The organism is Ruegeria sp. CRTD044 (assembly GCF_059613485.1).
Genome location: NZ_JBXWSP010000016.1, coordinates 112,045 through 166,895, shown reverse-complemented (window position 1 = coordinate 166,895; position 54,851 = coordinate 112,045). Strand labels below are relative to the sequence as shown.

At 62.5% G+C, this 54,851-nt stretch carries 55 protein-coding genes and 3 tRNA genes (1 of these 58 running past the window's edge); 36 read left to right on the top strand and 22 right to left on the bottom strand.

The window, feature by feature from the left end:
- Nucleotides 1-61 carry the 5' portion of a hypothetical protein gene (locus AC2FNL_RS13160; RefSeq protein WP_170420370.1) on the bottom strand. It extends 626 nt beyond the left edge of the window, so 61 of the gene's 687 nt are visible here — the first part of the coding sequence; the start codon lies at nt 59-61; its stop codon lies beyond the left edge, outside the window.
- Nucleotides 62-101: 40 nt separating this feature from the next.
- Nucleotides 102-764: a DNA-3-methyladenine glycosylase I gene (locus tag AC2FNL_RS13155; protein WP_496833917.1), complete on the bottom strand. Its 663-nt coding sequence runs from the start codon at nt 762-764 to the stop codon at nt 102-104.
- Nucleotides 765-1,161: 397 nt separating this feature from the next.
- Between AC2FNL_RS13155 and AC2FNL_RS13150 the strand changes: the two genes are divergently transcribed.
- From AC2FNL_RS13150 to AC2FNL_RS13120, 7 genes are all read left to right on the top strand, one after another.
- Nucleotides 1,162-2,112 carry an ABC transporter substrate-binding protein gene (locus AC2FNL_RS13150; RefSeq protein ID WP_093964805.1) on the top strand — a complete coding sequence of 317 codons (951 nt, stop codon included), beginning with the start codon at nt 1,162-1,164 and terminating at the stop codon, nt 2,110-2,112.
- Nucleotides 2,113-2,121: 9 nt separating this feature from the next.
- Complete coding sequence (locus AC2FNL_RS13145) at nt 2,122-3,174, top strand: quaternary amine ABC transporter ATP-binding protein (protein WP_093964806.1); 1,053 nt, start codon at nt 2,122-2,124, stop codon at nt 3,172-3,174.
- Nucleotides 3,171-5,237, top strand: coding sequence for an ABC transporter permease (locus tag AC2FNL_RS13140; protein ID WP_496833916.1), 2,067 nt, complete (start codon nt 3,171-3,173; stop codon nt 5,235-5,237). Before AC2FNL_RS13145 ends, AC2FNL_RS13140 begins: the two co-directional genes overlap by 4 nt.
- Nucleotides 5,238-5,342: 105 nt before the next feature.
- Complete coding sequence (locus AC2FNL_RS13135) at nt 5,343-6,008, top strand: NnrU family protein (protein ID WP_496833915.1); 666 nt, start codon at nt 5,343-5,345, stop codon at nt 6,006-6,008.
- A 71-nt stretch (nt 6,009-6,079) separates the two neighbouring features.
- Nucleotides 6,080-6,601: a DUF2478 domain-containing protein gene (locus AC2FNL_RS13130; protein ID WP_496833914.1), complete on the top strand. Its 522-nt coding sequence runs from the start codon at nt 6,080-6,082 to the stop codon at nt 6,599-6,601.
- A 90-nt stretch (nt 6,602-6,691) separates the two neighbouring features.
- The gene (locus AC2FNL_RS13125) at nt 6,692-7,939 is read left to right on the top strand and encodes a D-arabinono-1,4-lactone oxidase (RefSeq protein ID WP_496833913.1); all 1,248 of its coding nucleotides are present in this window, start codon (nt 6,692-6,694) and stop codon (nt 7,937-7,939) included.
- On the top strand, nt 7,936-9,057 hold the full coding sequence (locus AC2FNL_RS13120; protein ID WP_496833912.1) for an alanine racemase: 1,122 nt from the start codon (nt 7,936-7,938) through the stop codon (nt 9,055-9,057). The genes AC2FNL_RS13125 and AC2FNL_RS13120 overlap by 4 nt, the downstream gene beginning before the upstream one ends.
- Nucleotides 9,058-9,063: 6 nt before the next feature.
- On the opposite strand, the gene AC2FNL_RS13115 is transcribed toward AC2FNL_RS13120, so the two are convergent.
- From AC2FNL_RS13115 to AC2FNL_RS13090, 6 genes are all read right to left on the bottom strand, one after another.
- Nucleotides 9,064-9,819, bottom strand: coding sequence for an ABC transporter ATP-binding protein (locus AC2FNL_RS13115; RefSeq protein WP_093964811.1), 756 nt, complete (start codon nt 9,817-9,819; stop codon nt 9,064-9,066).
- A gap of 9 nt (nt 9,820-9,828) precedes the next feature.
- Nucleotides 9,829-10,584 carry an ABC transporter ATP-binding protein gene (locus AC2FNL_RS13110; RefSeq protein ID WP_093964812.1) on the bottom strand — a complete coding sequence of 252 codons (756 nt, stop codon included), beginning with the start codon at nt 10,582-10,584 and terminating at the stop codon, nt 9,829-9,831.
- 12 nt (nt 10,585-10,596) lie between these two features.
- Nucleotides 10,597-11,802 (bottom strand): branched-chain amino acid ABC transporter permease, encoded by a 1,206-nt coding sequence (locus AC2FNL_RS13105; protein ID WP_170340250.1) that lies wholly within the window; start codon nt 11,800-11,802, stop codon nt 10,597-10,599.
- Nucleotides 11,803-11,805: 3 nt separating this feature from the next.
- Nucleotides 11,806-12,837, bottom strand: a complete 1,032-nt coding sequence (locus AC2FNL_RS13100) for a branched-chain amino acid ABC transporter permease (RefSeq protein ID WP_496833911.1) — start codon at nt 12,835-12,837, stop codon at nt 11,806-11,808.
- Between the two features lie 104 nt (nt 12,838-12,941).
- Entirely contained in the window at nt 12,942-14,288 is a 1,347-nt protein-coding gene (locus AC2FNL_RS13095; RefSeq protein ID WP_093964815.1) for a substrate-binding protein, read from the bottom strand.
- A gap of 430 nt (nt 14,289-14,718) precedes the next feature.
- Nucleotides 14,719-14,802, bottom strand: a tRNA-Tyr gene (locus AC2FNL_RS13090).
- Nucleotides 14,803-14,918: 116 nt separating this feature from the next.
- Between AC2FNL_RS13090 and rlmB the strand changes: the two genes are divergently transcribed.
- From rlmB to AC2FNL_RS13075, 3 genes are all read left to right on the top strand, one after another.
- On the top strand, nt 14,919-15,692 hold the full coding sequence (gene rlmB, locus AC2FNL_RS13085; RefSeq protein WP_496833910.1) for a 23S rRNA (guanosine(2251)-2'-O)-methyltransferase RlmB: 774 nt from the start codon (nt 14,919-14,921) through the stop codon (nt 15,690-15,692).
- 392 nt (nt 15,693-16,084) lie between these two features.
- Nucleotides 16,085-16,537, top strand: coding sequence for a YHS domain-containing (seleno)protein (locus tag AC2FNL_RS13080; RefSeq protein ID WP_496833909.1), 453 nt, complete (start codon nt 16,085-16,087; stop codon nt 16,535-16,537).
- A 201-nt stretch (nt 16,538-16,738) separates the two neighbouring features.
- Entirely contained in the window at nt 16,739-17,209 is a 471-nt protein-coding gene (locus AC2FNL_RS13075; protein WP_496833908.1) for a CoA-binding protein, read from the top strand.
- Between the two features lie 4 nt (nt 17,210-17,213).
- Here AC2FNL_RS13075 and AC2FNL_RS13070 read toward each other — a convergent pair whose 3' ends face one another.
- From AC2FNL_RS13070 to hisF, 3 genes are all read right to left on the bottom strand, one after another.
- Nucleotides 17,214-17,789, bottom strand: coding sequence for a hypothetical protein (locus tag AC2FNL_RS13070; RefSeq protein ID WP_496833907.1), 576 nt, complete (start codon nt 17,787-17,789; stop codon nt 17,214-17,216).
- Between the two features lie 85 nt (nt 17,790-17,874).
- Nucleotides 17,875-18,192: a phosphoribosyl-ATP diphosphatase gene (locus AC2FNL_RS13065; RefSeq protein ID WP_496833906.1), complete on the bottom strand. Its 318-nt coding sequence runs from the start codon at nt 18,190-18,192 to the stop codon at nt 17,875-17,877.
- Nucleotides 18,189-18,950, bottom strand: a complete 762-nt coding sequence (gene hisF, locus AC2FNL_RS13060; RefSeq protein ID WP_496833905.1) for an imidazole glycerol phosphate synthase subunit HisF — start codon at nt 18,948-18,950, stop codon at nt 18,189-18,191. Before hisF ends, AC2FNL_RS13065 begins: the two co-directional genes overlap by 4 nt.
- 171 nt (nt 18,951-19,121) lie before the next feature.
- Between hisF and AC2FNL_RS13055 the strand changes: the two genes are divergently transcribed.
- Nucleotides 19,122-19,514: a DUF302 domain-containing protein gene (locus AC2FNL_RS13055; protein WP_496834174.1), complete on the top strand. Its 393-nt coding sequence runs from the start codon at nt 19,122-19,124 to the stop codon at nt 19,512-19,514.
- Between the two features lie 6 nt (nt 19,515-19,520).
- Here AC2FNL_RS13055 and AC2FNL_RS13050 read toward each other — a convergent pair whose 3' ends face one another.
- Nucleotides 19,521-20,003, bottom strand: a complete 483-nt coding sequence (locus AC2FNL_RS13050) for a DUF2867 domain-containing protein (RefSeq protein ID WP_093964824.1) — start codon at nt 20,001-20,003, stop codon at nt 19,521-19,523.
- A gap of 4 nt (nt 20,004-20,007) precedes the next feature.
- Nucleotides 20,008-20,730, bottom strand: a complete 723-nt coding sequence (gene hisA / locus AC2FNL_RS13045; RefSeq protein ID WP_093964825.1) for a 1-(5-phosphoribosyl)-5-[(5-phosphoribosylamino)methylideneamino]imidazole-4-carboxamide isomerase — start codon at nt 20,728-20,730, stop codon at nt 20,008-20,010.
- A 135-nt stretch (nt 20,731-20,865) separates the two neighbouring features.
- Between hisA and AC2FNL_RS13040 the strand changes: the two genes are divergently transcribed.
- Complete coding sequence (locus AC2FNL_RS13040; protein WP_005977442.1) at nt 20,866-21,273, top strand: DUF2147 domain-containing protein; 408 nt, start codon at nt 20,866-20,868, stop codon at nt 21,271-21,273.
- 4 nt (nt 21,274-21,277) lie between these two features.
- Here the strand turns inward: AC2FNL_RS13040 and hisH are convergent, their stop codons facing one another.
- Nucleotides 21,278-21,916, bottom strand: a complete 639-nt coding sequence (gene hisH, locus AC2FNL_RS13035) for an imidazole glycerol phosphate synthase subunit HisH (RefSeq protein ID WP_093964827.1) — start codon at nt 21,914-21,916, stop codon at nt 21,278-21,280.
- The gene (gene hisB / locus AC2FNL_RS13030) at nt 21,917-22,504 is read right to left on the bottom strand and encodes an imidazoleglycerol-phosphate dehydratase HisB (RefSeq protein WP_496833904.1); all 588 of its coding nucleotides are present in this window, start codon (nt 22,502-22,504) and stop codon (nt 21,917-21,919) included.
- Nucleotides 22,505-22,657: 153 nt separating this feature from the next.
- Here hisB and AC2FNL_RS13025 point away from each other — a divergent pair, with 153 nt between their 5' ends.
- Complete coding sequence (locus AC2FNL_RS13025; protein ID WP_050602861.1) at nt 22,658-22,897, top strand: Lrp/AsnC family transcriptional regulator; 240 nt, start codon at nt 22,658-22,660, stop codon at nt 22,895-22,897.
- 3 nt (nt 22,898-22,900) lie between these two features.
- Here the strand turns inward: AC2FNL_RS13025 and AC2FNL_RS13020 are convergent, their stop codons facing one another.
- From AC2FNL_RS13020 to AC2FNL_RS13010, 3 genes are all read right to left on the bottom strand, one after another.
- The gene (locus tag AC2FNL_RS13020) at nt 22,901-23,764 is read right to left on the bottom strand and encodes a GNAT family N-acetyltransferase (protein ID WP_496833903.1); all 864 of its coding nucleotides are present in this window, start codon (nt 23,762-23,764) and stop codon (nt 22,901-22,903) included.
- Nucleotides 23,765-23,852: 88 nt separating this feature from the next.
- Nucleotides 23,853-23,927, bottom strand: a tRNA-Gly gene (locus AC2FNL_RS13015).
- A 34-nt stretch (nt 23,928-23,961) separates the two neighbouring features.
- Nucleotides 23,962-24,036, bottom strand: a tRNA-Gly gene (locus tag AC2FNL_RS13010).
- A gap of 148 nt (nt 24,037-24,184) precedes the next feature.
- On the opposite strand from AC2FNL_RS13010, the gene AC2FNL_RS13005 reads away from it, so the two are divergent.
- Nucleotides 24,185-24,337, top strand: a complete 153-nt coding sequence (locus AC2FNL_RS13005; RefSeq protein ID WP_496833902.1) for a hypothetical protein — start codon at nt 24,185-24,187, stop codon at nt 24,335-24,337.
- Nucleotides 24,338-24,460: 123 nt separating this feature from the next.
- Complete coding sequence (locus AC2FNL_RS13000; protein ID WP_496833901.1) at nt 24,461-25,447, top strand: hypothetical protein; 987 nt, start codon at nt 24,461-24,463, stop codon at nt 25,445-25,447.
- 66 nt (nt 25,448-25,513) lie between these two features.
- Here AC2FNL_RS13000 and AC2FNL_RS12995 read toward each other — a convergent pair whose 3' ends face one another.
- Together AC2FNL_RS12995 and AC2FNL_RS12990 are read right to left on the bottom strand one after the other, a co-directional pair.
- Nucleotides 25,514-28,951, bottom strand: coding sequence for a pyruvate carboxylase (locus AC2FNL_RS12995; protein WP_496833900.1), 3,438 nt, complete (start codon nt 28,949-28,951; stop codon nt 25,514-25,516).
- Nucleotides 28,952-29,071: 120 nt separating this feature from the next.
- Nucleotides 29,072-30,232, bottom strand: a complete 1,161-nt coding sequence (locus AC2FNL_RS12990; RefSeq protein ID WP_496833899.1) for an alpha-hydroxy acid oxidase — start codon at nt 30,230-30,232, stop codon at nt 29,072-29,074.
- 161 nt (nt 30,233-30,393) lie between these two features.
- Between AC2FNL_RS12990 and AC2FNL_RS12985 the strand changes: the two genes are divergently transcribed.
- A complete protein-coding gene (locus tag AC2FNL_RS12985; protein ID WP_496833898.1) occupies nt 30,394-32,799 on the top strand; it encodes an ATP-dependent helicase in 2,406 nt (801 codons plus the stop codon).
- A 514-nt stretch (nt 32,800-33,313) separates the two neighbouring features.
- On the opposite strand, the gene AC2FNL_RS12980 is transcribed toward AC2FNL_RS12985, so the two are convergent.
- Nucleotides 33,314-33,538, bottom strand: a complete 225-nt coding sequence (locus tag AC2FNL_RS12980) for a DUF1127 domain-containing protein (protein WP_093964832.1) — start codon at nt 33,536-33,538, stop codon at nt 33,314-33,316.
- Between the two features lie 917 nt (nt 33,539-34,455).
- Between AC2FNL_RS12980 and mraZ the strand changes: the two genes are divergently transcribed.
- From mraZ to AC2FNL_RS12935, 9 genes are all read left to right on the top strand, one after another.
- Entirely contained in the window at nt 34,456-34,959 is a 504-nt protein-coding gene (gene mraZ, locus AC2FNL_RS12975; RefSeq protein ID WP_093965061.1) for a division/cell wall cluster transcriptional repressor MraZ, read from the top strand.
- A 4-nt stretch (nt 34,960-34,963) separates the two neighbouring features.
- On the top strand, nt 34,964-35,959 hold the full coding sequence (rsmH, locus tag AC2FNL_RS12970) for a 16S rRNA (cytosine(1402)-N(4))-methyltransferase RsmH (protein WP_170420589.1): 996 nt from the start codon (nt 34,964-34,966) through the stop codon (nt 35,957-35,959).
- Nucleotides 35,956-36,324, top strand: a complete 369-nt coding sequence (ftsL, locus tag AC2FNL_RS12965; protein WP_093964833.1) for a cell division protein FtsL — start codon at nt 35,956-35,958, stop codon at nt 36,322-36,324. Before rsmH ends, ftsL begins: the two co-directional genes overlap by 4 nt.
- The gene (locus AC2FNL_RS12960) at nt 36,321-38,108 is read left to right on the top strand and encodes a peptidoglycan D,D-transpeptidase FtsI family protein (protein WP_496833897.1); all 1,788 of its coding nucleotides are present in this window, start codon (nt 36,321-36,323) and stop codon (nt 38,106-38,108) included. Before ftsL ends, AC2FNL_RS12960 begins: the two co-directional genes overlap by 4 nt.
- Before the next feature lie 21 nt (nt 38,109-38,129).
- Nucleotides 38,130-39,611 carry a UDP-N-acetylmuramoyl-L-alanyl-D-glutamate--2,6-diaminopimelate ligase gene (locus AC2FNL_RS12955; protein WP_496833896.1) on the top strand — a complete coding sequence of 494 codons (1,482 nt, stop codon included), beginning with the start codon at nt 38,130-38,132 and terminating at the stop codon, nt 39,609-39,611.
- Entirely contained in the window at nt 39,608-41,002 is a 1,395-nt protein-coding gene (locus AC2FNL_RS12950) for a UDP-N-acetylmuramoyl-tripeptide--D-alanyl-D-alanine ligase (protein ID WP_496833895.1), read from the top strand. The genes AC2FNL_RS12955 and AC2FNL_RS12950 overlap by 4 nt, the downstream gene beginning before the upstream one ends.
- Before the next feature lie 34 nt (nt 41,003-41,036).
- Nucleotides 41,037-42,119: a phospho-N-acetylmuramoyl-pentapeptide-transferase gene (gene mraY, locus AC2FNL_RS12945; protein ID WP_093964837.1), complete on the top strand. Its 1,083-nt coding sequence runs from the start codon at nt 41,037-41,039 to the stop codon at nt 42,117-42,119.
- 150 nt (nt 42,120-42,269) lie between these two features.
- Complete coding sequence (gene murD, locus AC2FNL_RS12940; protein ID WP_496833894.1) at nt 42,270-43,664, top strand: UDP-N-acetylmuramoyl-L-alanine--D-glutamate ligase; 1,395 nt, start codon at nt 42,270-42,272, stop codon at nt 43,662-43,664.
- A gap of 110 nt (nt 43,665-43,774) precedes the next feature.
- Entirely contained in the window at nt 43,775-44,149 is a 375-nt protein-coding gene (locus tag AC2FNL_RS12935) for a glycine zipper family protein (protein ID WP_093964839.1), read from the top strand.
- On the opposite strand, the gene AC2FNL_RS12930 is transcribed toward AC2FNL_RS12935, so the two are convergent.
- Nucleotides 44,146-45,327: a BaiN/RdsA family NAD(P)/FAD-dependent oxidoreductase gene (locus AC2FNL_RS12930; protein ID WP_496833893.1), complete on the bottom strand. Its 1,182-nt coding sequence runs from the start codon at nt 45,325-45,327 to the stop codon at nt 44,146-44,148. The two genes, AC2FNL_RS12935 and AC2FNL_RS12930, sit on opposite strands and share 4 nt — an antisense overlap.
- Nucleotides 45,328-45,456: 129 nt before the next feature.
- Between AC2FNL_RS12930 and ftsW the strand changes: the two genes are divergently transcribed.
- From ftsW to AC2FNL_RS12875, 11 genes are all read left to right on the top strand, one after another.
- Nucleotides 45,457-46,620, top strand: a complete 1,164-nt coding sequence (gene ftsW / locus AC2FNL_RS12925) for a putative lipid II flippase FtsW (RefSeq protein ID WP_093964841.1) — start codon at nt 45,457-45,459, stop codon at nt 46,618-46,620.
- The gene (locus AC2FNL_RS12920) at nt 46,620-47,717 is read left to right on the top strand and encodes a UDP-N-acetylglucosamine--N-acetylmuramyl-(pentapeptide) pyrophosphoryl-undecaprenol N-acetylglucosamine transferase (RefSeq protein WP_496833892.1); all 1,098 of its coding nucleotides are present in this window, start codon (nt 46,620-46,622) and stop codon (nt 47,715-47,717) included. Before ftsW ends, AC2FNL_RS12920 begins: the two co-directional genes overlap by 1 nt.
- Nucleotides 47,714-49,123 carry a UDP-N-acetylmuramate--L-alanine ligase gene (gene murC / locus AC2FNL_RS12915; protein ID WP_480632762.1) on the top strand — a complete coding sequence of 470 codons (1,410 nt, stop codon included), beginning with the start codon at nt 47,714-47,716 and terminating at the stop codon, nt 49,121-49,123. Before AC2FNL_RS12920 ends, murC begins: the two co-directional genes overlap by 4 nt.
- 75 nt (nt 49,124-49,198) lie before the next feature.
- On the top strand, nt 49,199-49,447 hold the full coding sequence (locus AC2FNL_RS12910) for a DUF2484 family protein (RefSeq protein ID WP_093964844.1): 249 nt from the start codon (nt 49,199-49,201) through the stop codon (nt 49,445-49,447).
- Entirely contained in the window at nt 49,444-49,710 is a 267-nt protein-coding gene (locus AC2FNL_RS12905; RefSeq protein WP_496833891.1) for a DUF2484 family protein, read from the top strand. The genes AC2FNL_RS12910 and AC2FNL_RS12905 overlap by 4 nt, the downstream gene beginning before the upstream one ends.
- A gap of 25 nt (nt 49,711-49,735) precedes the next feature.
- Nucleotides 49,736-50,029: a hypothetical protein gene (locus AC2FNL_RS12900; protein ID WP_093964845.1), complete on the top strand. Its 294-nt coding sequence runs from the start codon at nt 49,736-49,738 to the stop codon at nt 50,027-50,029.
- Nucleotides 50,026-50,952 carry a UDP-N-acetylmuramate dehydrogenase gene (gene murB, locus AC2FNL_RS12895; protein WP_496833890.1) on the top strand — a complete coding sequence of 309 codons (927 nt, stop codon included), beginning with the start codon at nt 50,026-50,028 and terminating at the stop codon, nt 50,950-50,952. Before AC2FNL_RS12900 ends, murB begins: the two co-directional genes overlap by 4 nt.
- A gap of 104 nt (nt 50,953-51,056) precedes the next feature.
- The gene (locus tag AC2FNL_RS12890) at nt 51,057-51,977 is read left to right on the top strand and encodes a D-alanine--D-alanine ligase (protein ID WP_496833889.1); all 921 of its coding nucleotides are present in this window, start codon (nt 51,057-51,059) and stop codon (nt 51,975-51,977) included.
- The gene (locus AC2FNL_RS12885) at nt 51,965-52,972 is read left to right on the top strand and encodes a cell division protein FtsQ/DivIB (protein WP_170340297.1); all 1,008 of its coding nucleotides are present in this window, start codon (nt 51,965-51,967) and stop codon (nt 52,970-52,972) included. Before AC2FNL_RS12890 ends, AC2FNL_RS12885 begins: the two co-directional genes overlap by 13 nt.
- Before the next feature lie 7 nt (nt 52,973-52,979).
- Nucleotides 52,980-54,314 (top strand): cell division protein FtsA, encoded by a 1,335-nt coding sequence (gene ftsA / locus AC2FNL_RS12880; protein WP_093964849.1) that lies wholly within the window; start codon nt 52,980-52,982, stop codon nt 54,312-54,314.
- Between the two features lie 19 nt (nt 54,315-54,333).
- Nucleotides 54,334-54,717, top strand: coding sequence for a hypothetical protein (locus AC2FNL_RS12875; protein ID WP_496833888.1), 384 nt, complete (start codon nt 54,334-54,336; stop codon nt 54,715-54,717).
- Nucleotides 54,718-54,851 lie beyond the last annotated feature (134 nt).

Below are 54,851 nucleotides of genomic sequence, written 5' to 3'. Positions count from 1 at the left end.
TCAGAGGGCGACCGCAGGACAGCAAGGCAAGAAACAGCAGGATCGAAATCAACCGGACCATGAACAAACCCTAGCCCGCTGTGGTTCGGTCGCAAGCGATTCTAGAGGCTCATCGCAAGCACCCGGCTGATTTCGGTCAACGACCTGCCGGATTGATGCATCCAAGTGTTGAAGGCGTCCTGCACCGCAGTCATCGCTTTCCTGGAGGTGGCTGGCTTGTCTATGACGCCTTCGGCGATCAAACGGGCGGTTACGTCGCGTGACAGGATAAAGCTGTCTCGCCCGGCAAAGCGCATCGCATACTGGGCTGAAGCCCCGCCCAACCGAGAACCACGTTTTGCGAGCATGTCCAAAAGTCCGACATAGTCGGTCGATGGCCAGCCGCCCAACACGTTGCCAACACCGCCTTCCGCGCGAAGTTCAAGGAGAAATGCTGCGTTGTCGCGTACGGTGGCGATCTTGGTGCCGTTGCGCACGATGCGCGTGTCCTGCAACAGCGCGTCGAATTTCTCATCATCCATGAAGGCGCAGCGCCCGACATCGAACCCGTCAAAGGCCGCCTCGAACCCGTCCCATTTCGCCTCGATGACCTTCCAATTGAAGCCAGCCTGAAAGATGCATTTTGTGATTGTCGAAAGCCACCGATCCTCTGGCAGGGCGGCCAATTCCTCGGCGGACTTCGGCTTGGACAGTTTGTCTTCAAGCGCGTGCGGTCCGCCGTGCCGGTCGGCCGCCAGCCCATAGATCTCATCGAAATGGTGCATCGCAAAGCTCCCTTCGCCTTAAGTGTTGCCAATTTGTTCCGGCCAATGCAAGGGCGGCGGCCAAGCACGGTCTGCCATTTGGGCAAAACAGTCGGAAAATCAGGAATTTGCCCCATCGTTACAAGAAATACTCGACAAACGACCCCAATTGGGTTTGTGATTGACTCGTCAATCAATGTCCGGTCCGCGAAACCTCGGGCAAGCCGCCCTATGACACGAGGGCGCGAGAGGAATGAAATGCGGTACCGAGGCCGTTTATTGGGAATGACGCGAACTGTTCGCTTTCCTTTTCCGGCCAAATTTGTGCATGTTGCGACATGGTATTGTCGTTAGACAAGTCAGCCGGCGGGCATGTTTCCGCCGGGGTGGGCAAAACAAAGAAACAGGGAGAAAATCCATGAAAAAACTGAATGTAAGCCTTCTGGCGATCATGGTCGCCGGCGCCGCGCACGCGGCTGACATGGGCGCGGTGGACGAGCCGATTAAACTGGCGATCAACGAGTGGACGGGCCAGCACGTCACCACGCATGTCGCCGCAGAGATGCTCAAGGCCGCCGGTTACCAGGTTGAATTCGTCACCGCGGGCATGTTGAACCAGTTCCAGGCGCTGGCCGACGGAGACATCGACGCCACGCTCGAGATCTGGTCGTCGAACGTGTCGGACGAATACGCCAAGAAAATCGAAGAGGGCACCGTGGTCGAAATCGGCGACCTTGGCCTCGATGCCAAGGAAGGCATCGCATATCCGGCCCATGTTGCCGACCTGTGCCCGGGTCTGCCCGCGTGGGAAGCGCTGAAGGACTGCGCGCAGAATTTTGCGACGGCGGAGACCCTGCCGATGGGACGTCTGGTCGACTATCCGGCTGACTGGGGTACGCCCGGGGCAGACCGCATGGTGGGGCTTGAACTGCCGTTCAAGGCTATTCCTGCCGGGTCCGAGGGCGCGCTGATCGCCGAACTCCGCGCTTCGACCGACCGCAAGTCGCCCCTGCTGATCACCTTCTGGCAGCCGCATTGGGCAATGTCGGCCTATGATGTAAAATTCGTTGAGTTGCCGCCGGGTGAAGACGCCTGCTTCAACGATCCGGCCTGGGGGCCGAACCCCAATGCCGTCAACGACTGCGATTTCTCGCCCTCGCGCATCTTCAAAGCCGGGTGGAGCGGTCTGGCGGACAAGTGGCCTGCCGCGTATGAAATCCTGAGCAACTATCAACTGGCGGTCGAAGACCAGCAGCCGATGATGGGTGCGATCGACGTTGACGGCGGCAAGGTCGAAGAGGTTGTCGCGGCCTGGATGGCGGACAACGAAGACAAGTGGCGTCCGGTCGTGGACGCGGCAACGAAGTGAGCCACCTAAGTGACTGACGCGAATACGCCAGCCATTGCCTGCCAGTCTCTCTGGCAGGTTTTTGGCCAAGGCGCAGAAAAGGCCCTAACCGACGCGTTGTCTCGGTCAGGGAACGACGCCGACAAGGCCGCTGCCGATTTGCGCGAACAGGGGTTCATCCCGGCTGTTCAGGATGCAAATTTCGAAGTCCGCGATGGTGAATTGTTCGTCATCATGGGGCTGTCGGGGTCCGGCAAGTCGACCCTGATCCGTTGCATCTCGCAGCTGTTGCCCGGAACGGGTGGCGAGATCCGCATCGACGGCGACAACGTGATGGGTGCCCCAAAGAAGCAGCTGACCGAACTGCGCCGCAAGAAACTGGGCATGGTGTTCCAGCATTTCGGACTGTTTCCGCACATGACGGTGGCGGAAAACGTGGCTTATCCGCTGCGCGTGCAGGGGGTGGGGCGCAAAGAACGTCTGGCCCGCGCGCAGGAAGTCATTTCTTTGGTGGGGCTTGAGGGCCGCGAGGACAGCTTTCCCCGGCAATTGTCGGGCGGTCAGCGTCAGCGCGTGGGCATCGCCCGGTCTTTGGCAGTGAACCCCGACATCTGGTTCTTGGACGAGCCGTTCTCGGCCTTGGATCCGTTGATCCGGCGGCAGCTGCAGGACGAATTCCTGCGCATTCAGGCGACGCTAAAGAAGTCCATCGTCTTCATCACGCATGATATTCAAGAAGCGCTAAAGCTGGCGGACCGCATCGCAATCATGCGGGACGGCAAGATTGTGCAGATCGGCACGCCGACGGATATCGTTCTACGCCCCGTCGACGACTATGTGCGCGAGTTCTCAAAGGACGTGGCCAAGGGTCAGCACGCCAAAGTCGCCTCGGTCATGCAAGCAGGCGAGGCCGAGCGCGGTCCCGATGACCCGGGCCTGACAACAAAGATGACATTGGACGCGGCGCTGGCGCGCTGTATGGCATTGTACGAGCCCGTGCCGGTGCATGACGAAACCGGCGCGATCGTGGGCACCGTGCACCCCTCGGATCTGGCCGCGGCCTTGCAGGTGGATGACGCATGACCGTCGTCGCTGATGTTCCAAGGCCCACTTGGATGCACCTGACAGCCGGAGCGCAGGCGGCCCTGATCACGCTGATCGTGGGCGCGCTGTGTCTGGCGCTTGAGCCGCACGCGCCCTGGCTGGTCAAATGGCCCGCGTCGTGGGAGGTGCCAGCCACACAGTGGGTGGGCGCCTTCCTCGACTGGTTTCTGAACGCGATCAAACCGGCGGCCCGGCTGTTTTCCGACCTGATGGCCTATCCGATGGACTGGGCCAACTTCGTATTGGGCAATACGCCCTGGCCGATCCTGATCGGGCTGGTGACGGCACTCGGCTGGTATCTGGGCGGGTTGCCCATGGCGGCGCTGGGCTTTCTGGGCCTCAGCTTCGTGCTGGCCTCGGGTTATTGGGTCGAGAGCATGAACACCTTGGCTCTGGTGGCCGTTTCGGTCCCGGTTGCGCTGATCGTCGGCGGGGCGATCGGCATTCTGGCCAACGAGGTGCCGCGGGTGAAATCGGCCGTTCAGGCAGTATTGGACATCATGCAGACGGTACCGACCTTTGCCTATCTGACGCCGTTGCTGCTGCTGTTCGGGTTTGGCCCTGTGGTGGGGCTGATCGCCTCGGCCATCTATGCGGCGCCGCCGATGGCGCGCAACGTGATGCTGGGCTTGGAGCGCGTGGAGCCCGAGATCAAGGAAGCCGCCATCATGTCGGGCGGCACCCGGTTCCAGCAGCTGTTCCAGGTGGAAATCCCGGCGGCGGCGACGCAGATCATGGTGGGTGTGAACCAGTGCCTGATGGCGGCCCTGTCGATGGTGATCATCGCTGCGGTCATCGGCGGGTTCAACGACATCGGCTGGGAGGTCCTGCTGACCATGCGCAAGGCGCAGTTCGGTGAATCGCTGCTGGCCGGCATGGTGATCGTGGTCTTTGCCGTGGTGATCGACCGCATGAGCGGCACGCTCGCCACTGAACGCAAACGCCACGACAACCGCGTCGTCTGGGCGGTTCTCGGCTTTGCGGTCTTGTTCACGCTGCTGTTCTGGGCGCGGCTGCCCAACCCGTCCGAACTGACACTACTGGATCCGGTCGCGCAGGCGGTGGACAGCGGCCTCACCACCTTTACCCAGAATAACGGGCCGTGGCTGGATTCGCTCAAGAACAACTCGATGTTCTATGTGCTGCTGCCGCTGCGGATTGGTCTGAGCCAGGCGGTTCTGCCTTTCACTTGGGGGTTCCAGTGGACCCCGGCCATGAGCTTTGGCCTGTTCGCCGCCGGTGCGGTGATCGCCTTGCTGATGGCTTGGCGCGGGCACCTGACCGGTGGACTGGTCACGCTGATCCTGATCGGCATGCTCGAGACCGGCATCGCGAACCTGCCATGGCCCTTCGTGCTGACCGGCGCGGCGGCGCTGGGCTGGGTGGCAGGCGGTTGGCGTCTGGCGGCGTTATCTGTGGCGCTGCTGAGCACGATCCTGATCTCGGGCCTGTGGGAGAGGGCGCTGCTGTCGCTCTATCTCAGCGGTGCGGCGGTGTTCTTCTGCGCCGTTGTCGGCGGGCTGATCGGCCTCGCCAGCGCGGTCTGGTCGCCGGTCTGGAAGATCGTGCGCCCGATCTGCGACATGCTGCAGACAATTCCCCTGTTCGTGTTCCTTATCCCAGTGCTGATGGTGTTCCAGATCGGCGAGTTCTCGGCCTTTCTGGCGATCTGCGCCTATGCGATCGTGCCGATGATCCGCTACACCCGTCACGGGCTGGTCAACACCCCGGACGAGATGATGGAGGCCGCGATCTCAAGCGGCGCGACCGAGTGGCAGATCATGCGCGACGTGCGTGCGCCCTATGCTGCGCCAACGATCCTTCTGGGGCTGAACCAGACCATTCTCTATGCCTTTGCGATGCTGGTGATCGCGGCGCTGATCGGCACGACCGGTTTGGGCCAGTCGATCTATCTGGCGCTGGGGCAGGCGGATGTGGGGCTGGGCATTTCGGCCGGGGCGGCGATGGCCATTCTGGCGCTGATCGCCGACCGCATGGTGCAGGGCTTTGCCGAGGAACGCCGCAAGGCGCTGGGCCTGTAACGTTGGATCGGGGGCGGAGCAGCTGCCCCCGACCACACTTGATTTCGGACAAGGACCGGGGCCGTTTCCCCCGGTATCTCGGGCGCAAAACAGGCGGAGATGACCATGGCCGGTTGGGGCGCTTTTGTTGCTGCACTTCTTTTTTTTCTGCTGAGCCACGCCATTCCGGCGCGTCCGGCAGTGCGCGGGCGGCTGATCGGGTTGATGGGGCGCGGCCCTTATTTCGCGGTCTATTCGGCGCTGTCGCTGGCGGTTCTGGCCTGGCTGATCGTGGCGGCGGCCAACGCGCCCTATGTCGAGGTCATCCCGCCGCTGGCGATCCTGCGCTGGGTGCCGCTGCTTGTGATGCCCGTCGTCTGCTGGCTGGCGGTGGCCGGGCTGGCGGCGACCAACCCGTTTTCCTTCGGCGGGCTGGGTCGCCGCCCGTTCAACCCCGAGCAGCCCGGCATCCTGCGCACCACCCGCCACCCGATCCTGCTGGCGATGATGCTGTGGGCGCTGGCGCATCTGCTGGCCAATGGCAGCCTGGCGCATGTGGTTCTGTTCGGCCTGTTCGCGGGTTTCGCATGGATTGGCATGGCCCTGATCGACAGACGCAAGGCGCGCGAGATGGGGTCCGATTGGCCCCGCCTGTCGCGCAACACCGCACGCCTGTCGCTGCGGCTGCCACGTCCATGGCCGCGGCCCTGGGTCTGGTTGGTGGCGGGGCTGGCCTATGCCGCGCTGTTGCACTTGCACGCGCCGGTGATCGGGATGTCTCCGCTGCCGTGATGCGGGCGCTGGAAGGGGCGCCCCATGCGTGCTAATTGAAATGACAAGATGAAACCCAGAAAGGTCTGCCGATGCACCTGGCCTATGTCACCACCAACGATCGCGGCGCAACCGACCGCCTGCTGAGCGCGGTAGCCGAACGCCTGCTGGCCAAGGGCGCCCGTCTGGCCGGTGTGGTTCAGACCAACACAGAATGCGCCGACAGCAGCAAATGCGACATGGACCTGCGCGTGCTGCCGGATGGCGAAACCATCCGCATCTCGCAATCGCTGGGCAGCCAGTCGCGCGGGTGCCGGCTGGACCCGGCTGCGTTGGAGCAGGCGGTTGGCTATGTGACAGCGTCTCTATCCGACCGTCCGCAATTGCTGATCGTCAACAAGTTCGGCAAACACGAGGCCGATGGCCGCGGGTTCCGCCCCGTCATCGCCGAGGCTCTGGCGCTCGATGTCCCGGTGCTGGTCGGGGTCAACGGCCTGAACCGTGACAAGTTCGTGGATTTCACCGACGGCGCGGCGCAGGCGCTTGAGCCCCGTCTGGACGCCATCGAGGCCTGGTTCGACAGCGTCGCCAACCTGCGGCCTGCGGCCGAATAACAGCTTTCCCGACGTAACGTCCTGAAAACTGGGCTTGTTCCCTATCGCCCCGGCTGCAATCCTCTGCCCCGGATGGGAGGAGGATCAGCCATGTGGCAGAACTGGGCAGGCAACCAGACCAGCCAAATACGGCCCAAGCGGCCGATCACGTTCGAGGACCTGCAGCAGCTGATCGCCTCGGCCGAAACCCTGCGTCCAGTCGGGGCAGGGCATTCCTTCACCCCGCTCGTTCCGGGGGCGCAACACATCATTGACTTGACCGCCTTGGACCTGCCTGCCGTGACGCAGATCGGAGGCGGGCGGGCCTGGATCAACGCCAATGCCCGGCTGCGCGATCTGTCGCCGGCACTGGCCGAGCATGGCATGGCCTTCCGCAATCTGGGTGATATCAACGTGCAGACTCTGGCCGGCGCGGCGGCCACCGCGACCCATGGCACTGGGCGCACCCTACTGTGCCTGTCCGCCGAAATCACCGCAGCCCGGCTGATCGGCGCGGATGGGCAGACCCTGACCACCGACGACATTCCGCTGAACATGGTGCAGGTCTCGCTGGGTCTGCTGGGCATCCTAACCGAGGCACAGATCAACGTCGTGCCGAAATACAACCTGCGCCGCCGGGTGCGTCTGTCAGGCCTGCAGGACAGTCTGGAGCGCATGCACCAGCATTGGGACGAGAACCGGAATTTCGAATTCTTCTACATCCCCTTCACCGGCAAGACCGTTGAAATCCAGCATGACATAACCGACGCGCCCGAGACTCGCGCGCCGCGCGATCTGGACATGATCGCCGTCAAGGTTCTGAAGCTGGCGCGCAATGCGGGTCGGCTCAGCCCCGGTTTGCGGCGCGCCCTGCTGCGTCTGCTGACCTTGGCCCAGTCCGACGAGGATTACGTCGGCGAAAGCTGGCGCGTTCTGTGCAGCGACCGGCATATCCGGTTCAAGGAAATGGAATACCACCTGCCGCCGGAAAACGCCCGGGACGTGCTGTCCGATCTGATCCGGCGGTTGGAGCGTGACCATGCCGACATCTATTTCCCCATCGAGGTGCGCCAGACCGCAGGCGACGACGCATGCCTATCACCGTTCCAAGGTGGCCCGCGCGTGTCGGTTGCCATCCACACCGATGCGAAGGAAGGCCAACTGCGCTATTTCGAGGCGATGGAGCCGCTGTTCCTGCAGGCCGGCGGCCGGCCCCATTGGGGCAAGTTGCACAGCCTGACCTATTCCGATCTGTCGCGCCTTTATCCCGATTTCGATTCATTCTGCGCATTGCGCGAAAAGCTGGACCCAACGGACAAGTTCCTGACACCCGCGCTGGCCCGGATGTTCCGCCCATGACTGCAGAGTATCTTGAACATCTCGCCCAAGCGCTGCGCGATCATGGCGTCGACCGGCCGGTTGCCGTCGTCGATCTGGACCGGGTCGAGGCGAATTGTGACGCCGCCCGCGCGGGGTTGGGCCACGGCCTGCAGGCCCGGTTGGTGGCCAAGTCTCTGCCGTGTCTGCCTCTGCTGGACCATATCCGCAGCCGGCTTCCGACATCGGGCTTGATGAGCTTTTCCGAACCCATGCTGTCGGCCCTGCTGGCCGCCGAGCCGGACACCGATCACCTGCTGGGCAAACCGCTGCCGGTGACGGCCGCCCGGCGGATTCTTGAGACGCATCCCGACGCTGCCCGGAGGGTGCAGTGGCTGATCGACACGCCACAGCGGCTGGACGCGTATCTGTCGCTGGCCGCTGACACGGACCAAACGCTGCGCCTGTCGCTCGAGATCGATGTGGGCCTGCACCGCGGCGGCTTGACCGCCGATCAGGTCGCAGGCGTCGCGGCAAGGATCGCGGATCATACCCATGCCGCGCTGTCGGGCGTGATGGGATACGAGGTGCATCTGGCCAAACTGCCTGGGCCGCTCCGACGCCGCGCGCGGAGAGCCAGTGCCAAAGCCTTTGGGCAAGCGGTCGCTGCGCTAGGGCAGGGGGCGCAGGGGCTGTGCCTGAACACCGGTGGCAGCCTGACCTTTCAGGACCCGGCCACACGAACCCCGGCGACCGAAGTTGCCTTTGGGTCGGTTCTGGTGAAACCCTCGGATTTCGACCATGCATCGACCAAGGCGTTTTTGCCCGCGCTGTTCTTGGCCACACCGATCCTCAAGGTCATGCCGCGCAACCCGGTGCCAGGGATCGACCTGCCCGGACTGCGCCGGACCAACCTCGCCATTTCCGGTGGGCACTATCTGGCCAGCCCCGTCTGGCCCGACGGGTTCGGCTATTCCGGCGTTTTCGGGCGTTCAAGCAACCAGGAGGTTTGGGTGGGTCCCAAAACAACCAAGGCGCAGCCCGGCGATATCGCCTTGCTGCGCCCCAGTCAGAGTGAAGCGGTTCTGAACCAGTTCGGCACGGTTCTGGCCCTGCGGCAGGGGCAGGTCGTGGCCGAATGGGCCTGCCTGCCCAACTGACACGGGTCAGATCGCCAGGTATTCCTCGCGCAGCTGGGTGTTTTCCAGCACCTCGTCGGCGGTGCCGTCAAACACGATGCAGCCGGTGTCCAGAATGATTGCCCGGTCGGCCAGTTGCAGCGCTCGCACCGCGTTCTGTTCGACGATGATGGTGGTCATGCCCTGTTGCTTGATGTGGATCAGCGTCTTTTCGATCTCGTCCACGATCACCGGGGCCAGCCCCTCGTAGGGTTCGTCCAGCAGCAGCACCTTGATGTCCCGGGCCAGCGCGCGGGCGATCGACAGCATCTGCTGTTCGCCGCCCGAAAGAGTCACACCCTCTTGCTTGCGCCGTTCGCCCAGACGCGGGAACAGCTCGTAGATCCGTTCCAGCGACCAGCCGATCGGGGGGGCGATCTGGGCCAGCTGCAGGTTCTCCTCGACCGTCAGGCCGGGGATGATCCGCCGATCCTCGGGCACAAGGCCCAATCCGGCGGCGGCGGCCTCGTAGCTGGTCATGTTGTGCAGTGGCTTGTGGTCCAGCCAGATTTCGCCGTGGCGCACCTCGGGCTCGCCCACGCGCGCGATCGAGCGCAGAGTCGAAGTCTTGCCGGCCCCGTTGCGCCCCAGCAGGGCCAGGATCTCGCCCTCGTGGACGTTGAAGCTGACGCCTTGGACGATGTAGCTTTCGCCATAGTACGAATGCATGTCCCACACCGACAGGAACGCGGGCGCGGTGCTGGCCATGTTGGCGTTTTTCGAAAAGTCAGGTTTCTCGTTCATAGCTTTTCCTCACGCCGCCTCGCCCAGATAGGCCTCTCGGACCTTGGGGTTTCCGCGGATGTTTTCGGGGGTGTCCTCGACCAGCGGCGTGCCCTGCGCCAGAACGGTGATCCGCTCGGCCAGGCTGAACACCACATGCATGTCGTGTTCGATGATCGCGATGGTGATGTCGCGCTCATCCTTGATCTGTTTCAGCAGGTCGATGGTGTTGTTGGTGTCGGCCCGAGCCATACCGGCCGTGGGCTCGTCCAGCAGCAGCAGGCGCGGCTTCTGGCTGAGGCACATGCCGATCTCGAGCCGCCGCTTGTCGCCGCGCGACAGCGAGGCTGAATGCATGTGCCGCTTGTCGGCCATGTTCATCTCTTCCAGCATGGCCTCGGCCTGTTCGACCACCTCCTTTTCGTTGGCGATGGTCTCGTAGGCGTGCATGCGGAATGCCCCGTCGCGCATCGCGAAGATCGGGATCAGCATGTTCTCCATCACGGTCAGCTCGCCAAAGATCTCGGGCGTCTGGAACACCCGGCTGATGCCCATCTGGTTGATCTGGTACGGCTCGCGCCCCAGGACTGACTGGTTGTCGAACAGGACAGATCCGGTATCGGGGATCAGCTTGCCCACCAGGCAGTTCAGCAGGGTGGACTTGCCCGCCCCGTTGGGGCCGATGATCGCATGGACCGAGTTTTCCTCGACGCTCAGGTTCACGTCCGTCAGGGCCTTGAGGCCGCCGAAGCGCTTGCTGACATCTTTTACTTTCAGAATTGCCATTGACGCGTTTCCTTATTCTGCCGGCTCGGTTTTGCCTTCACGGGTGTCATCCCCGCCAACGCTTTTGCGGCGGATCCAGTTCAGCAACCGCTGACCGCCCTCGACCAGCCCGCCGGGCAGGTAGATCACCACCAGCATGAACAGGATGCCCAGCGTCAGATGCCAGCCCTTGCCGATGAACGGGTGGATTATGAACACCACCGCGTCCTCGAGCCCGTCAGGCAGGAAGGCGAACCAGCTGTGCAGCACGTTGTCGTTGATCTTCGAGAAGATGTTCTCGAAATACTTGATGAAGCCCGCACCCAGAACCGGTCCGATCAGAGTACCGGTGCCGCCCAGGATGGTCATCAGAACGACCTCGCCCGAGGCGGTCCATTGCATCCGTTCAGCGCCAGCCAGTGGGTCCATCGCGGCCATCAGGCCACCGGCCAAACCGGCATACATGCCCGAGATCACGAACGCGGCCAGTGTGTAGGGTTTGGAATTCAATCCGGTATAGTTCATCCGCTGCTGGTTCGACTTCACCGCCCGCAGCATCATGCCGAAGGGCGAACGGAAGATGCGGATCGCCAGGTAGAACACCACCATCATGATTACCGCGCACAGATAGTAGCCCGCGTTGAAGTCAAAGCTCCACGCGCCCACATCCATCGTGTAGGTCGCCCGCATCGGCAGGCCGAACAGATGCGGCAGATCGGGCGCATTGGCCCCCTGCAGGATCTGCGGGTCATCGGCATAGACCTGCAGGCCGGTTTCCCCGTTGGTCAGGTTGAACTTGGGGTTCGACAGCACCGAATAGGCCAGCGCAAAGCTCATCTGCGCGAAGGCCAGCGTCAGGATAGAAAAGTAGATCCCCGACCGGCGCAGGCTGACATAGCCGATCAGAACCGAGAACAGCCCGGCGACCACGACGCTCAGCGCGATGGCCGGGATGACGTTGTAGCTGAGCAGTTTGAACATCCAAACGGCCGAGTAGGAACCCACCCCCAAAAAGGCCGCATGGCCGAAGGACAGGTATCCGGTCAGGCCGAACAGGATGTTGAACCCGATGGCAAAGATGCCGAAGATCACGAACCGCTGCATCAGGTCCGGATAGCCCGCGTTGAACTGCGCCATGGCGCTGTCAGTGGGGAAGGGGTTCAGGATGAAGGGGGCCAGCAGCGTCAGCAGCGCGACGACGATCAGCAGGCTTGTGTCTTTTTTGTTCAGTCCCAGCATGGGTTATTCCTCCATCACGCCTTTGCGGCCCATCAGACCCCGCGGACGGGTCAGAAGAACGATGATGGCGACAAGGTAGATGATGATCTGGTTGATGCCCGGGATCGTGGTGGTCGCCCAGGTGGTCGAGGCAAAGCTTTCAAGGATGCCCAGCAGGAACCCGGCCAGAACCGCGCCGGGCAGCGAGCCCATTCCGCCGACCACGACAACCACGAAGCTGAGCACAAGGAAATCCATTCCCATGTGATAGTTGGGCGGGTTCAGCGGCCCGTACATCACGCCCGCGAGGCCAGCCACCGCGGCTGCGATGCCGAACATGATGGTGAACCGTCGGTCGATGTTGATGCCCAGAAGGCCCACGGTTTCCCGGTCGGCCATTCCGGCGCGCACGACCATACCGAAGGTGGTGAACTGCAGAAACGAGAACACGCCCCCGATGATCACGACCGCGAACAGGAAATAGACCAAACGCCAGATCGGATAGATGATGGCATTCGGATCAAAGCCGAACGCCACGCCCAGATCGACCGACCCGCTCAGCGCCTCAGGCGGCGGGGTCTGGATCGGGTTGGCGCCGAAGAAATACTTGATGATCTCTTGCAGAACGATGGCCAGGCCGAAAGTCACAAGGATCTGATCTGCATGGGGACGCTTGTAGAAATGCTTGATCAGGCCGCGTTCCATCACGTAGCCGACCATCAGCATGATCGGGATCGCGAACAGGATGGCCAGTGGCACGGACCAGTCGATGATGGTCGCGCCCATCTCCGGGCCGAACCAGCTTTCGACATAGGGGGTCTTCACCTTCAGCGGGTTGCCCAGAAAGTCGGTCTGGGTCTCGTCGATGACCTCGTAGCTGAGGTTGAAGATCTTCTGAAGCGTGACGGCACAGAAGGCGCCGATCATGAACAGGGCCCCGTGGGCGAAGTTCACCACGCCGAGCGTGCCGAAGATCAGCGTCAGCCCCAGCGCAATCAGCGCATAGGCCGAGCCCTTGTCCAGCCCGTTCAGAATTTGCAGTAGGATTGCGTCCATTGTCCTTACCTTTGACTGGTCCCGGCAGCTCTCCCCGGTCGTCTGACCGGAGAGAGCCGTTTTGAGGACTCAGGGGTTTTCTTGCGAAAAACCGAGTGTCGGGGTTACGCGCCCGGGTTGCACTTGCCCAGTTCGCCGCCGGCGAACATCGGGTGATCCGGATCGTACTCGACCTGCGCCCGCGGAGTGATTTCGACGATCTCCAGCGTGTCATAGGCGTTGGTCGGGTTCTCGTTGCCGCGCACGACCAGCACATCCTTGAAGCACTGGTGGTCGGCACCGCGATACCAGGTCGGGCCGTTGCCCAGACCATCGAACTCGAAGTCCTCGAGAGCTTCGACGACGCCGCAGGGGTTGAAGGTGCCTGCGCGCTCGCACGCATCCGCGTACAGCAGCACCTGGGCATAGCAGGTCTGGGCCGAGTTCGACGGCGGCTTGCCGTACTTCTCGCCGAAGGACTTCACGAAGGCCTTGGTGCCCTCATCCTGCAGCTGCCAGTTCCAGTTCATCGAACCCAGAACGCCTTTGATGTTCTCGCCGGCGCCGGCGGCCATCAGTTCCGAGTACAGCGGAACGACGATCTTGAAGTCCTTGCCGTTCACGACCTTGTCAAGCAGGCCGAACTGGATCGCGTTGGTCAGCGAGTTGACCATGTTGCCGCCGTAGTGGTTCAGAACCAGCACGTCCGCGCCCGAGTTCAGAACCGGCGCGATGTAGGACGAGAAGTCGGTCGAGGCCAGCGGGGTCTTGACGGTGTTGACCGTCTCCCAGCCCATCGCCTCGGTCGACGCCACGATCGACTCTTCCTGGGTCCAGCCCCAGTTGTAGTCGGCGGTCAGGTGATAGGCGCGGCGTTCGGTACCCATCTCCTTGGCCAGCACCGGCGCCAGAGCGGCACCCGACATGTAGGCGTTGAAGAAGTGACGGAAGCCGTTCGCCTTCTTGTCCTTGCCGGTGGTGTCGTTGGCGTGCGTCAGGCCGGCCATGAAGATCACGCCCGCCTCCTGGCAGAGGCCCTGAACGGCCACGGCCACGCCCGAGGACGAACCGCCGTTGATCATGATCGCGCCGTCTTTTTCGATCATCGACTTGGCCGATGCACGGGCGGCGTCGGACTTGGTCTGCGTGTCGCCGGTGACGAACTCGACCTTCTTGCCCAGGATGCCGTTCCCCTTCAGCGCCTTCGACGTGAAGGTGTTCAGGCAGCCGCCGTCGCCTTCGCCATTCAGATGCTCGACCGCCAGCTGCTGTGCCAGCAGTTCGTCATTGCCTTCTTCGGCGTAGGGGCCGGTCTGCGGCACGTTGAAGCCCAGCGTGACTGATCCGCCAGTGGGTTCGTTGGTATAGGCCGCGGCCGACGAAGCCGTGAAGATCGTCGGCAATGCCAGACCGGCGCTTGTGACGGCACCAGACTTCAGCACGCCGCGACGCGTGACAGATTTGTTTGACATGAATTCCTCCCAATTAGCAGGCTACGCCCTCGGGCTCCTCTTCCGTCGGGTAAAACGCAACCTGCGCAGGGCAAGTATGAGGGGCAGAATGAAAATTCCCCAACAAGTCCCTAGAAATGAAATATTATTTTGTAAATTCTTGAACTCTTTGATTCATGAATTTGTAAATTTTTGGAACTTGAAGATTCTAAGCTGCTCATTGGAAAGGATGAGTCAGAAAATCCCGTTTCGATACAAACATCGGGTGTCGGGACGCAACCGCCATTCCCAAGCCGTCCGATGTCCGGCCGTTGATGCTCAGGGCATCGCATGATCTCCGGGCACTCAACCTTTGCCTGAATTTCCTTGCAGAATCGAGGGCAAACGCAAAGGTCCACCCGGACAAATCCGGTGTGCGCCATCCATCTGCGTTCTGATTTGCGGAAGAAGATGGTGGGCGACCCTGGAATCGAACCAGGCGTGCGTCTCCGCGAGGGAGTTACAGTCCCCTGCCACACCTTGCGGCCTGTCGCCCACTGTCAGGCGTTGCACCTGACGTGGAGGCGTGATTACTAGCGCTCAAAAGGAGCGTCAACAGGAAAATTCCGCTTTGGCGCAGGAAACATTGTTCCCGGCCCGGAGGCCAGTAAAATGAAGAAACCGAAGTGGGTGATTGAGAAAGAGCAGGCGCGCAAAGCGGCGGCTTCCGAAACCGTCTGGTTGTTCGGATTGCACGCCGTGCGTGATGCGCTGATGAACCCCAAACGGCAGAAACTGCGCCTGATCGTGACTCGCAACGCGCAGGACAAGCTGGCGGATGCGATCGCGGAATCCGGCATGCAGGCTGAACTCGTCGATCCGCGAAAATTCAACGCGCCAATCGACCCGGGCTCGGTGCACCAAGGCGCGGCGCTTGAAGTCAAGCCGCTGGAGTGGGGCGGTCTGGCCGAGAATTGCATCGGGCGCGAAAACCCTCGGGTGCTGCTGTTGGACCGCGTGACTGATCCGCACAATGTGGGCGCGATTCTGCGCTCGGCCGAGGTTCTGGGCGCCAGCGCGGTCATCGGCACGCGCCACCACTCGGCGCCGGAAACCGGTGCGCTGGCCAAGACCGCCAGCGGTGCGTTGGAGCGCCAACCTTACCTGCGGGTCCGCAACCTTGCCGACGCGATCGTTGAGTTGCAGAATATGGGGTTCCTGGTTCTGGGCCTGGATGGTGAGGCCGATCAGACCATCGAGGCCGCTTTGGAAGGCAAGCGCGATCGTCCGGTTGCGCTGGTTCTGGGCGCCGAGGGGCCGGGATTGCGGCAAAAGACCAAGGAAACGGTGGATATGCTTGTCAAAATTGACGCAGCGGGCGGTTTCGGATCCCTGAACGTCTCAAATGCCGCGGCGATTGCCCTATATGCTTCTCAGCCGCATTGAGAGGAGAGACCCATTCCCGCCCCGTCCAAGATTGCTACGTGCTGCTACTGCGGCACCCGCGCGGCGCTGGTCCTCAAGGGTCGCCAGCGGCACGAACTCAGCTGTTCCAGTTGCGGTGCCCCGCTGCATAACCTGAAGATGATCCCTGTCAAAAAGGCTTCGGATCCACAGCCGCGACACAGCATTCCGATGCAAAAGCCCAAAAAGAAGAGCTACAAGAAAAGGAAAAAAGGCCTCTTCTCGCGCGTTCTGGACGAAGCTTGGGATGTGATCGAGGACGTGTTCGACTGAGCCCTTTCCGACACGACCCTTCACAACTGCGTCAAATGGGTTTCGCGGCGCGTCAAAAGTTGCATCTTATAGCGTCTGTAAAACATAACCCGTGAAATCTGATGCTATCCCGACGTTCCGTACTTGCCGGTCTCACATTTTCAATCGCTGGTCCGCTGACATTGCGGGCGCAGACCGCCCCGGTCTTCTATTCCGCAAAAGGTGCGGCCATTACCGGTTATGACGCGGTCAGCTATTTTCGAGATGGCGGCCCGGTTCAAGGGCAACCCGACATTGCGGTGATGTGGAAGGGCGCTACCTGGCGGTTTGCCTCGCAGGAGAACCGAGAGGCGTTTGAACTTAATCCGCGCGCCTACGCGCCGAGGTTCGGCGGTTATTGCGCCTATGCCATGGCCTATGGCGAACTCACCAGCACGGACCCGATGGCGTGGAAAATCGTAGGCGGCAGGCTGTATCTGACGCATTCCCCCGAGGTTGAAAAGATGTGGCTGACGGACACGACCGGCTTCATCCAGAAGGCCGAGAAAAACTGGCCGGCGATCCTATACGGTTGACAGGCGAATTCCCGCTTATCCGCTCGTGTCATCACAAAAATGCGCGTGGCCTCTTTTTTTTCCGAAACTCGTGCCTAAATGTCACAGTGACCGCGGAACGGAACTGCCGCGGGTCATTTCACTGTCCCTCGTTCCAACAACTGGCGCCCAAGGTATCCTTGGGCGCTTTTTTCTTTTCCAAGTCACGGCTAGGCTGCAGCCATGACCGACTATTCCGATGACTTCCTCAGATCCGTCCTGAAACGCACTAAGGTGGTTGCGGTCGTAGGCGTGTCGATGAACCCGGTGCGGCCCAGTTACTATGTTGCGCGCTACTTGTCGCTCAAGGGGTTCAGGGTGATTCCGGTCAATCCCGGCCATGCCGGCGCCGATCTTTTTGGTGAAACCGTTCGGGCCTCGTTGTCCGAAATCAGTGAACCCGTTGACATGGTGGATATTTTTCGCAGGTCCGAAGCCGTTCCTCCGATCGTGGACGAGGCATTGGCTGCATTTCCCGACCTGCGCACTATCTGGATGCAGATCGGAGTCGAAAACGCCGAGGCCGCTGCGGTGGCGCAGGCGCGCGGTGTCGATGTCGTAATGAATCGCTGTCCCAAGATCGAATATCAACGCCTGTTCGGCGAGCTGCGCATGGGCGGGTTCGCCACCGGCATCATCTCATCGAAACTTTGACGGTTCAGTTCACCGCGACGGAGTTCATTTCCGCAAGCTGCTCTTGCCGTCGTTTCTCCAGCACGATGTCGCGCGGGACCCATTCATAGCGCGTGTCCTCGCGCAAGGGGCTCCAAAACAGGACCCCTCCATAGCGCCACGGGTCCAAAACGACACCGTCGTCCATCGAATCACCGCGTCGGCTGATTATTGCCGTGCTGTGATCGATTCGGAACGGATTGTCGGCATTGGCGATCGCGCGGTGCAGGGTCAGCGTGCGAAAGTTCTCCTGCTTCAAGCGCCGTTCGATGTCCTCGGCCCAGTGCCAGCACAGCCCTCGCGGGCGCAGCCCCTTGTTGACCTTGGCATTGTGGATCAGAGGGGGATCCGTGATCTGGTATTCCTGCGCCAGTTGCGCGGTATAGGCATAGGTGACGCGGGCCGCGCGCCGGGCTTCTTCCGGGTCGACCTCGGGCCCCAGCGCCTGGATCTGGGCTGCAAGCCGTGCGACGTCGTCGCTGCGGGCGGGCGGCGCGGATGAGCATGCGCCGAGCCCCAGAATGGCTAGCGTCGTCAGTGCCCAGATTATGGGTTTGAACATGCCTGCGTCCCTTGTCGCCCCTGCGCCCGACAGGCGCTTCGGTCAACCAGTATAGGGCGCGGACGCTATTGGTGAAAGCCGGGTGTCAGCCCCGGTCGCGCGCGGCCTTTTCGGCGATGCCGCTGGTGCCCTGCCGCCTGGCAAGCTCGGCCAGAACGTCTTCCAGCGCCACGTCGCGCGCGGCTAGCATCACCAGCAGGTGATACAGCACGTCGGCGGCCTCGGATGTCAGCCGGTCGCGGTCACCCTTCACGGCTTCGATGATCGCCTCCACGGCTTCCTCGCCGAACTTCTCGGCGCATTTCTCGGGGCCCTTGGACAGCAGGTTGGCGGTCCAGCTGGAGTCGGGGTCCGCGCCCTTGCGGGATGCGATCGTGGCGGCCAGATCGTGCAGTATGCTCATGTCAGCCTCATGGGGATGCCCGTAGCGGCCATGTGTTCCTTGGCCTCGCGGATCGTGTATTCGCCGAAGTGAAAGATCGAGGCCGCAAGCACCGCGCTGGCTCCGCCTTCGGTCACGCCTTCGACCAAATGATCCAGATTGCCCACGCCGCCCGAGGCGATAACCGGCACGTCGACCGCGTCCGAGATCGCGCGGGTGAGTGGAATGTTGAACCCCGCCTTGGTGCCGTCGCGGTCCATCGAGGTCAGAAGAATCTCACCCGCGCCCTTGGCGACGACGGTCTTGGCAAATTCAACAGCGTCGATGCCGGTAGGTTTGCGTCCGCCGTGGGTGAAGATCTCCCATTTGCCGGGGCTGACGGTTTTGGCGTCGATGGCGCAGACAATGCACTGGCTGCCGAACTGGTCAGCGGCTTCGGCGATCACGTCGGGGTTGGCCACGGCGGCCGAGTTGAAGCTGACCTTGTCGGCCCCGGCCAGCAGCAGTGCACGCACGTCTTCCTTGGTGCGCACGCCGCCACCCACTGTCAGCGGTACGAAGCACTGCTCGGCCGTGCGCTGAACCACGTCAAACATGGTGCCGCGGTTTTCGTGGGTGGCGTGGATGTCAAGAAAGCAGATCTCGTCAGCGCCGGCGGCGTCATAGGCCTTGGCCGATTCCACCGGATCGCCCGCGTCGCGCAGGCCCACGAAATTCACGCCCTTGACCACGCGGCCATCGGCGACATCCAGACAGGGAATGATGCGGGTTTTCAGCATGGTTTGTCCTTTGTTGCCGCACCTCTACCGGCAAAGCCCCGCCGATGCCAGAGTTGTGATTGTCCTGCGCCCGGAACCTCGTGAAACTGAAGCGGATTTCAGCAGGAGGTGAAAACCATGCGCAACTTGTTTCTTACAACCGCTTTCATTCTGTCCGGTGCGACTTGGGCGATGGCTGACGACATCATCAAGGTCCCGACCGACAAGTCCGTGACCGAGGCCATCGACGCGCTGCAGGCTGCCATCGAAAATGCAGGCGCGACTGTATTTGCCCGCGTTGACCACGCGGCCGGTGCGCACAAGGTCGACATGACGATACCGCCCAATCAGGTGTTGATCTTCGGAAACCCGGCCCTGGGAACGCCCGCCATGCAGATCGATCCGCGTGCGGGACTGTTCCTTCCGCTCAAGGTGCAGGCCTATGAGGATGCCGACGGCCAAGTCTGGGTGGCCTACGAAGATCCCAAGGAAACCATGGACGAGCTTGATGCGGTGGAGAAATCCCCCGTGATCGACAAGATGCGCGGTGCGTTGAGCAAGCTGACGAGTGCGGCGGCCAACTGATCGGCGTCATACCGCAGAGGCGCGCGCGATCCGTTTCATGCAATTGCGCACGATCAGAATGTGAAAGGGCATGATCACCGTCAGATAGATCCGACCCAAACGATTGTGAGTCCGCACCCAGGCTGCCATGACTATGCGGTCTTTGTCGCGATGCACGGCGATGCGGAAATCCAGATGGCGGTCATCGATTCCCACGATGACCTCGGTCTCATCCCTGTAGGTCACGGGAAAAATCGCGCCGGTGCCTGCGTCGGGCGAGCCGTTGTCGGTGTTCAAGTGCTTGCCGCCCTTCAGGCCGAATGGGGCAACGATTGCGTTCCGGATCCCCATCAGGATCTTCACCCACCCCGGCATGTTCAGACCGATTTTCATTGCGTCAAACGGTGCAAGGTCGCTTTGGACCGAGTACCCATCAACAAAATCACCCGGAGTGAACAGCGACCACAATTCAGACTGCTCGGGCAGAACCTGTTTGCGGACCGCTTGCAATAACCTAACCCTTCAACGCCGCCAGGGCATGGCGCAGATCCAGCGCGCCGTCATAGAGCGCGCGGCCTGAAATCGCGCCGTTCAAGTTTGCGCCGCAGTCGCGCAGGGCGATCAGGTCGTCCAGCGAGCTGACCCCGCCGCTGGCGATCACCGGGATCGAGACTGCCCGGGCCAGGTCGGCCGTGGCCTCGACATTGGGGCCTTGCATCGCGCCGTCGCGGTTGATGTCGGTGTAGATGATCGCCGCCACGCCCGCGTCTTCGAAGCTGCGCGCCAGGTCGGTCACCATCACGTCGGTTTCCTCGGCCCAGCCCTTGGTGGCGACACGTCCGTTGCGCGCGTCGATGCCGACGGCGACCTGGCCGGGAAAGGCCTTGGCTGCCTGACGGACCAGATCGGGGTTTTCCACCGCAATCGTGCCCAGAATTACCCGCGCCAGCCCTTTGTCCAGCCAGGTCTCGATGGTGGCCATGTCGCGGATGCCGCCGCCCAGCTGGGCCGGCACGTCGCAAGATTTCAGGATCGCCTCGACCGGGGCGGCGTTCACGGGTTCCCCGGCGAAAGCGCCGTTCAGGTCCACCAGATGCAGCCATTCGCAGCCGGCTTCGACAAAGGCGCGAGCCTGGGCGGCGGGGTCTTCGTTGAAGACCGTGGCCTTGTCCATCTCGCCGCGCAGAAGGCGCACGGCCTGGCCGTCTTTCAGGTCGATAGCGGGATAGAGGATCATGTCGGGCGGCCTTTTCGTGACTGGTACTGGCGCGGGATATGGCACAGGCGGGGCAGGGGATGCAACGCGACGCAAAGTCAATCTTGCCCGAACCAGTGCCGGCGGTCAGACTGGCTGCAAATCAGGGAGGATACCATGAACAAACTTGCTTTGGCCGCTGCTGCGGCACTGGTCACTTTGGCCACCGGCGCACGTGCGGATGACCCGGTCGACGGGCTTTGGAAAACCCAGCCGGGCGATACCGGCGGATATCTGCACGTCTCGATCGGGCCTTGCGGCAGCGCCGTTTGCGGCACCATAGACAGCGCCTTCGACAAGGACGGAAACCAGCAGCTGGATTACGAGAATCTTGGCAAGAAGATCATCTGGGACATGGTCGCGGATGGCGGCGGCAGCTATAGCGGCGGCAAGATCTGGGCGCCGGACCGGGACAAGACCTACAATTCCAAGATGTCGCTTGACGGTCAGAACAAGCTGACGGTCAAGGGTTGCGTCGCGGGCGGCCTGATCTGCCGCGGCCAGGCCTGGACCCGCGTGCAGTAACCGGTCAGGGGGCCCAGGTCAGGAAGTTTCCGATCATCCGCAGGCCCACATCCTGGCTTTTTTCAGGGTGAAACTGCATTCCGATCATCGTGTTGCGGCCGATCACGGCCGTGACCGGCCCGCCATAGTCCACATGGGCTAGACGTTGCGCCGGATCGGCGACGCGGAAATGGTAGGAGTGGACAAAATAGACGTGATCGCCTGAGGTAACGCCGTTGAACACCGGGTGCTCGCTCTCGATCACCAGATCGTTCCACCCCATATGCGGAACCTTCAGCGCGCGGTCTTCGGGCTCGATCCGCACCACGTCTCCGGTCACCCAATTCAGGCCCGGCGTGTCGGTATATTCGCGGCCCGTGGTCGCCATCAGCTGCATGCCGACGCAGATGCCCAAAAACGGGCGGCCCTTCTGCTCGACCGCTTCGACCATCGCATCGTGGATGCCCTTGTGCCCGCGCAGCTCGGCCGCGCAGGCGGGAAAGGCGCCGTCGCCGGGCAGCACCAGCCGGTCGGCGCGCGCGACCACATCGGCATCCGAGGTCACGACGACCTCGCCCGCGTCCATCTCGCGCGCCATGCGTTGAAACGCCTTTTCCGCCGAGTGCAGGTTGCCGCTTTCGTAGTCGATGATCGCGGTCAGCATCTAGAGCGCGCCCTTGGTGGACGGTATCGCATCCCCCTTGCGCGGGTCGGTTTCGACCGCCTGGCGCAGGGCGCGGGCGACGGCCTTGAAGGCGGCCTCGGCGATGTGGTGGCTGTTGAAACCGTGCAACTGGTCGATATGCAGAGTGATGCCGCCATGGGTGGCCAGCGCCTGGAAGAACTCGCGCACCAACTCGGTGTCGAAACTGCCGATCTTGGGCGTCGGCAGATCCACGTTCCACACCAGAAACGGTCGGCCTGACAGGTCCAGCGCGCAGCGCACCTGCGCATCGTCCATCGGCAGATGGCACTCGCCATACCGCCGGATGCCTTTCTTGTCCCCCAGCGCCTGCGTCAGCGCCTGACCCAGCGCGATGCCGGTGTCCTCGACCGTGTGGTGATCGTCGATGTGATAATCGCCCTCGGCCCGGATCGTCATGTCAATCAGCGAATGCCGCGCTAGCTGGTCCAGCATGTGATCGAAGAACCCCACTCCGGTCTGGTTGTCATAGGTGCCGGTGCCGTCGAGGTTGACCTCGACCGAAATCGCGGTCTCGGCGGTCTTGCGGCTGATCGAAGCTGTGCGCATTGGCGAAATCCTCTTGCTACAGGGGCGCTTATAGACGGGGTCGGGCGGCCTTATCCAGCCCGATCTGTGCAATCGCAGCAAACTGTTGCAGGGGATTGCGCCCGGGCGCGGGGCGTGCCAGCCTGCGCCAAACGGAAGCAACAAGGCCACGAAATGTCCACCTGCGTTTTCATCCAGATCCGCTGCAAGCCCGGCACCACCTACAAGGTGGCCGAAGAGATCGCTCTGCGCGAAATCCACTCGGAACTCTACTCCACCAGCGGAGAATATGATCTGCTGCTCAAGCTTTACATCCCCGAAACCGAGGATGTGGGCCATTTCATTAACGAACACCTTCTGGTCATTCCGAACATCGAGCGGTCGTTGACGACAATGACCTTCAAGGCGTTCTAAGACTCAGCCAAGTTCGAACGTCGTCACGCCGAACACTCGGTTCAGGTCGATATCCGGCTCGTGGTCGGAATACATGCGCGCGGTTTCAAAGACTTTTTCCAGACCCAAAGCGTCAGCCAGTGCAAAGGCCGCCGCGTTGGGCTGTGGCATGTCGACATAGACCTCAGAGCTGCGGTGATCAGCGGGAACTTCGGCCAAAACCGCAGCCAAAAGCGCTTGCGCGATGTCCGGATCGTCGGCGAACAGAGGCCCTACCTTGTAGCCATTCAGGCAGGGGCGCAAAGTTGCATACCCGGCGGTGCGACCTTTCTGGATACAAACACGCGAGATGTGGCCCGGTGCGCTCAGCCACTCCGTCAGAAAGGCATCCCGATGCGCGGGGAACAGGGCACGGTCATAGATACGAAGGTCTTCGGACAGGCCACTGATGGGTGCGACCTCGATACTGGTCTTTGGTAAGCTGGACAGGATGCCTGAAACCGTGCCGGAGAACCGAAAATTGTTGTAGGCGAAGACAAAGCCCGACTTGCGGTAGTTGTCCTGTTGTTCGACCACCCCGTCCAAGCCCATGTTTCGCCCTGTACAATGCGCCAGCGCGTGCTGGGCGATTTCCAGACCATGACCGGATCCACGAAACTCGGGCCGCACGATATAGAAGCCCAGAAACGAAAACGCGTCGTCGTAGTTCACGGCTGAAACCGAGGCGATCATCTCGCCGTCGAGAAACCCGCCCAGAAATCCATCGGGGTCGGTCGAGCGGAAACAGATTGCGTCCTCATGACCCGGGTTCCAGCCTTCGCGTCCGGCCCAATCCACTGCGTGGCGCAGTTCTTCGGCGGTCAGCGTGCGAATTTGGTAGTTTGACATCGGGGCATCCATCTGCCTGCTGCAGGTCAGAACAGAATGGCGCAGGACCGACCGATCCGCCAGTGCTTGTTGTGGGAAGGTGGATATCTGGAGCGGGCGATGAGATTCGAACTCACGACCCTAACCTTGGCAAGGTTATGCTCTACCCCTGAGCTACGCCCGCAATCAGATATCTTGTGCGACCTTTCGGTCCTCGTTGGAGCGGGCGATGAGATTCGAACTCACGACCCTAACCTTGGCAAGGTTATGCTCTACCCCTGAGCTACGCCCGCGCCGTCGAGTGAGGCGTGAACTATAAATTCTGGCGGAAAGCTGCAAGAGGAAAAACGCACTTGGCCGGAAAAAATTTTACGACGGAACAGGTGTGCTGAGCCGTTGAAACCTACAGCCACGGATACTGACAATGGTGGAGACGGAGGGATGAACAAGGTTGAGAACATAAAACTGACTGCGCTGGTCGGAGCCATGCTTCTGAGCCTCATTGCAGGTCAGTTGGGAATCGAACCAGCAAATGAAGTTAATGATATTTTCAAACTTCCGCCCGAGGTCAATTCTCTCGAATTGAGTGGGTAACAGCGGCTTCGTTAGAATGCCAAATTTTGCCATATTCGATAACTAGTATATGCATAATGTGAGGTTTCTGCTCAAACCTGTGCCTGTTGGCGCAAGTATTTGGATACGAAAAAGGGGATTGGCATGCATTGGTTTATTTCCTTGTCACGGGTTGTGGCGACATCTTTGTTGCTGACCGGGGCAGTTAGCTTCGTTGCGGTGTTGGCTACGCCAGATATCGCCATAGCCAAGAACGGGAATGGCAATGGTGGCGGAAATGGTAACGGTGGTGGAAACGGAAATAGTAACGGTGGCGGCAACGGGAACGGTGGCGGCAACGGAAATGGCAAAAGCGCCGAAAAATCCAGTGCCAGCCTCGGAGGATCTGCGCGCAGCACCAAGGGGGGGGCCGGCCAAGGCAAGGGTTTTCTCGCCGGTCTCGGTCTGGCTAAGCCAAAGGCACAACGAAAGAACACCAAAACTACATCTCGGGCCAAAGGGCAGAACGGTTTTGCGGCCAAACTCGACGAATTCTTCACCGGGAAAAAGAAAGTCGACAAACCCATCCGTAAAGCGCGGGTAGCGGCGTCAATTGTCGAGGAGCCGTATGTCAAGCCAATCAAGCACGGCAAAATCGCGTCCGAGCTCAAGGGCTTGAATGCCGCGCATGCCAGCCAGACTGCCCTGATGAATGCGGCCCCGAACAGCATGCCGGGCAAGCTTTACAGCTATCAGCAGAGTATACTTGGTTTCTCTGGCGCGACAGAGGAGCTTGAAATGCGCGAACAGGAACTGTCCGAACTGGAAGGTCTGACCGAGGCGGAGATCGAGGACCAATTCGTGCCAATTGAAGAAGAAGCAGCCGAGGGCATCACCGCACAGGACAAATACGAGGATGCCGTGGCCGAAGCGCAGCAGGCTGTGACTGAAGCCGAAGAAGCCTTGGCAGGGGCGGACGATCCGCAGGAAGCACTGGATACCTTGACAGGCGGCCGTGACTTGTCTGATCCGGCTCTTCATGAACTGCACGATTTGTTGGGCTTGCCAGCACCGATCGAGGAAGAGGTTTCGATCGACAGCACGCCGGAACAGTTGCCGCAGCAGCCCGTCGCGGAGTCCAGCGACGGTTGAACTAGCCTGTTCGGATGAAAAAAGGCGCGCTTGATGGCGCGCCTTTCTGTGTTTTAACGGTTTGGGTCACTCCAGCTCGACCAAAAGGTCCTTGGCGTCGATCTGGCCGCCGGGCTGGACATGCACTGCCTTCACGGTGGCGTCGCGCTCGGCATGGATGCCGGTTTCCATCTTCATCGCCTCGATGGTTAGCAGAAGGTCGCCTTCTTTGACCTCTTGCCCGGCGGTGACGGCGACAGTCGAAACCACGCCCGGCATCGGCGCGCCGACATGGTTGGCGTTTCCGACCTCGGCCTTGGGGCGCTGTATGGTCGAGGCCTGGACCATCCGGTTGGGCACCCGGATCACGCGGGGCTGACCGTTCAGTTCGAAGAACACCTTCACTTCGCCCTTCTCGTCGGTCTCGCTGATCGCCTGGCACCGGATTTCCAGAGTTTTGCCGGGGTCGATCTCGGCCGAGATCTCCTCTCCCGGCTCCATGCCGTAGAAGAAGGTGCGGGTGGGCAGGGTGCGTACCGGGCCATAGATCCGGTGGCGGCCCATGTAGTCCAGGAACACCTTGGGATACATCAGGTATCCGTTGAGGTCTTCGTCATCGACCTCCTTGCCCTCCAGCAGTTTCGACAGCTCCGCGCGGGTGGCCTCCAGATCAACCGGAGGCACGTCTTTGCCCGGCCGTTCGGTGTTCGGCTTTTCGCCTTTCAGCACCTTGGTCACGATCGTCTCGGGGAAACCACCCGGAGGCTGTCCCAGATTGCCGCGCATCATGTCGATGACCGAATCGGGGAAGGCCACGTCGGTCGAGGGATCCTCGACCTGCTCGCGCGTCAGGCCCTGGCTGACCATCATCAGCGCCATGTCACCCACCACTTTCGAGGACGGCGTCACCTTGACGATGTCACCGAACATCTGGTTCACGTCCGCATACATCTGCGCGACTTCGTGCCAGCGTTCCTCCAGCCCCATCGAGCGCGCCTGCGCCTTGAGGTTGGTGAACTGGCCGCCCGGCATTTCATGCAGATAAACCTCGGAGGCGGGGGCCTGCAGCCCGGATTCGAAGGCCGCGTATTGGCCGCGCACCGCCTCGAAGTAGTCGCTGATCTCGCGGATCGCCTTCACGTCCAACCCGGTGTCGCGGTCGGTGTGGCGCAGGGCCTCGACCACGGTGCCCAGCGTCGCCTGGCTGGTATTGCCCGAGAAGCTGTCCATCGCGCAGTCCACCACGTCCACGCCCGCCTCGCTGGCCGCCAGGATGGTGGCGCTGGCGATGCCGGCGGTGTCGTGGGTGTGGAAGTGGATCGGCAGGCCGACTTCTTCCTTCAGCGCGCGGATCAGTACCCGCGCGGCGGCGGGTTTCAGCAGGCCGGCCATGTCCTTGAGGCCCAGAACATGGGCGCCGGCGTCGCGCAGCTCCTTGGCCATGCCGACATAGTATTTAAGGTCATATTTGGCGCGGTTCGGATCAAGGATATCGCCGGTATAGCAGACGGTACCTTCGCAGATCTTGCCGTTCTCGATCACCGCGTCCATCGCCACGCGCATGTTCTCGACCCAGTTCAGCGAGTCGAACACGCGGAACACGTCGATATTCTTGGCGGCTTGGCGCACGAATTCCTGCACCACGTTGTCGGGATAATTGGTATAGCCCACCCCATTGGCGCCGCGCAGCAGCATCTGGGTCATCAGGTTGGGCATGGCCTCGCGCAGGTCGCGCAGGCGCTGCCAAGGGCATTCCTGCAGGAAACGATAGGCCACGTCGAAAGTCGCCCCGCCCCAGCATTCGACGCTGAACAGCTGCGGCAGGTTCGCGGCATAGCTGGGTGCCACGCGGATCATGTCGATCGAGCGCATCCGGGTCGCCAGCAGCGACTGGTGCCCGTCTCGCATGGTGGTGTCGGTAATCAGCAGCTGGCGCTGGGCCTTCATCCAGTCGGCCACGGCCTGCGGGCCTTTCTGTTCCAGCAGGTTGCGCGTGCCCACCAGCGGTTCGGCCTTGGGCGCGGGGGGCTTGGGTTCTTTCAGGTCGGCGCGCGGGCGCGGGCGATCCTTGGTCTCGGGGTGCCCGTTGACCGTGATGTCGGCGATGTAGGTCAGAACCTTGGTGCCCCGGTCGCGGCGCTTCTTGAACTGGAACAGCTCGGGCGTCTCGTCGATGAACTTGGTGGTGTATTCATTCGACAGGAAGGTCGGATGCTTCAGCAGGTTCTCGACAAAGGCGATGTTGGTTGAAACGCCGCGCACGCGGAACTCGCGCAGGGCGCGGTCCATGCGGGCGATCGCCTTTTCCGGAGTCGGCGCCCAGGCAGTGACTTTGGTCAGAAGCGAGTCGTAATACCGGGTGATCACCCCGCCCGCATAGGCCGTGCCACCATCCAGCCGGATGCCCATGCCCGTGGCCGAGCGATAGGCCGTGATGCGCCCATAGTCGGGGATGAAGTTGTTAAGCGGGTCTTCGGTGGTGACGCGCGTCTGCAGCGCGTGGCCGTTGAGGCGGATCTCGTCCTGGCTGTCCTTGCCGGTGGCCTCGGCCAGGGTCTTGCCCTCGGCGATCAGGATCTGCGCCTGCACGATGTCGATGCCGGTGACCTCTTCGGTCACGGTGTGTTCGACCTGGACGCGGGGGTTCACCTCGATGAAGTAGAACTTGCCGGTCTCCATATCCATCAGGAATTCGACCGTACCGGCGCATTCATAGTTCACGTGCGCGCAGATGCGGCGGCCTAGGTCGCAGATCTCGGCGCGTTGCTCTTCGGTCAGATAGGGGGCAGGGGCGCGTTCCACGACCTTCTGGTTTCGGCGCTGGACCGAGCAGTCGCGTTCATACAGGTGATAGATCTGCCCGTGTTTGTCGCCCAGGATCTGCACCTCGACATGGCGGGCGCGGGTGATCATCTTTTCCAGATACCCCTCGCCATTGCCGAACGCGGCCTCGGCCTCGCGACGGCCTTCCAGAACCTTCTCTTCCAGCTCGTCTTCGGAATAGATCGGGCGCATCCCGCGGCCGCCGCCGCCCCAGCTTGCTTTGAGCATCAGCGGATAGCCGATCTCGGCCGCTTCCTTGCGGATTGCGTCCATGTCATCGCCCAGCACCTCGGTCGCCGGGATCACCGGCACACCGGCGGCAATCGCCACCTTGCGGGCACTGGCCTTGTCGCCCAGGGCGCGCATGGTCTCGGCCTTGGGGCCGATGAAGGTGATGCCGTTCTGAACGCAGGCATCCACGAAATCGGGGTTTTCCGACAGCAGGCCATAGCCCGGGTGGATGGCGTCAGCGCCGCTTTCCTTGGCGACGCGGATGATCTCGTCGATCGACAGATATGCCGCGACCGGGCCCAGACCCTCGCCGATGCGATACGCCTCGTCCGCCTTGAACCGGTGCAGGCCCAGCTTGTCCTCCTCGGCATAGACGGCAACGGTGCGTTTGCCCATCTCGTTCGCGGCGCGCATCACGCGAATGGCAATCTCACCCCTGTTGGCGATCAGGATTTTCTTGAAGTCAGTCATGGCAAGTCCCGGTCTTTTGCATTTGGCCGTGTTAATAGACCGAGTTTGCACACAGATATATCTGTAGTTCTGGGTAGAACCGGCATGTTATCGCTCGCAAACGCCGCCTATTGCGGCGTTTTATGGCACATGCTGCATCGCGGCATCAATGTTTGCGTTAACATCCGGCAGATCTTTTAGCGTTGCGGCACCCAATTGTCCCATATTTGCAAGCATGTCCTGTCGCAGAATATCGATGACATGGGTCGGGCCGCGCGCGCCCAATGCTGCAACGCCATAGAGGAACGCCCGCCCCAGCATGACCAGATCGGCGCCCAAGGCGCGCGCCCGCAGAATGTCCAGCCCGCCCGAAATCCCGCTGTCGAAGATCAGCGGCAGGTCGGTCGCGGCGCGGATGGCGGGCAGCATGTCGACGCTGGCCGGCGCGCCATCGAACTGGCGGCCGCCGTGATTCGACACCCACAGCGCGTCGATCCCGGCCTGTTTCAACCGCTCGGCATCCTCGGGGCGCAGCACGCCCTTGATAATGAACGGCCCCTGCCAGTGGTCGCGCAGCCATTTGACGTAATCCATGCCCGGAGAGGTCCTGAGCAGGTATCCGATATGCGCCGTGGGCGGCAGGTTGGCGGTGCCGTCGATATATTTGTCCAGCGTACGCATCCGGGGCTTGCCGTGACGTGCCATGCCCCAGGCCCAGGCCGGGCGGGCGACGATCTGCGCCAGTAGGCGCGGCGTCAGGAGCGGCGGATGGGTCAGGCCCGAGCGGGTCTGCCGTTCCCGGCGCGAGGCCACGGGCACATCGACGGTCAGCACCAGCGTGCCGAACCCGGCGGACCGGGCGCGGGTCAGCAGGTCGGCGCGAATCTCGGGGTCTTTGGGCGGGTACATTTGGAACCAGGCGTCGGGGCCGATATGTGGGGCCATGTCCTCGGGGCTTTGGCTGGCGACGGTGGACAGAACATAGGGAATGCCCACCTGCGCGGCAGCGCGCGCCATCAGCGCCTCGGCCCCCGGCCAGACCAGACCGCACATCCCGATCGGGGCCATGCCGAAGGGCAGCGGATGGTCGCGCCCCAAAAAGCGGGTGCCGGTGTCGAATTCCAGCGGGCCTTTCAGGATGGCGGGCAGAAACCCGATCCGGTCCAGCGCCGCCCGGTTGCGTCTCAGCGCGGTCTCGGCCCCAGTGCCGCTGTCGACATAGTCCCAGACAAAGCGCGGCAGCCGGCGGCGTGCGCGGCGTTTCAGATCCTCGATGCCTGGATAGGTGCTTTGCAGGTCCATGCCGATTGATCCGACCTGCCGCGCGATTCGGCAAGGGTTTCAGTCGGATGCAGCCCGCGCCTGACGGCTCAACCAGCGCTGCGAAAGAAATTCGCAAAACCGTGCGAACAAGCCGTGAACAAACCCTTTCCCTCGGCGCGCTTCCGGCTTAGTTTGGGCGCATGAGCAGTTTCGATGAAAATGACGCCGTCAGAGGTGTTCCGCTTTCCCAACGAGCTTCGGTTGTTGGAGCGTCGCAGATAAAGGCGCACTTGAAATGGTTAAACGAACCACAACTGAAAGCCGCTACAACACTCGAAGGGCCTTTGTTGGTACTTGCTGGCGCCGGCACGGGAAAAACGCGGTGCCTGATATCGCGTATTGCCGAAATACTCGACGAACGCAGCGTGAGATCTGATCAAATCTTAGCGGTCACGTTTACGAACAGGGCCGCGAAGGAAATGAAGGAGCGTGTTCAAAAGTACCCTGTGAATGTAAGCAAGGGTTTGATGTGGATGGGCACGTTTCATGCGATCTGCGTCAAGCTGCTGCGCCGCCATGCGGAGTTGGCGGGGCTGAAGTCGAACTTCACCATTCTGGATACAGACGACCAGCTGCGCCTGCTCAAGCAACTGGTGCAGGCCGCCAATATCGACGACAAGCGCTGGCCCGCGCGGATGCTGGCCGGCATCATCGACGACTGGAAGAACCGTGCCCTGACCCCCGACAAGGTGCCCGCCGCCGATGCCGGGGCCTACAACAACAAGGGCGTCGAACTTTACGCTCAATACCAGACCCGCCTGCGCGAGTTGAACGCGGTGGATTTCGGCGACCTGCTGTTGCACATGGTCACTATCTTCCAGAACCACCCGGACGTGCTGGAACAATACCAGCGTTGGTTCCGCTACATCCTGGTGGACGAATACCAGGACACCAACATCGCCCAATACCTGTGGCTGCGGCTGTTGGCCGGTGGGCACAAGAATATCTGTTGCGTGGGGGACGATGACCAGTCGATCTATGGCTGGCGCGGGGCCGAGGTGGGCAACATCCTGCGCTTCGAGAAAGATTTTCCCGGCGCCCATGTGGTGCGGCTGGAACAGAACTACCGCTCGACCCCGCACATCCTCGCCGCCGCCTCGAACGTCATCCGCGGCAATGAAAGCCGTCTGGGCAAGGAGTTGTGGACCGACAAGCCCGAGGGCGAAAAGGTCCGCCTGATCGGCCATTGGGATGGCGAGGAGGAGGCCCGCTGGATCGGCGAAGAGATCGACGCCATGCAGGGGGGCACCCGTGGCGTGCGGCCCATGTCCTTGGACGAAATCGCCATCCTCGTGCGCGCCAGCCACCAGATGCGCGCCTTCGAGGACCGGTTCCTGACCATCGGCCTGCCCTACAAGGTGATCGGCGGCCCGCGATTCTATGAGCGGATGGAGATTCGCGATGCCATGGCCTATTTCCGGCTGGTGGTTTCCCCCGATGATGATCTGGCCTTCGAGCGGATCGTTAACACGCCCAAACGCGGCCTTGGTGACAAGGCGCAGCAGACGATCCAGCGCACCGCGCGCGAACATGGCGTGTCGCTGGTTCAGGGCGCGCGGATCGCTGTGGAGCAAGGGCTGATCAAGGGAAAGGGCGGCGCAGCTCTGCGCGAACTGGTCGACGGGCTGGCGCGCTGGAACGCGATGACCCGCGGCCCGCGGATCGAGATCGAGGATGATGCGGTCATCGACGACGGAACCGCGCCCGTGCGCTATGGCCCGCCCGAGGTGTCGCATATCGAACTGGCGCAGATCGTGCTGGACGAATCCGGCTATACCGCCCACTGGCAGAACGACAAGACGCCCGAGGCGCCGGGCCGCCTGGAAAACCTGAAAGAACTGGTCAACCAGCTGGACAATTTCGAGAACCTGCAAGGGTTTCTGGAGCATGTCAGCCTGGTGATGGACAACGAACAGGACAGCGGCGGGCCCAAGGTCTCGATCATGACCCTGCACGCGGCCAAAGGGCTGGAGTTTCCCGCCGTGTTCCTGCCGGGGTGGGAGGACGGGCTGTTCCCCTCGCAACGGTCGATGGACGAATCCGGATTGAAAGGGCTCGAGGAAGAACGGCGGCTCGCCTATGTGGGAATCACCCGCGCCGAAGAGGTCTGCACCATTTCCTTCGCCGCCAACCGGCGCGTGTTCGGGCAATGGCAGAACGCGATGCCTTCGCGTTTCATCGACGAATTGCCCGAGGACCATGTCGAGGTGCTGACGCCTCCGGGCCTCTATGGTGGCGGGCAGATGTCGGCAGGTATCGAGACCCGCGCGGCGCAGGCCAATGTCTACAACTCGCCCGGCTGGAAACGGATGCAGGCGCGGCAGGGGCAATATGGCATGTCGCAGCCGCGCGAATCCCGCAACACCGTGATCGACGCGACCGCCGTGGCCAGCTTCACGCTGGGCGAGCGGGTGTTCCACCAGAAGTTCGGCTATGGCGGCGTGGTCGGGATCGAAGGGGACAAGGTCGAGGTCGAGTTCGACAAGGCCGGAACAAAGAAGGTCGTCGCGCAGTATCTATCCGCAAAAGACGACGTTCCGTTCTGATCCAGCGGAATGTGCCTGCCGGCACATGCTCGATTTGTTGATTGGCGCCCGGTCCTGCCCGTGGTGCCTTTTTCATGCCCGAAAGAAATAAAACGGCGGTTCCCAGGGAGGAGGAGGGAACCGCCGTTCTTGTCAACATCAGAGCAGGGAGGAGGAGAGCCCCGATGTATCCGAACCCGGGTTTTCCCCGGTATCTGAAGCGCGCGGTGACACCAGGGAGGAGGAAGGGTGCCACCGCGCTCTTTTCACATCGGGAAGGGAGGAGGAGAACCCGATGTATGCGTTTCCGGGTCTGGCCCGGTATTCGAAGGGCGCGGTGGCATCAGGGAGGAGGAAGATGCCACCGCGCGCTTTCAACATCAGAGCAGGGAGGAGGAGAGCCCCGATGTATCAGCATCCGGCAGGTTGAGGCCGGTATAGGGTGCGGCAGCATCAGGGAGGAGGAGAGATGCTGCCGCTGAAATACAGGTCCTATGGGAGGAGGAGTGGACCTGATCTCGGTGTTTCGTGGCGCTCAGCGCGCGAATTGTTCTTCGGCGGCCTGCATGGCCAGACGACGGATCATCGAACGGTGAAGGCCCAGATCGGCCAGCTCACGGTCCGACAGTTCCGACAGTTCGTTCACCGTCTGGCGGTACACGCGATAGCGTGCGATACGGGTCTTCATGGTCTCGATCAGAGAGGCGAAACCAAATGTCGATGCGCTCTTGTGTGCGCTGTTGGTGCTTGCGACTGCCATGTTCGTTACCCAATCATCTGTCGTTTCCGCCGCGATGTTCCGGCGCTTGCTTGAGACTGAAGATAGGCAAATGCTGCGATTGCACAATACCGGACAGGATCAATGCTGCTATGCAGCAAGTGCATAGATTGACTGCCGGAATCCGGACACCCGAAAATATGCCTTTAAAATATGGATATTTTCGTTAGCGCGAACTGCGGGGCATTGCTCGGGTCTGGCTGCCGTCCATCATTTTGATGAAAATTTGCGCGCGTAAACGTGGAATTTGTGCGGTTCAGGATTGCGCGATTTTTGTGCGTCTGGGTCAACTCCCGATTTGGGTGGGGTCATGGGACTTTGTGGGACTGGCGGGAATTGGTGGGAAATCCGGGGCGGTCTCTCCGGGGCTCGGCCAGGATCGCAGGGTGATTCGGCGCCATATGGCCGAATTAGTGAGGGTATTGGACGGACTCAGGGTCGTTCCACAGAAAATGTGGGAAATCGTGGGAAAAATTTTCCAGCGCGATATTTGTCTATATGTTGTGTTGAATTGGTTTATTACGTCTAACTGTGGACAGATTTCATGTTTGCGTATGAATTTCTACTGCTGTAGTTTTCCGAATCTAACCTTCTTGGAAAAAAATCTCATTGATTTCCATGAATTCCCATGGCATCCCTTATTCATCCGATGAGGACGAGGCACATGGGGCGCCAAACGACCCCGAACCAAAAATAAACAGGTTTCATACAGGCATCTCGCTTTCATCACTCAAGAGATCCGGCGCGCGGGCGAGCAGACATCCCCCCAGGTGGCGCGCGCAGCTGGACATCCCGCGAAGCGGGTCAATGCGGCGGGTTGATCAGTGGCAGCAGATCAACCCGCCGTTTTTCATCCGGGGGAAGACGTAGGTGGGGCGCAAGCGAAAGGGACAGTCGTCTTGGCGCGCAGGTTTAGAGGTGAAAGCCACCACAAGGTGGACGCGAAGGGCAGGGTGTCGATCCCGGCCTCGTTTCGCCGTGTGCTCGAGGCCTCGGACCCCAACTGGCAGCCTGGCGACAATCCCGAACTGGTAATCGTATACGGTGACCACCGCCGCAAATACCTTGAATGCTATACTATGGAGGCGATCGACGAGGTCGACGCCAAGATCGACGCGCTGCCGCGCGGCTCGATGCAGCGCAAGATGTTGCAGCGCCTGTTCCACGGGCAGTCTTTCCCGACCAACGTCGATGAAACCGGACGCCTGGTGTTGCCGGCCAAGCTGCGCAACAAGATCGGGCTGGAAGGCGAGGCGTTCTTCATCGCCGCGGGCGACACGTTCCAGATCTGGAAGCCCGAGACATACGAGGCCGAGGAACTGGCCGCCACCGAAGACTGGTTGGACGAACTGCCCGAGGATTTCGATCCGATGCAGTTCCTTGACGGCATCGAAGGTGCGTGACGGCATGGCCGGCGCGGATCACACTTCATCTGATAAACCCCACATTCCCGTTCTGCTGCGCCCGTTGCTGGACGCGGTTCATCCGGTATCTGGCACGTGGCTGGATGGCACCTTTGGTGCAGGCGGCTATACCCGGGGTTTGCTTGAGGCTGGCGCCGACACGGTTATCGGTGTCGATCGCGATCCGTTGGCCTTTGAAATGGCGGCGGAGTGGGCAGCCGTATATGGCGATCGGCTGGTGATGCAGCCGGGTGTCTTTTCTCGCATGGATGAATACGCCAGCAACCTCGATGGCGTGGTGCTGGACCTTGGTGTCTCGTCCATGCAGCTGGATCAGGCCGAGCGCGGCTTTTCCTTCATGAAGGACGGCCCACTGGACATGCGCATGAGCCAGGAGGGCGAAAGCGCAGCTGATCTGGTCAACACCGCGACCGAGGAACAATTGGCCGACATCCTGTTCCACTATGGCGAAGAGCGGGCCAGCCGCCGCATCGCGCGCGCCATCGTCAAGGCCCGCACCGAGTCGCCCATCACCACCACCCTGCGTCTGGCCGAGATCGTCGAATCCTGCCTGCCGCGCGCCAAGCCCGGACAATCCCATCCGGCCACTCGGTCGTTCCAGGCGCTGCGCATTGCGGTGAATGCCGAATACGAGGAGCTGTTCCAGGGCCTGATGGCCGCCGAGCGCGCGTTGAAGCCGGGCGGGCAACTGGCCGTGGTCACCTTCCACTCGGTCGAGGACCGGATGGTCAAACGCTTTTTCCAGTCGCGCGCGGGCAAGACCGGCCGTGCCAACCGCTATGCGCCCGAGATCCAGCAGGATCAGCCGCAATTCACATTGAAGACCCGCAAAGCCATCGGACCCGACCCGCAGGAGTTGCAGGACAACCCGCGCGCGCGCTCGGCCAAGTTGCGGGTTGCTGTTCGTACCGATGCTCCGGCGGGGGAAATTGATGCCCGCGCCATTGGCATGCCCATGATCGGGGGAAAGGCAAGATGAAGAGTATTCTGTTTGTATTGACCGCCTTGGGTGTTTTCGGGCTCGCTTTGTGGGCCTATCAGGAAAACTACCGCACCCAACAGGTACTGAAGGAAACCCAGTCTCTGCAGCACCAGATCGGCGCGGCCCAGGCTCGGCTGGCTGTATTGCAGGCCGAATGGGCCTATCTGAACCGCCCCGACCGACTGCGTGAACTGGCCGACCTTAATTTCGAGCGTCTGGGCCTTCTGCCGCTGCGCGCCGAGCAATTCGGACGCGCTGACCAGATCGCCTATGCCGAGGATCCCGACCTGCCCATCGCCGACCCGATCGAACTGCAGGCGATCACGGACACCCAGGCCCTGGGCGAGGTGCAGATCCCATGACACGCACACCGCTCCGCCCGCTTGCCCGCATCCTTGAGGCCCGTGCCCGCGGGGAAAACCCCAAGGTGATTGAGCGCGAGAACATCCGCCGCCGCCACGAAGAGATGAAGGACCGCGCCCGCGCCCGCGCCGAGGGGCGGTTGCTGGTGCTCAGCGCGTTTTTCTTTGCGGCATTTGCCGTTGTCGGGTTCCGGATGGGCGCTTTGGCTACTTCGGAGGCGCAAGAACCGCTGGCGAGCGCCCCGGGCGCGTCGATTGCCATGCAGCGGGCAAATATCGTGGACCGCGAGGGCCGAATCCTTGCGACCAACCTTGATACCTATTCCGTTTATGCCCAGCCTCCGCTGATGATCGACCCGATCGCGGCCGCGGAAAAGCTGGTGGCGATCTTTCCGGATCTGGACAAAGAGCGGTTGGTCAAGGACTTCACCGGCAAGCGCAAATTCCTGTGGATCAAAAAGCGTATCTCGCCCGAGCAGAAGCAGGCAGTGCACGACATCGGCGATCCGGGCATCCTGTTTGGCCCGCGCGAAATGCGGCTCTATCCCAACGGCCGGCTGGCCGCGCATATCCTAGGTGGCTCCGGCTTTGGGCGCGAAGGCGTCTCGGCCGCCGAGGTGATCGGTGTGGCCGGGGTGGAAAAACAGTTCGACGACTATCTGCGCGATCCCGCCAACGGAACCAAGCCGCTGCAGCTGTCGCTGGACCTGACCGTTCAGGCGGCGGTCGAGCAGGTGCTGGACGGCGGCATGAAGATTATGAACGCCAAAGGCGCCTCGGCGGTGCTGATGAACGCCCATACCGGCGAAGTGATTGCTGCCGCCTCGTTGCCATCGTTCGACCCGAACGACCGTCCGCGCCCGCCGACCTCGGGCTTTGACCCCTCGGACAGCCCGCTGTTCAACCGCTATGTGCAGGGGGTGTACGAACTGGGCTCGGTCTTCAAGATCTTCACCGCCGCGCAAGCGGTCGATCTGGGGCTGGTCAATGCCGACACGATCATCGACACCTCGGGGCCGATGAAGATCGGACGTTTCCCGATCGGCGAATTCAACGGCAAGAATTACGGCAAGATCAGCGTGGCCGATGTGATCGTGCACAGCTCGAATCGCGGCACCGGGCGGTTGGCGCTGCAGATCGGCGCCGAGCGCCAGCAGCAGTTCCTGGACGCGCTGGGCATGTTCGACCCCACGCCGTTCGAGATCGTCGAGGCCAAGGGTGGGGTGCCGCTCAAGCCCAAGAAGTGGGGTGAATTGAGCACCGTCACCATTTCCTACGGCCACGGCCTGTCGACCAGCCCGATGCATCTGGCTGCGGGCTATGCGGCCATCGCCAATGGCGGGCATTATGTCAGTCCCACGATCCTGCGCCGCAACGGCCCGCAATACGGGCCGCGCGTGATGTCGGAAAGCGCGGCCAAACAATCGTTGATGATGCTGCGCAAGGTGGTGACGGATGGAACCGCCAGCTTTGGTGACGTTCCGGGCTATGCTGTGGCCGGCAAAACTGGCACCGCCGACAAGCCCAAGCCGCGCGGCGGCTACTATGATGACAAGGTGATCGCCACCTTCGCTTCGGTTTTTCCGGCCTACGATCCGAAATATATACTGATCGTTGCGCTGGACGAACCGTCGATCCTGGCCTACGGCGAAAAGCGCCGCACGGCAGGCTGGACGGCGGTGCCCGTGGCGGCCGAGTTGATCGGCCGCATCGCGCCGCTGCTGGGGCTGCGTCCGCGGCTTGAGCCTGAGGATCGCGCTGCTATAACGCTGACCTCGAATTAGGCAGTCCGACAGAGGTGGGTCATGGGCGCAAGGTCAAAGAAACTCAGCCAGCTGGCCCTGACCGCGCGCGGCGGTGCCGACCCGGAGATTACCGGGCTGGCCGTTGACAGCCGTCAGGTCAAGGACGGCTTTTTGTTCGCGGCGCTGCCGGGGACGCGCGTGCATGGGGGCGAATTCATCCAATATGCCCTGCGTATGGGGGCCGCCGCCATTCTAACCGATGCCGAAGGCGCGCGGATCGCCGCTGATGAACTGGCCGCCTCGGACGCCGCCCTGGTGGTGGTGCAGGACCCGCGCCAGACGCTGGCATACACCGCCGCATTGTGGTTCGGGGCGCAGCCGCGCACCATGGTGGCGGTCACCGGCACCAACGGCAAGACCTCGATTTCAACCTTCGTGCGCCAGATCTGGACCGAGTTGGGACACATGGCCGTCAACCTCGGCACCACAGGGGTCGAGGGCGCGTGGACGGCACCGCTGGCCCACACGACGCCCGAACCCATCACCCTGCATCGCTGTCTGGCCGAGGCCGCCGAGGCCGGCGTGACCCACGCCGCGATGGAGGCCTCGTCGCATGGTCTGGAACAGCGCCGGCTGGACGGCGTGCATCTGACGGCGGCGGGGTTTTCGAATTTCACCCAGGATCACCTGGACTATCACGCGACGTTTGAGGCGTATTTCGCCGCCAAGGCCGGCCTGTTCGACCGGGTTCTGCCGCAGGACGGAACGGCCGTGATCAACATGGACGACCCGAAAGGCGCCGCGATCCGTGATATCGCGCAGGCGCGCGGTCAGACAGTATTGACCGTGGGCAGCGGGGACGCTGATCTTTGCCTGTTGAACCAACGGTTTGACGCCACCGGGCAGGATTTGCGCTTTGCCTGGCGCGGCAAGACCTTCCAGATCCGGCTGAACCTGATCGGCGGGTTCCAGGCGGAAAACGTTCTGCTGGCCTGCGGATTGGTCATTGCCAGCGGTGACGACCCCGACCATGTCTTCGACACCCTGCCGCATTTGACTACGGTGCGGGGGCGGATGCAGTTGGCCGCGACCCGCAGCAACGGGGCTGCGGTATTCGTCGACTACGCGCACACGCCCGATGCTGTGGCCACCGCGTTGCAGGCACTGCGTCCGCATGTGATGGGCCGGTTGATCGCCATCGTCGGCGCGGGCGGCGACCGGGACGCGACCAAGCGCCCGCTGATGGGCCGCGCCGCGGCCGAGAACGCCGATATCGTCTTTGTCACCGACGACAACCCGCGCTCGGAAGACCCCGCAGCCATCCGCGCCGCGGTGATGGCCGGGGCCCCCGACGCAACCGAGGTTGCCGACCGGGCCGAGGCCATCCTGCGCGGCATCGATGCATTGCAGCCGGGCGATGCGCTGCTGATCGCGGGCAAGGGGCACGAGACCGGGCAGATCGTGGGTGACCAGGTTCTGCCCTTCGATGATGTGGAGCAGGCCAGCATCGCCGTGGCCGCACTGGACGGGAGGGTCGCATGACACTCTGGACCGCATCCGAGGCCGCCGCCGCGACGGGCGGACGGGCCACGACCGACTGGCAGGCGGGCGGCGTGTCCATCGATACGCGCACCCTGCAACCGGGCGACCTGTTCGTGGCGTTGAAGGCGGCGCGCGACGGGCATGATTTCGTGGCGCAGGCGCTGGAAAAAGGGGCCGCCGCCGCGCTGGTGACGCACGTCCCGGACGGCGTGGCCGCCGATGCGCCATTGTTGATCGTCGACAACGTGCAGACCGCGCTCGAGGCGTTGGGCCGCGCCGCCCGTGATCGGTGCAAGGCCCTCGTGGTCGGGGTGACGGGCAGTGTCGGCAAGACCTCGACCAAGGAGATGCTGGCGACCATCCTGTCGGATCAGGGCCGCACCCATGCCAGCGTCGCCAGCTACAACAACCATTGGGGCGTGCCGCTGACTCTGGCCCGGATGCCGCGCGACACCGAATATGCGGTGATTGAGATCGGCATGAACCACCCCGGCGAAATTGCACCCCTGGCGCGGCAGGCTCGCCCGCATGTGGCGCTGGTCACTACCGTCGCCGCCGTTCACCTAGAGGCGTTCGAGTCGGTTGCTGGCATTGCCCACGAAAAGGCCGCCATCTTTGATGGGCTGGAGGCCGGCGGCACTGCCATCGTGAACGCTGACCTTGATCACACCGATATCCTGCGCACCTGTGCCGCCCGGCATGGCGCTGTGATCGTGGATTTCGGCCGCACCGCATCGGATTATCGGCTGACCGGCGTGACCCAATCGCCCACGGACATTCACGTCACCGCCGAAGTTATGGGCCAGCCTTTCGCCTTCGACGTGCAATCGGCGGGGACGCATTTTGCCATGAACGCCCTGGGCGCGCTGGCTGCCTGCGTCGCGCTGGGTGTCGATCTGGACGCGGCCATTGCCGGCCTGGCCAAATGGGTGCCGGTCACGGGGCGGGGCGTGCGCGAGACGCTGGCCCTGCCGGATGGCGGGCAGATCGAACTGCTGGATGACAGCTACAACGCCAATCCGACTTCGATGGCGGCGGCGCTGGATGTGCTGGCGGCAGCGCAGGGCGCACGGCGCATCGCCTTTCTGGGCGACATGAAAGAGCTGGGGCCCGATGAACGCGCGATGCACGCAGCCATGGCAGAAGTGCCGGCCATGAGGCAGATCGACAAGGTGCACTGCATCGGTCCGTTGATGCGGGCGCTGCACGAGGCGTTGCCCGAGGACAAGCGCGGGCTGTGGTTTGAGACCAGCGCCGAAATGGTTCAAGAGCTTCCGCAGCTGGTTCGGGCGGGCGATGCCGTGTTGGCCAAAGGCTCCCTCAGCATGGCGCTGGCACGGATTGTTGACGGTTTGCGGAAAATGGGGCAAGTGGGCGCGCTTGATGCATGACCACCCATGACCGCGGTGTGAGAAAGGTTTTGTAATGCTCTATTGGTTGACCAGCCTGTCGGACGGAGGGGATTTCTTCAACCTCTTCCGCTACATAACTTTCCGCGCAGGCGGCGCCTTTCTGACGGCCCTGATTTTTGGCTTCCTGTTCGGCAAGCCGTTGATCAACGTTCTGCGTCGGAAACAAGGCAAGGGTCAGCCAATTCGGGATGACGGCCCCGAGGGGCACTTTACCAAGGCCGGCACGCCCACGATGGGTGGTCTGCTGATTGTAGGTGCCCTGGTGACGTCCACGCTGATTTGGGCGCGGTGGGACAATCCCTATGTGTGGATGGTTCTTTTCGTCACGCTGGCCTATGCGGCCATCGGATTCGCGGACGACTATGCCAAGGTGTCGAAGCAGAATACCAAGGGCGTTTCAGGCAAAATGCGCCTGGCTTTGGGCATCATCATCGCCGCGCTGGCCGCGCTGTGGGCGACGCTGCACCACCCGGAGATGCTGCAGAACCAGCTGGCCGTGCCGATCTTCAAGGACACGCTGATCAATCTGGGTATCTTCTACATTCCGTTCTCGATCGTGGTGATCGTGGGGGCGGCGAATGCAGTGAACCTGACCGACGGGCTGGACGGGCTAGCCATCATGCCCGCGATGATCGCGGCGTCGACTTTGGGCGTGATCGCCTATGCGGTGGGTCGCGTCGACTTTACCGAATATCTGGACGTGCATTATGTGCCCGGCACGGGTGAGATCCTGATCTTCACCGCCGCGCTGTTTGGAGGCGGGCTTGGGTTCCTGTGGTACAACGCCCCGCCCGCCGCGGTGTTCATGGGGGATACCGGGTCTTTGGCCTTGGGCGGTGCGCTGGGCGCCATCGCCGTCGCCACCAAGCACGAGCTGGTTCTGGCCATCGTCGGCGGCCTGTTCGTGGTCGAGGCGTTGAGCGTGATTATCCAGGTGCTGTATTTCAAACGCACAGGGCGGCGGGTCTTCCTGATGGCGCCGATCCATCACCACTATGAGAAGAAGGGGTGGGCCGAACCGACTATCGTGATCCGGTTCTGGATCATCTCGCTGATCCTAGCGATGATTGGCCTTGCAACACTGAAAGTACGGTAAGGCTCCAGCCGGGCGCGGTGGGCCTGCGGCCCGCCTGTACCCGTTGGGCCCGGCTCGCGCCGAGGGCGCGAGCCTGACGCCGCCCTTGCCAAGGGTCAATTCTTCGGTACAGGGTGGCGGCGCATTGGCAGATGGAAGAAGGTGCGCGGCATGATCCCGGTCAAAGGGTTTTCAGGACATAAGGTTGCGGTTCTGGGGCTGGGGCGGTCGGGCCTGGCCACGGCCCACGCATTGCGGGCTGGCGGAGCCGAGCCGGTCTGCTGGGATGACAACCCTGCCGCGCGCGAAAAGGCCGAGGCCGAGGGGTTCATGTGTCAGGACCTGCGGCGGCAAGGCGCCTTTGACGCGATCGCCACCTTGATCGTATCGCCCGGCATTCCCCATCTCTATCCCGAACCCAACCCGGTTGTTGCCGCCGCACTGCAGGCTGGCGTCCCGGTCGACAACGACATCGGCCTGTTCTTCCGCTCGTTGGGCGGTGCCGAATGGGACAAGTTTGACGTGCCGCCGCGCGTTGTCGCCGTCACCGGCTCGAACGGGAAATCGACCACGGCGGCGTTGATCCACCACATCCTGACCCAGTCGGGGCGCGAGGCACAGCTGGCGGGCAATATCGGGCGCGGCGTGCTGGATATCGAGCCCGGCGGCGACGGATCAGTGGTGGTGCTGGAGCTTTCCAGCTATCAGACCGAGCTGGCGCGTGCGCTGACGCCCGACGTGGCGGTGTTCACCAATCTCTCGCCCGACCATCTGGACCGGCATGGGGGCATGGGCGGCTATTTCGCCGCCAAGCGCCGCCTGTTCTCAGAAGGCGGTCCCGACCGTGCCGTGATCGGCGTGGACGAGATCGAAGGCGCGTTTCTAGCCGGTCAACTGGCCGAAGGGCCGGGCGACGACCGGGTGATCCGCGTCTCGGTGGCGCGCAAATTGGCCGGCCCGGGTTGGCAGGTCTTTGCCCGCAAGGGGTTCCTGTCGGAATATCGCAAGGGGCGCCAGGCCGCTTCGATCGACCTGCGCGGCATCAAGGGCCTGCCCGGAACCCACAACCACCAAAACGCGTGCTCGGCCTATGCCGCCTGCCGCGCGCTGGGCCTGGCGCCCAAAATGATCGAGGACGCGCTGCACAGCTATCCGGGTCTGCCGCATCGCAGCCAGATCATCGCTGAGGCAAACGGTGTGACATTCGTGAATGACTCCAAGGCCACCAATGTCGACAGCGCGGCCAAGGCGCTGGGCGCGTTCAAGAAGATCCGCTGGATCTGCGGCGGGCTTGAGAAAGAGGGGGGTATCGCCGCGCTGAACGACGCGACCGACGAGGTTCTGTGCGCCTATGTGATCGGGCGCGAGGCGGCTGGTTTCGCCATGCAGTTGTCGGTTGAGGCCCGCGTTTGCACCACAATGGCCGAGGCAGTCGAACAGGCCATGCGCGACGCCGCGCCGGGTGAGACCGTGCTGCTGGCGCCCGCGGCGGCCAGTTTCGACCAGTACGACAATTTCGAACAGCGCGGCGACGATTTCGTGGCGCAGGTACAAAAGCGGCTTTGAACTGTGCATTTGCAATGAATCGCCGGTTGGGCCAAATTGAAGTGCTATCAGCTTGACGCACCAGAATTAATGATTTTGTTACCCTAGGAATTCAACACGAGGTTAAGACCATGCTGAACCGCAAGCTTTCAATGATCCTGCCGGCCATTCTGGTGGCAGGGGCCTGCACGAACACAGGCGCAAACTACCAACCCATTGTGGATGGGCCCGTCAGCCCTAACTACAACGCAGACTTGGCGCAGTGTCAGGCCGTGGCGCGGCAGCAGGGCACGATCGACAGCAATACCGCTGGCGCAGCGGCCATTGGCGCGGCGGGTGCCGCGGGCACCAAAGCCATCATCGACGACAGCGCAAGCGATCTGGGCCGTGCGGCCGTAGCCGGCGCACTAGTGGGGGCAGGCGCCAGCGCTCTGCAAAACACCCAGAAGCAGGAAGTCATCGTCCGCAACTGCATGCGCGGCCGCGGCTACAACGTCGTAGGCTAAAGGCGACCGGCGATCGCAATTCCGGCGGCGTGGCCCGAGGACCACGCCCACTGGAAATTGTATCCGCCCAGCCATCCGGTGACATCCACTGCTTCACCAATCGCATAGAGGCCGGGGACATCCCTGGCCTCCATCGTTTTGGACGACAGGCTGTCCGTGTCGATGCCGCCCAAGGTGACCTCGGCGGTGCGGTACCCTTCGGTGCCCGAGGGGGTCAGTGCCCAGTCGCTCAGCGCATCGGTCAGTGCCTGCAGCGCCGCATCCGACTGATCGGCCAGGTTGCCACGCATCGGGATCTGGGCGCTCAGATACTCGACCAGCCGGGCGGGCAGGTGGTGCGCGAGTTCGGTTGTCAGGGCCTTGCGGCCTGCGCTTTGCCGCCGTTCGCGCAGAAGGTCGAACAGGGGCAGCTCGGGGATCAGGTTGACCCGGATCGCCTCGCCCTCGCGCCAGTATGAGGACAGTTGCAGCACAGCCGGCCCGCTCAGGCCGCGATGGGTGAACAGCAGCGCCTCGTCGAAACTCGTGCGATCGTTCGACAGTCGCGCGGGGACGGAAACACCGGACAAGTCTTTGAACCGCCCATCGGGGAAGGTGAACGGCACCAAAGCGGCGCGGGTCTCGGTGACGTGCAATCCGAACTGCGCGGCGATGTCATAGGCCAGCCCGGTCGCACCCATCTTGGGGATGGATTTTCCGCCGGTGGCCAATACCACGTTGGCAGAGCTCAGGTCATATCGCGCACCCTCGCGCTCGACCACCATTTCAAAGCCGGTTTCGGTCTTGCGCAGATCGCGCAGCGACGTGTGCAACCACAGCTCTGCGCCCGCGCGGTCCATCTCCGCCAGCAGCATGGCGATGATCTGCTTCGATGAGCCGTCGCAGAACAGCTGCCCCAGCGTCTTTTCATGCCATGCGATGCCGTGACGGCCCACAAGGTCGATGAAATCCCATTGCGTGTACCGCGCCAGCGCCGATTTGCAGAAATGCGGGTTCTGCGACAGGAAGTTCTGTGGTCCGGCGTAGAGGTTTGTGAAGTTGCACCGCCCCCCGCCCGAGATGCGGATCTTTTCCCCCGGCGCCTTGGCGTGATCGATCACCAGTACACGCCCGCCGCAATGGGCGGCGCACATCATGCCGGCGGCTCCGGCGCCCAGTATGATCGTGTCAAATCGCATCCCTCGCCCTTGGCGCGGATTGACGCCAATGACAAGAGGAAGAGGCTGGCCTGAGGGGCATTTTCCCTGTAGACTCTCAAACAGATCCCGAAAACGGGACGTTAACGAGGCAGATAGTGGCGGTATCTCATGACTGAGATGGTGTATGGCGCGGTCCAGGACCAGCGCGGTGAACCGATCCTTCCGAAATGGTGGCGGACGATTGACCGCTGGACGATGTCCTGCGTGTTGATCCTGTTTGCGATCGGGCTTCTGCTGGGGCTGGCCTCGTCGCCGCCGTTGGCGCAGCGCAACGGGTTCGATCCGTTCCACTATGTCGAGCGTCAGGCCCTTTTCGGTGTGTTGGCGCTGATCGCGATGATGCTGACCTCGATGATGTCACCCACCTTGGTGCGTCGGTTGGCGGTGCTGGGCTTTCTGGCCTCATTTGTTGCGCTGGCCTTTCTGCCGGTCTTCGGAACCGATTTCGGCAAAGGTGCGGTGCGCTGGTATTCGCTGGGCTTCGCCTCGCTGCAACCGTCCGAGTTTCTGAAGCCGGGCTTCATTGTCGTGGCCGCGTGGCTGCTGGCCGCAGCGCAGGAGATCAATGGCCCCCCGGGGCGGTTGTGGTCGTTTGCGCTGTGTATGTCGATTGTTGGCATGTTGGTGATGCAGCCTGATTTCGGTCAGGCCTGTCTGATCCTGTTCGGCTGGGGCGTGATGTATTTCGTAGCGGGTGCACCGATGTTCCTGCTGCTGGGAATGGCCGGGGCGGTCGTCTTGGGTGGCATGTTCGCCTACGCCAATTCTGAACATTTCGCCCGGCGCATCGATGGTTTCCTGAATCAAGAGGTCGATCCAACGACCCAGTTGGGCTATGCCACCAACGCAATCCGCGAGGGCGGGCTGTTTGGCGTTGGGGTTGGCGAGGGGCAGGTGAAATGGTCGCTGCCCGATGCACATACCGATTTCATCATCGCCGTCGCGGCCGAAGAATACGGCCTGATCCTGGTGCTGATCATCATCGCGCTTTATTCGATCATCGTGGTACGGTCCCTGCTGCGACTGATGCGCGAGCGTGACATGTTCACCCGGTTGGCAGGCACGGGACTGGCATGCATGTTCGGTGTTCAGGCGATGATCAACATGGGCGTCGCGGTGCGCCTGCTGCCGGCCAAGGGCATGACGCTGCCCTTCGTCAGCTACGGCGGCTCGTCGTTGATTGCGGGCGGCATTGCGCTGGGCATGCTGCTGGCCTTCACCCGCACCCGCCCGCAGGGCGAGCTGGGCGACATTCTGCGCGGACGAGGCTGATGACGAACCCTTATTTGCTGATCGCGGCTGGCGGAACCGGGGGCCACATGTTCCCCGCCCAGGCGCTGGCCGAGGCGATGCTGAACAAGGATTGGCGCGTGCGCCTGTCCACCGATGTGCGCGGCGCGCGTTATACCGGCGGTTTCCCGCATTCAACCGAGATCGTCGAGGTGTCCTCGGCCACATTCGCCCGCGGTGGGCTGGCGGCCAAGGCGCTGGCCGGTCCCCGGATCGCGGCCGGTGTGGCCGGGATGACGGCCCAGTTGCTGCGCGACAGGCCGGACGTGGTGGTGGGGTTCGGTGGTTATCCGTCGATCCCGGCGCTGAGCGCGGCGGTGATGTTGCGTCTGCCCCGCATGATCCACGAACAGAACGGCGTTTTGGGGCGCGTGAACCAGTTGTTCGCCACGCGGGTTGCGCATGTGGCCTGCGGTGTCTGGCCCACCGACCTGCCCGAGGGCGCCCACGGTATCCACACCGGCAACCCGGTGCGTGCCGCCGTGCTGGAACGCGCCGCCGCACCCTACATCCCGCCCGGAGATTATCCGATGTCGGTGCTGGTGATGGGCGGCAGCCAAGGCGCCCGCATTCTCAGCGATGTAGTCCCCGGCGCCATAGCTGCACTGCCCGAGAGCCTGCGCCAGTATATCCGCGTCTCTCACCAAGCGCGCGAGGAGGACACCGAACGGGTCACCGCCTTCTACGCCGACCACGGGATTCTGGCCGAGGTCCAACCTTTTTTCCACGACGTCCCCCGCCGCATGTCCGAGGCGCAGCTGGTCATCAGCCGCTCGGGCGCGTCCAGCGTGGCTGACATCTCGGTGATCGGGCGGCCCTCGATCCTGATCCCCTTCGCCGCCGCCGCGGGCGATCACCAGACCGCCAATGCGCGCGGGCTGGTGCAGGCGGGCGGTGCGATCATGATCCCCGAAAATACGCTTGACGTTCCCGCCCTGACCGAGCAAATCGCACTGGTTCTGACCAACCCCGAAGCCGCACAGAAAATGGCCCATGCTGCCCTGTCGGTCGGGGCGCCCGACGCGACCGAGCGTCTGGTGGCCCTTGTCGAACAGCTGGCGCAGAAGGAGACCCCATGAATCCAGCAACCAAACTGCCGCAGGATGTCGGACCGATCCACTTCGTGGGCATCGGCGGCATCGGAATGTCGGGCATCGCCGAGGTGCTGCTGAACCTTGGGTACCAAGTGCAGGGATCCGATCTGAAAGCGTCGAAGATCACCGACCGGCTGGCGTCGCTGGGGGCTGAGATTTTCGTGGGTCAGCGGGCTGAAAACCTCGACAATGCGGCCGTCGTGGTCGTTTCTACCGCGATCAAGCCGGGAAACCCAGAACTAGACGGCGCGCGCGCGCTGGGCCTGCCGGTGGTGCGCCGTGCCGACATGTTGGCCGAGCTGATGCGGCTGAAATCCAACATTGCCATCGCCGGTACCCACGGCAAGACCACGACCACCACGATGATGGCCGAGTTGATGGTGGCGGGCGATTTCGACCCGACCGTGATCAACGGCGGCGTGATCCATGCCTACGGCTCGAACGCGCGGATGGGGCAGGGCGAATGGATGGTGGTCGAGGCCGACGAGTCCGACGGCTCGTTCAACCGGCTGCCGGCGACCATCGCCATCGTCACCAATATCGACCCCGAGCACATGGAGCATTGGGGTGATTTCGACCGGCTGCGCGCGGGCTTTCATGATTTCGTCTCGAACATCCCGTTCTACGGTCTGGCGGTGTGCTGCACCGACCATGCCGAGGTTCAGGCGTTGGTGGGCCGCATCACCGACCGCCGCGTGCGCACCTATGGGTTCAACGCCCAAGCCGACGTGCGTGCAGTCAACCTGACCTACAAGGGCGGCATCGCGCATTTCGACATCCACTTGCAATACGAGGATACCGTGATCGAGGGTTGCACCCTCCCGATGCCGGGCGATCACAACGTCTCGAACGCGCTGTCGGCCGTGGCCGTGGCACGTCATCTGGGCATGAAAACCGCTGAAATCCGCGACGCGCTGGCCAATTTCGGCGGCGTCAATCGCCGCTTTACCAAGGTGGGCGAGGTGAACGGCGTCACCATCATTGACGATTACGGCCACCACCCGGTGGAAATCGCGGCGGTGCTCAAGGCCGCGCGTCAGGCGACCGAAGGCCGTGTGATCGCCGTGCATCAGCCGCACCGCTATTCGCGTCTGTCCAACCTGTTCGACGATTTCTGCGCCTGTTTCAATGACGCTGATGTCGTGGCCATTGCCGAGGTCTTCTCGGCCGGTGAAGACCCGATCGAAGGCGCCAGCCGCGATGATCTGGTGCAGGGCCTCATCCGCCACGGCCACCGCCACGCGCGCGCGCTGCTGGACGAAGGCGACCTGGAGCGTCTGGTCCGCGAGCAGGCCCGGCCCGGCGACATGGTCGTCTGCCTGGGTGCCGGCACCATCAGTACCTGGGCAAATGCGCTGCCTGACCGGCTGAAGGAAAAACAAGCCGTTTGACGTTAGCAGGCATTTGGGTGCACAACTTGCGGATGTGTCGCTGCCTTGGCACGTGACTCATTTGCGGAGAGAACCATGGATTATTCCGTCATCTTTGCCGCCCTTTGGGTGATCTGCGCCACTGTCGTGGCACTGCTGCCGATGCGCCTGCAATTCCCGCCGGGCATCGTGCTGCTGATCTGCGCGCCGGTTCTGATCGTCTGGCTGGGCGTGGCACATGGCTGGCTGATCGGAGTGCTGGCCTTTGCCGGGTTCGTATCGATGTTCCGCAACCCCATCCGGTATTATTGGCGCAAATGGTCGGGCCGCGAGGTGGAGCAATGAGCTGGTCGATCGCACTTGCCGCCCTGTGGGGCATCGCCGCCAATGTGCTGGCCATGATCCCCAGCAAGGACAACCACTGGACCCGCGCCTATGCGCTGATCGCGGTGGGCATTCCGATCCTAGGCTATGTCACCTATGAAAACGGGCCGTGGGTCGGCCTGTTCGTTCTGGCCGCCGGCATGTCGGTGCTGCGCTGGCCGGTGATCTATCTGACCCGTTGGACAAAGGCGAAAATGCAAGGCATGAAGGCGGCGGACGAATAACCCGACACCCCTTCGGAGACCAACGATGACGGACATCGCCACATTTGCTTACCTGCCGCTCGCGGCGCTTGTGCTCGGGACGTTGGCCGGCTTTGTCGCCGCGCGATGGCTTGGCCTGCGCGCGCTGTTGTGGCTGATCGGTTTGACTTCGGTTGTTGCGCTTGTCCTGATCGTGATGTTGGCGGGCGTCGGCACGGGCGAGGAGGAGCAGGCCTTTGGCCCCTTCGTCTGGCTGACCGGAGGTGTTCTGCCGATTCTGTTCGCGGAAATCATGGGCGGAGTCGTCGGGCGCAGCCTGGCGGTGCGATCCGGACAATGACCACGATCCCAACGCCTCGTGGCCGTCTGACCGCGGCCCGTGCTCTGAACGACCTCACCTGGCTGCGTGTCGGCGGCCCGGCGGACTATCTGTTTCAGCCGGCTGACCTTGAGGATTTGCAGGCTTTCCTGCGCGACCTTCCGGCCGAGGTGCCGGTGTTTCCCATGGGCGTCGGCTCGAACCTGATCGTCCGCGATGGGGGCTTGCGGGCCGTGGTGATCCGGCTGGGGCGCGGCTTCAACGGCATCTCGGTCGAGGGCACCACCGTCACCGCGGGGGCAGCCGCGCTGGATGCGCATGTGGCGCGCAAGGCGGCGGATGCGGGGGTGGACCTCACCTTTCTGCGCACCATTCCGGGTTCTATCGGCGGGGCCGTGAGGATGAACGCCGGGTGCTATGGCAGCTACACGGCGGATGTTCTGAAATCGGCCACCATTGTCACCCGGCAGGGCGAGGTGGTCGAACTGGCGCCGGCCGATCTGAACTTTCGCTATCGCCAGTCCGACCTGCCTGAAGGTGCAGTGCTGGTGTCGGCCACGTTCCAAGGCCCGGCGGGTGATCCGGCCGACCTGCACGCCCGGATGGAAGCGCAGCTGAAAAAGCGCGACGAGACCCAGCCCACCAAGGACCGCAGCGCCGGGTCGACCTTCCGCAATCCGGCCGGGTTTTCCTCCACCGGGCGGGCCGATGATGTGCACGACCTGAAGGCCTGGAAGGTGATCGACGACGCCGGAATGCGCGGCGCCCGGCGCGGGGGCGCACAGATGAGCCCCAAGCACTCGAATTTCCTGATCAATACCGGAAACGCCACCGCCGCCGACCTCGAAGGGCTGGGCGAAGAGGTGCGAAAAAAGGTTTACGAAACAAGCGGGATCACGCTAGAGTGGGAAATCATGCGGATCGGTGATCCGCTGACAGATTAAAGCCCCGACCGTCAGACCAAAACAGGCAAATTCAGGCGACGGATCAAAGGCATAACGAAATACGGACCACCAGATAAGGTCCGGGGACATTGAGGCGCACGAACGTGGGTAGGTCGAGCAGGACAAACCCCAAAGTGGCGGTATTGATGGGTGGCCCCTCGGCGGAACGCGAGGTGTCTCTCAGCAGCGGGCGCGAATGCGCAGCCGCCCTTGTGGGAGAAGGGATCGAGGTCGTCGAACTGGACGCCGGTCCTGACCTTTGTGCGCGTTTGCAGGACATCAAGCCAGACGTGGTTTTCAACGCCCTGCATGGCCGCTGGGGCGAGGACGGTTGCGTGCAGGGTCTGCTGGAGTGGCTGCGAATGCCCTACACGCATTCCGGCGTGCTGGCCTCGGCGCTGGCCATGGACAAACAGCGCAGCAAAGAGGTTTTCCGCGCGGCCGGCCTGCCGGTTGCCGACAGCGTGATCGTTCCGAAATCGGACGTGATGGCGGGGCACGTCATGCCCGCGCCATATGTGGTCAAGCCCAACAACGAAGGTTCCAGCGTCGGGATCTACCTTGTGTTCGAAGGGTCGAATGGCCCGCCGCAGCTGTCGGATGACATGCCCGAACAGGTCATGGTCGAGCAATACGTGGCCGGGCGCGAGCTGACGGTGACCGTGATGGGCGACCGCGCCCTGACCGTGACCGAGATCCTGACCGACGGCTGGTACGACTATGACGCCAAATACAAGCCCGGCGGATCGCGCCATACGCTGCCCGCCGACATCCCGCCGCGGATCTTCGATCTGTGCATGGAGTATGCCCTGCGCGCCCATCAGGTTCTGGGGTGCCGGGGCGTCAGTCGCACCGACTACCGCTGGGACGACGCCCGGGGCGAAGAGGGCCTGTTCCTACTGGAGACCAACACCCAGCCGGGTATGACCCCCACCTCGCTGGTGCCTGAACAAGCCGCGCATCTGGGCATGGCCTTCGGTCAGCTCTGCGCCTGGATGGTCGAGGACGCCTCATGCGACCGCTGACCGCCACACGTGCGCCGGTGATCCACCGCGCCAAGCCTCTGTCCGGCCCGGATGCCGAGTTCCAGTCTGCGGATGCCGACGCCGACCGCGCAGAGCCAAAATTGCGGTTGCGCGGTGGTCGGTTCTTCCGCCGTGGCAAGGGCCGTGCGGACCCGGCACCGTCGCGGTTCAGCTATCGGTTCCAGCGATGGATGCTGACGCCGGGAATCCGGCTGGGGGTAAAGATCGGTGTGCCGCTCTGCGCGGTCGTGGCGACGGTTGGGCTCTACTTCGCAGCCGAAGAACGGCGAGAAGCGGTTCGGGCGCAGGTGGACAACTTGATCACGTCGTTTCAGGAGCGCCCCGAATTCATGGTCAAGCTTATGGCGATCGACGGGGCGGGGGCCGGCCTTGCTGACGACATCCGCGAAGTCGTGCCTTTGGACTTCCCGCTTAGTTCTTGGGATCTGGATGTCGAGCAGATCCGGGACACGATCACCGGCTTGGATCCGGTCAAATCGGCAACCGTGCGGATCCGTCCGGGCGGCATTCTGCAGGTCGATGTTGTTGAACGTCAGCCCGTGATCGTTTGGCGCACCCGTGAAGGCATCCAACTTTTAGACGAAACGGGTACCCACGTGGCCGAGATCGCGGCTCGGACCGAGCGCTCCGATCTTCCGCTGATTGCCGGTCAAGGTGCAGATCAGCATGTGGCCGAGGCACTGGAACTTCTGGCCACCGCGCGCAGCCTGGGCAGCAGGGTGCGCGGTCTGGTCCGCGTCGGCGAGCGGCGCTGGGACCTGGTTCTGGACCGAGGCCAACGGGTCATGCTGCCGACGGAACGCCCGGTGCGCGCGCTCGAGCGTGTCTTGGCGGTGAACGAGGTGCAGGACCTTCTGGAACGGGATGTTGCCGTGGTCGATATGCGCATAGGGGCGCGGCCGACCATTCGGATGACAGAAGCCGCCAGCGCAGACTGGTGGAATACAAAAGTGACTATGGGTAACGGGCAGTAATACGATGATGACGGATCTCTATCAGTCTCAACGCGCAATGCGTCAGATGCGCAGACAGGCCATGCAACGCGGTGTCGTTGCGATCCTGGATGTCGGAAGTTCCAAGATCGCCTGTCTTGTGCTGCGGTTTGATGGGTCGGCGCGGCTCAGCGAGGACAACTCGATCGGGTCCATGGCCGGGCAGACCGGGTTTCGGGTGATCGGTGCGGCGACGACCCGATCGCGCGGGGTTCGCTTTGGTGAGATCACGGCCATGCAGGAAACCGAGCGTGCCATCCGCACCGCGCTGCAGGCTGCTCAGAAGATGGCCGATATCCGGGTAGACCATGTGATCGCCTGTTTCTCGGGGGCAAACCCTCGGTCTTATGGGCTGGATGCGCAGGTGGATCTGGACGGTCAGCTGGTGACCGAGGCCGAGATCGGTCGTGTCCTGAACGCCTGCGATGTCCCGGACTATGGGGCAGGGCGCGAGGTGCTGCATGCACAACCTGTGAACTTCGCTCTGGACAACCGATCTGGCTTGATCGACCCGCGGGGGCAGATGGGTCAGACGCTTGCGGTCGACATGCACATGTTGACGGTCGATGCGGTGGCGATTCAGAACATCGTTCGTTGCGTCAAGCGGTGCGACCTGGAATTGGCTGGCATCGCGAACTCAGCCTATGTGTCGGGGATTTCTGCGCTGGTTGAAGACGAACAGGAACTTGGGGCGGCCTGTATCGACATGGGCGGTGGGTCCACCGGCGTTTCGATCTTCATCAAAAAGCACATGATCTATGCTGACAGCGTCCGCATGGGCGGTGATCATGTCACCAGTGACATTTCGATGGGGCTTGGTGTGTCCGCCTCGGTTGCCGAGCGGATCAAGACCTTCAATGGCGGGGTTCACGCCACCGGAGCCGATGACCGCGACATGATCGACATTGGCGGCGACACCGGGGATTGGGAACACGACCGGCGTACCGTCAGCCGTGCCGAGCTGATCGGCATCATGCGTCCGCGCGTCGAGGAAATCCTCGAGGAAGTCCGTGTTCGGCTGGACGCTGCAGGGTTCGAACATATGCCAAGCCAACAGATCGTTCTGACCGGTGGAGCCAGTCAGATCCCCGGTCTGGATGGGCTGGCCAGCCGCATACTGGGTCAGCGAGTGCGTCTGGGCCGACCGCTGCGTGTGCATGGGTTGCCGCAATCCGCGACGGGCCCGGGGTTCTCCTCGGCGGTCGGTCTTGCGCTGTTCGCGGCGCATCCCCAGGACGAATGGTGGGATTTTGAAATCCCGGTCGATACCTACGCAGCACGGCCATTCAAGCGTGCCGTGCGCTGGTTCCGTGACAACTGGTAGGTTCCTGCTCCGGGCTGCGGTGTTTTGCGCAGCCTGGGTTCCGGCTGCGGCTGTCGCGCAGACCCGTATCTCGCCCGAAGCATTCCTGGACGCGGTGGTCGGAAAAACCGTCACGTTCCACGAATTGACCAGCGGTATGCTTGTCGGCGCCGAGGAGTTCCTCAGCCCAACCCGCTCGGTCTGGCGGCGAGAGGGCGAGGGCTGTGTCTACGGCCAGATCACGACGCCTGACGGCAAGTTGTGCTTCCTCTACGACACCGAGCCCGGCCCGGTATGCTGGTGGCCATTCGAGCATGATGGGCGGTTGCTGGTCAGGATCGCGCGGTTGGGGGATGGCGAAATCCAGGAAGTCAGCGGGTTTTCGGAAGACGGCTTGGATTGTCCTTCCGTTCCCATCAGCTGAAAATTCCGGTTGCGGTGCAGGGATTTATCCCTCAGAATATCAACAAGGCCCGTCAGAGGCTCGTCGGCAGGACCCGAGCAGTCAGCCGCAGTTTGAACAGGATGTCCAGCATCGCACCCGCCAAATCAGGCTGG

Excerpts from the sequence above, each read along its gene's own strand:
- AC2FNL_RS13155 (WP_496833917.1), bottom strand. The coding sequence starts at position 764 with ATGCACCATTTCGATGAGATCTATGGGCTGGCGGCCGACCGGCACGGC.
- AC2FNL_RS13150 (WP_093964805.1), top strand. The coding sequence starts at position 1,162 with ATGAAAAAACTGAATGTAAGCCTTCTGGCGATCATGGTCGCCGGCGCC.
- AC2FNL_RS13140 (WP_496833916.1), top strand. The coding sequence starts at position 3,171 with ATGACCGTCGTCGCTGATGTTCCAAGGCCCACTTGGATGCACCTGACA.
- AC2FNL_RS13135 (WP_496833915.1), top strand. The coding sequence starts at position 5,343 with ATGGCCGGTTGGGGCGCTTTTGTTGCTGCACTTCTTTTTTTTCTGCTG.
- AC2FNL_RS13130 (WP_496833914.1), top strand. The coding sequence starts at position 6,080 with ATGCACCTGGCCTATGTCACCACCAACGATCGCGGCGCAACCGACCGC.
- AC2FNL_RS13125 (WP_496833913.1), top strand. The coding sequence starts at position 6,692 with ATGTGGCAGAACTGGGCAGGCAACCAGACCAGCCAAATACGGCCCAAG.
- AC2FNL_RS13120 (WP_496833912.1), top strand. The coding sequence starts at position 7,936 with ATGACTGCAGAGTATCTTGAACATCTCGCCCAAGCGCTGCGCGATCAT.
- AC2FNL_RS13115 (WP_093964811.1), bottom strand. The coding sequence starts at position 9,819 with ATGAACGAGAAACCTGACTTTTCGAAAAACGCCAACATGGCCAGCACC.
- AC2FNL_RS13110 (WP_093964812.1), bottom strand. The coding sequence starts at position 10,584 with ATGGCAATTCTGAAAGTAAAAGATGTCAGCAAGCGCTTCGGCGGCCTC.
- AC2FNL_RS13105 (WP_170340250.1), bottom strand. The coding sequence starts at position 11,802 with ATGCTGGGACTGAACAAAAAAGACACAAGCCTGCTGATCGTCGTCGCG.
- AC2FNL_RS13100 (WP_496833911.1), bottom strand. The coding sequence starts at position 12,837 with ATGGACGCAATCCTACTGCAAATTCTGAACGGGCTGGACAAGGGCTCG.
- AC2FNL_RS13095 (WP_093964815.1), bottom strand. The coding sequence starts at position 14,288 with ATGTCAAACAAATCTGTCACGCGTCGCGGCGTGCTGAAGTCTGGTGCC.
- rlmB (WP_496833910.1), top strand. The coding sequence starts at position 14,919 with ATGAAGAAACCGAAGTGGGTGATTGAGAAAGAGCAGGCGCGCAAAGCG.
- AC2FNL_RS13080 (WP_496833909.1), top strand. The coding sequence starts at position 16,085 with ATGCTATCCCGACGTTCCGTACTTGCCGGTCTCACATTTTCAATCGCT.
- AC2FNL_RS13075 (WP_496833908.1), top strand. The coding sequence starts at position 16,739 with ATGACCGACTATTCCGATGACTTCCTCAGATCCGTCCTGAAACGCACT.
- AC2FNL_RS13070 (WP_496833907.1), bottom strand. The coding sequence starts at position 17,789 with ATGTTCAAACCCATAATCTGGGCACTGACGACGCTAGCCATTCTGGGG.
- AC2FNL_RS13065 (WP_496833906.1), bottom strand. The coding sequence starts at position 18,192 with ATGAGCATACTGCACGATCTGGCCGCCACGATCGCATCCCGCAAGGGC.
- hisF (WP_496833905.1), bottom strand. The coding sequence starts at position 18,950 with ATGCTGAAAACCCGCATCATTCCCTGTCTGGATGTCGCCGATGGCCGC.
- AC2FNL_RS13055 (WP_496834174.1), top strand. The coding sequence starts at position 19,122 with ATGGCTGACGACATCATCAAGGTCCCGACCGACAAGTCCGTGACCGAG.
- hisA (WP_093964825.1), bottom strand. The coding sequence starts at position 20,730 with ATGATCCTCTATCCCGCTATCGACCTGAAAGACGGCCAGGCCGTGCGC.
- AC2FNL_RS13040 (WP_005977442.1), top strand. The coding sequence starts at position 20,866 with ATGAACAAACTTGCTTTGGCCGCTGCTGCGGCACTGGTCACTTTGGCC.
- hisH (WP_093964827.1), bottom strand. The coding sequence starts at position 21,916 with ATGCTGACCGCGATCATCGACTACGAAAGCGGCAACCTGCACTCGGCG.
- hisB (WP_496833904.1), bottom strand. The coding sequence starts at position 22,504 with ATGCGCACAGCTTCGATCAGCCGCAAGACCGCCGAGACCGCGATTTCG.
- AC2FNL_RS13025 (WP_050602861.1), top strand. The coding sequence starts at position 22,658 with ATGTCCACCTGCGTTTTCATCCAGATCCGCTGCAAGCCCGGCACCACC.
- AC2FNL_RS13020 (WP_496833903.1), bottom strand. The coding sequence starts at position 23,764 with ATGTCAAACTACCAAATTCGCACGCTGACCGCCGAAGAACTGCGCCAC.
- AC2FNL_RS13005 (WP_496833902.1), top strand. The coding sequence starts at position 24,185 with ATGAACAAGGTTGAGAACATAAAACTGACTGCGCTGGTCGGAGCCATG.
- AC2FNL_RS13000 (WP_496833901.1), top strand. The coding sequence starts at position 24,461 with ATGCATTGGTTTATTTCCTTGTCACGGGTTGTGGCGACATCTTTGTTG.
- AC2FNL_RS12995 (WP_496833900.1), bottom strand. The coding sequence starts at position 28,951 with ATGACTGACTTCAAGAAAATCCTGATCGCCAACAGGGGTGAGATTGCC.
- AC2FNL_RS12990 (WP_496833899.1), bottom strand. The coding sequence starts at position 30,232 with ATGGACCTGCAAAGCACCTATCCAGGCATCGAGGATCTGAAACGCCGC.
- AC2FNL_RS12985 (WP_496833898.1), top strand. The coding sequence starts at position 30,394 with ATGAGCAGTTTCGATGAAAATGACGCCGTCAGAGGTGTTCCGCTTTCC.
- AC2FNL_RS12980 (WP_093964832.1), bottom strand. The coding sequence starts at position 33,538 with ATGGCAGTCGCAAGCACCAACAGCGCACACAAGAGCGCATCGACATTT.
- rsmH (WP_170420589.1), top strand. The coding sequence starts at position 34,964 with ATGGCCGGCGCGGATCACACTTCATCTGATAAACCCCACATTCCCGTT.
- ftsL (WP_093964833.1), top strand. The coding sequence starts at position 35,956 with ATGAAGAGTATTCTGTTTGTATTGACCGCCTTGGGTGTTTTCGGGCTC.
- AC2FNL_RS12960 (WP_496833897.1), top strand. The coding sequence starts at position 36,321 with ATGACACGCACACCGCTCCGCCCGCTTGCCCGCATCCTTGAGGCCCGT.
- AC2FNL_RS12955 (WP_496833896.1), top strand. The coding sequence starts at position 38,130 with ATGGGCGCAAGGTCAAAGAAACTCAGCCAGCTGGCCCTGACCGCGCGC.
- AC2FNL_RS12950 (WP_496833895.1), top strand. The coding sequence starts at position 39,608 with ATGACACTCTGGACCGCATCCGAGGCCGCCGCCGCGACGGGCGGACGG.
- mraY (WP_093964837.1), top strand. The coding sequence starts at position 41,037 with ATGCTCTATTGGTTGACCAGCCTGTCGGACGGAGGGGATTTCTTCAAC.
- murD (WP_496833894.1), top strand. The coding sequence starts at position 42,270 with ATGATCCCGGTCAAAGGGTTTTCAGGACATAAGGTTGCGGTTCTGGGG.
- AC2FNL_RS12935 (WP_093964839.1), top strand. The coding sequence starts at position 43,775 with ATGCTGAACCGCAAGCTTTCAATGATCCTGCCGGCCATTCTGGTGGCA.
- AC2FNL_RS12930 (WP_496833893.1), bottom strand. The coding sequence starts at position 45,327 with ATGCGATTTGACACGATCATACTGGGCGCCGGAGCCGCCGGCATGATG.
- ftsW (WP_093964841.1), top strand. The coding sequence starts at position 45,457 with ATGACTGAGATGGTGTATGGCGCGGTCCAGGACCAGCGCGGTGAACCG.
- AC2FNL_RS12920 (WP_496833892.1), top strand. The coding sequence starts at position 46,620 with ATGACGAACCCTTATTTGCTGATCGCGGCTGGCGGAACCGGGGGCCAC.
- murC (WP_480632762.1), top strand. The coding sequence starts at position 47,714 with ATGAATCCAGCAACCAAACTGCCGCAGGATGTCGGACCGATCCACTTC.
- AC2FNL_RS12910 (WP_093964844.1), top strand. The coding sequence starts at position 49,199 with ATGGATTATTCCGTCATCTTTGCCGCCCTTTGGGTGATCTGCGCCACT.
- AC2FNL_RS12905 (WP_496833891.1), top strand. The coding sequence starts at position 49,444 with ATGAGCTGGTCGATCGCACTTGCCGCCCTGTGGGGCATCGCCGCCAAT.
- AC2FNL_RS12900 (WP_093964845.1), top strand. The coding sequence starts at position 49,736 with ATGACGGACATCGCCACATTTGCTTACCTGCCGCTCGCGGCGCTTGTG.
- murB (WP_496833890.1), top strand. The coding sequence starts at position 50,026 with ATGACCACGATCCCAACGCCTCGTGGCCGTCTGACCGCGGCCCGTGCT.
- AC2FNL_RS12885 (WP_170340297.1), top strand. The coding sequence starts at position 51,965 with ATGCGACCGCTGACCGCCACACGTGCGCCGGTGATCCACCGCGCCAAG.
- ftsA (WP_093964849.1), top strand. The coding sequence starts at position 52,980 with ATGACGGATCTCTATCAGTCTCAACGCGCAATGCGTCAGATGCGCAGA.